The 54,999-nt window shown below is 73.7% G+C and carries 56 protein-coding genes and 1 pseudogene (2 of these 57 cut by a window edge); 33 read left to right on the forward strand and 24 right to left on the reverse strand.

Annotated features, from left to right (window positions below):
• On the reverse strand, positions 1–619 hold the 5' portion of the coding sequence (locus QRN23_RS08100) for an SDR family NAD(P)-dependent oxidoreductase (RefSeq protein WP_123570661.1). 161 nt of this gene lie to the left of the window's left edge; 619 of the gene's 780 nt are visible here — the first part of the coding sequence; its start codon is at positions 617–619; its stop codon lies off the left edge, out of view.
• A 254-nt stretch (positions 620–873) separates the two neighbouring features.
• Between QRN23_RS08100 and QRN23_RS08105 the strand changes: the two genes are divergently transcribed.
• The 3 genes from QRN23_RS08105 to QRN23_RS08115 all read left to right on the forward strand — a co-directional run bounded on the left by QRN23_RS08105 (position 874) and on the right by QRN23_RS08115 (position 3,796).
• Positions 874–1,917: a methionine ABC transporter ATP-binding protein gene (locus QRN23_RS08105; RefSeq protein ID WP_285063155.1), complete on the forward strand. Its 1,044-nt coding sequence runs from the start codon at positions 874–876 to the stop codon at positions 1,915–1,917.
• A complete protein-coding gene (locus QRN23_RS08110; protein ID WP_285063156.1) occupies positions 1,914–2,720 on the forward strand; it encodes a methionine ABC transporter permease in 807 nt (268 codons plus the stop codon). The genes QRN23_RS08105 and QRN23_RS08110 overlap by 4 nt, the downstream gene beginning before the upstream one ends.
• 149 nt (positions 2,721–2,869) lie before the next feature.
• Positions 2,870–3,796, forward strand: coding sequence for a MetQ/NlpA family ABC transporter substrate-binding protein (locus QRN23_RS08115; protein ID WP_123570665.1), 927 nt, complete (start codon positions 2,870–2,872; stop codon positions 3,794–3,796).
• 153 nt (positions 3,797–3,949) lie between these two features.
• Here QRN23_RS08115 and QRN23_RS08120 read toward each other — a convergent pair whose 3' ends face one another.
• The 3 genes from QRN23_RS08120 to QRN23_RS08130 are packed head-to-tail and all read right to left on the reverse strand — an operon-like array spanning position 3,950 to position 7,164.
• The gene (locus QRN23_RS08120) at positions 3,950–4,726 is read right to left on the reverse strand and encodes a DeoR/GlpR family DNA-binding transcription regulator (RefSeq protein WP_056046906.1); all 777 of its coding nucleotides are present in this window, start codon (positions 4,724–4,726) and stop codon (positions 3,950–3,952) included.
• A gap of 48 nt (positions 4,727–4,774) precedes the next feature.
• Complete coding sequence (gene pdxA / locus QRN23_RS08125) at positions 4,775–5,818, reverse strand: 4-hydroxythreonine-4-phosphate dehydrogenase PdxA (RefSeq protein WP_056046908.1); 1,044 nt, start codon at positions 5,816–5,818, stop codon at positions 4,775–4,777.
• On the reverse strand, positions 5,815–7,164 hold the full coding sequence (locus tag QRN23_RS08130; protein WP_285063159.1) for a four-carbon acid sugar kinase family protein: 1,350 nt from the start codon (positions 7,162–7,164) through the stop codon (positions 5,815–5,817). The genes pdxA and QRN23_RS08130 overlap by 4 nt, the downstream gene beginning before the upstream one ends.
• 158 nt (positions 7,165–7,322) lie before the next feature.
• Between QRN23_RS08130 and QRN23_RS08135 the strand changes: the two genes are divergently transcribed.
• The 10 genes from QRN23_RS08135 to QRN23_RS08180 all read left to right on the forward strand — a co-directional run bounded on the left by QRN23_RS08135 (position 7,323) and on the right by QRN23_RS08180 (position 17,211).
• On the forward strand, positions 7,323–8,897 hold the full coding sequence (locus tag QRN23_RS08135) for an ABC transporter substrate-binding protein (protein ID WP_199859713.1): 1,575 nt from the start codon (positions 7,323–7,325) through the stop codon (positions 8,895–8,897).
• A 2-nt stretch (positions 8,898–8,899) separates the two neighbouring features.
• Positions 8,900–9,835, forward strand: a complete 936-nt coding sequence (locus tag QRN23_RS08140) for an ABC transporter permease (protein WP_043594466.1) — start codon at positions 8,900–8,902, stop codon at positions 9,833–9,835.
• Positions 9,832–10,866 (forward strand): ABC transporter permease, encoded by a 1,035-nt coding sequence (locus QRN23_RS08145; RefSeq protein ID WP_285063164.1) that lies wholly within the window; start codon positions 9,832–9,834, stop codon positions 10,864–10,866. The genes QRN23_RS08140 and QRN23_RS08145 overlap by 4 nt, the downstream gene beginning before the upstream one ends.
• On the forward strand, positions 10,863–11,747 hold the full coding sequence (locus QRN23_RS08150) for an ABC transporter ATP-binding protein (protein WP_056046912.1): 885 nt from the start codon (positions 10,863–10,865) through the stop codon (positions 11,745–11,747). Before QRN23_RS08145 ends, QRN23_RS08150 begins: the two co-directional genes overlap by 4 nt.
• The gene (locus tag QRN23_RS08155) at positions 11,740–12,570 is read left to right on the forward strand and encodes an ABC transporter ATP-binding protein (RefSeq protein WP_159829042.1); all 831 of its coding nucleotides are present in this window, start codon (positions 11,740–11,742) and stop codon (positions 12,568–12,570) included. Before QRN23_RS08150 ends, QRN23_RS08155 begins: the two co-directional genes overlap by 8 nt.
• The gene (locus QRN23_RS08160; protein ID WP_159829045.1) at positions 12,567–13,622 is read left to right on the forward strand and encodes an aldo/keto reductase; all 1,056 of its coding nucleotides are present in this window, start codon (positions 12,567–12,569) and stop codon (positions 13,620–13,622) included. Before QRN23_RS08155 ends, QRN23_RS08160 begins: the two co-directional genes overlap by 4 nt.
• Before the next feature lie 110 nt (positions 13,623–13,732).
• Positions 13,733–14,533: an HpcH/HpaI aldolase family protein gene (locus tag QRN23_RS08165; protein ID WP_285063168.1), complete on the forward strand. Its 801-nt coding sequence runs from the start codon at positions 13,733–13,735 to the stop codon at positions 14,531–14,533.
• The gene (locus QRN23_RS08170) at positions 14,530–15,801 is read left to right on the forward strand and encodes a sialidase family protein (RefSeq protein ID WP_350224696.1); all 1,272 of its coding nucleotides are present in this window, start codon (positions 14,530–14,532) and stop codon (positions 15,799–15,801) included. Before QRN23_RS08165 ends, QRN23_RS08170 begins: the two co-directional genes overlap by 4 nt.
• Positions 15,802–15,804: 3 nt before the next feature.
• Positions 15,805–16,557 carry an SDR family NAD(P)-dependent oxidoreductase gene (locus QRN23_RS08175; RefSeq protein WP_350224697.1) on the forward strand — a complete coding sequence of 251 codons (753 nt, stop codon included), beginning with the start codon at positions 15,805–15,807 and terminating at the stop codon, positions 16,555–16,557.
• 381 nt (positions 16,558–16,938) lie between these two features.
• Positions 16,939–17,211, forward strand: coding sequence for a hypothetical protein (locus QRN23_RS08180; protein WP_285063170.1), 273 nt, complete (start codon positions 16,939–16,941; stop codon positions 17,209–17,211).
• A 229-nt stretch (positions 17,212–17,440) separates the two neighbouring features.
• Here QRN23_RS08180 and QRN23_RS08185 read toward each other — a convergent pair whose 3' ends face one another.
• Positions 17,441–18,568 carry a Gfo/Idh/MocA family protein gene (locus QRN23_RS08185; protein WP_056046921.1) on the reverse strand — a complete coding sequence of 376 codons (1,128 nt, stop codon included), beginning with the start codon at positions 18,566–18,568 and terminating at the stop codon, positions 17,441–17,443.
• Positions 18,565–19,368, reverse strand: coding sequence for a sugar phosphate isomerase/epimerase family protein (locus QRN23_RS08190; protein WP_123570674.1), 804 nt, complete (start codon positions 19,366–19,368; stop codon positions 18,565–18,567). The genes QRN23_RS08185 and QRN23_RS08190 overlap by 4 nt, the downstream gene beginning before the upstream one ends.
• Positions 19,369–19,540: 172 nt before the next feature.
• On the opposite strand from QRN23_RS08190, the gene QRN23_RS08195 reads away from it, so the two are divergent.
• The 3 genes from QRN23_RS08195 to QRN23_RS15510 are packed head-to-tail and all read left to right on the forward strand — an operon-like array spanning position 19,541 to position 22,562.
• On the forward strand, positions 19,541–20,821 hold the full coding sequence (locus QRN23_RS08195) for an MFS transporter (protein WP_123570675.1): 1,281 nt from the start codon (positions 19,541–19,543) through the stop codon (positions 20,819–20,821).
• A 42-nt stretch (positions 20,822–20,863) separates the two neighbouring features.
• Positions 20,864–21,826 carry an endonuclease/exonuclease/phosphatase family protein gene (locus tag QRN23_RS08200; protein ID WP_285063173.1) on the forward strand — a complete coding sequence of 321 codons (963 nt, stop codon included), beginning with the start codon at positions 20,864–20,866 and terminating at the stop codon, positions 21,824–21,826.
• Between the two features lies 1 nt (position 21,827).
• On the forward strand, positions 21,828–22,562 hold the full coding sequence (locus QRN23_RS15510; RefSeq protein WP_502874813.1) for a DUF2238 domain-containing protein: 735 nt from the start codon (positions 21,828–21,830) through the stop codon (positions 22,560–22,562).
• Between the two features lie 225 nt (positions 22,563–22,787).
• Here the strand turns inward: QRN23_RS15510 and QRN23_RS15515 are convergent.
• Positions 22,788–23,360: pseudogene (locus tag QRN23_RS15515) on the reverse strand (glycosyltransferase family A protein); the annotation flags it as partial.
• A gap of 142 nt (positions 23,361–23,502) precedes the next feature.
• On the opposite strand from QRN23_RS15515, the gene QRN23_RS08210 reads away from it, so the two are divergent.
• The gene (locus QRN23_RS08210; RefSeq protein ID WP_285063176.1) at positions 23,503–24,630 is read left to right on the forward strand and encodes an ATP-dependent DNA ligase; all 1,128 of its coding nucleotides are present in this window, start codon (positions 23,503–23,505) and stop codon (positions 24,628–24,630) included.
• 94 nt (positions 24,631–24,724) lie between these two features.
• Here the strand turns inward: QRN23_RS08210 and ligD are convergent, their stop codons facing one another.
• Positions 24,725–25,741 (reverse strand): non-homologous end-joining DNA ligase, encoded by a 1,017-nt coding sequence (gene ligD, locus QRN23_RS08215; RefSeq protein ID WP_285063177.1) that lies wholly within the window; start codon positions 25,739–25,741, stop codon positions 24,725–24,727.
• 122 nt (positions 25,742–25,863) lie between these two features.
• Here ligD and QRN23_RS08220 point away from each other — a divergent pair, with 122 nt between their 5' ends.
• Positions 25,864–28,437, forward strand: a complete 2,574-nt coding sequence (locus QRN23_RS08220) for a lamin tail domain-containing protein (protein ID WP_285063178.1) — start codon at positions 25,864–25,866, stop codon at positions 28,435–28,437.
• Positions 28,438–28,562: 125 nt separating this feature from the next.
• Here QRN23_RS08220 and QRN23_RS08225 read toward each other — a convergent pair whose 3' ends face one another.
• Together QRN23_RS08225 and aztA are read right to left on the reverse strand one after the other, a co-directional pair.
• The gene (locus QRN23_RS08225; RefSeq protein ID WP_285063179.1) at positions 28,563–29,504 is read right to left on the reverse strand and encodes a PhzF family phenazine biosynthesis protein; all 942 of its coding nucleotides are present in this window, start codon (positions 29,502–29,504) and stop codon (positions 28,563–28,565) included.
• 107 nt (positions 29,505–29,611) lie between these two features.
• Positions 29,612–30,259, reverse strand: coding sequence for a zinc ABC transporter ATP-binding protein AztA (aztA, locus tag QRN23_RS08230; RefSeq protein WP_285063181.1), 648 nt, complete (start codon positions 30,257–30,259; stop codon positions 29,612–29,614).
• A 51-nt stretch (positions 30,260–30,310) separates the two neighbouring features.
• On the opposite strand from aztA, the gene aztB reads away from it, so the two are divergent.
• From aztB to QRN23_RS08255, 5 genes are all read left to right on the forward strand, one after another.
• Positions 30,311–31,210, forward strand: coding sequence for a zinc ABC transporter permease AztB (aztB, locus tag QRN23_RS08235; RefSeq protein ID WP_056046937.1), 900 nt, complete (start codon positions 30,311–30,313; stop codon positions 31,208–31,210).
• Between the two features lie 76 nt (positions 31,211–31,286).
• Positions 31,287–32,552 carry an ABC transporter gene (locus QRN23_RS08240; RefSeq protein ID WP_123570682.1) on the forward strand — a complete coding sequence of 422 codons (1,266 nt, stop codon included), beginning with the start codon at positions 31,287–31,289 and terminating at the stop codon, positions 32,550–32,552.
• Positions 32,549–33,541: a zinc ABC transporter substrate-binding protein AztC gene (gene aztC, locus QRN23_RS08245; protein ID WP_285063183.1), complete on the forward strand. Its 993-nt coding sequence runs from the start codon at positions 32,549–32,551 to the stop codon at positions 33,539–33,541. The genes QRN23_RS08240 and aztC overlap by 4 nt, the downstream gene beginning before the upstream one ends.
• A 29-nt stretch (positions 33,542–33,570) precedes the next feature.
• The gene (gene aztD, locus QRN23_RS08250) at positions 33,571–34,800 is read left to right on the forward strand and encodes a zinc metallochaperone AztD (RefSeq protein ID WP_285063184.1); all 1,230 of its coding nucleotides are present in this window, start codon (positions 33,571–33,573) and stop codon (positions 34,798–34,800) included.
• A gap of 306 nt (positions 34,801–35,106) precedes the next feature.
• Positions 35,107–36,153, forward strand: coding sequence for a helix-turn-helix transcriptional regulator (locus tag QRN23_RS08255; protein ID WP_285063185.1), 1,047 nt, complete (start codon positions 35,107–35,109; stop codon positions 36,151–36,153).
• Between the two features lie 109 nt (positions 36,154–36,262).
• Here QRN23_RS08255 and QRN23_RS08260 read toward each other — a convergent pair whose 3' ends face one another.
• The 6 genes from QRN23_RS08260 to QRN23_RS08285 all read right to left on the reverse strand — a co-directional run bounded on the left by QRN23_RS08260 (position 36,263) and on the right by QRN23_RS08285 (position 40,318).
• On the reverse strand, positions 36,263–36,730 hold the full coding sequence (locus QRN23_RS08260) for a VOC family protein (RefSeq protein ID WP_285063186.1): 468 nt from the start codon (positions 36,728–36,730) through the stop codon (positions 36,263–36,265).
• Positions 36,731–36,812: 82 nt separating this feature from the next.
• On the reverse strand, positions 36,813–37,112 hold the full coding sequence (locus QRN23_RS08265) for a DUF1905 domain-containing protein (RefSeq protein ID WP_056046945.1): 300 nt from the start codon (positions 37,110–37,112) through the stop codon (positions 36,813–36,815).
• Between the two features lie 9 nt (positions 37,113–37,121).
• Complete coding sequence (locus QRN23_RS08270; RefSeq protein WP_285063188.1) at positions 37,122–38,141, reverse strand: sensor histidine kinase; 1,020 nt, start codon at positions 38,139–38,141, stop codon at positions 37,122–37,124.
• Positions 38,142–38,224: 83 nt separating this feature from the next.
• Positions 38,225–38,896, reverse strand: coding sequence for a response regulator transcription factor (locus tag QRN23_RS08275; RefSeq protein ID WP_056046949.1), 672 nt, complete (start codon positions 38,894–38,896; stop codon positions 38,225–38,227).
• Positions 38,883–39,512 carry a DedA family protein gene (locus QRN23_RS08280; protein WP_056046951.1) on the reverse strand — a complete coding sequence of 210 codons (630 nt, stop codon included), beginning with the start codon at positions 39,510–39,512 and terminating at the stop codon, positions 38,883–38,885. The genes QRN23_RS08275 and QRN23_RS08280 overlap by 14 nt, the downstream gene beginning before the upstream one ends.
• Entirely contained in the window at positions 39,509–40,318 is an 810-nt protein-coding gene (locus QRN23_RS08285; protein WP_157485389.1) for a phosphatase PAP2 family protein, read from the reverse strand. Before QRN23_RS08285 ends, QRN23_RS08280 begins: the two co-directional genes overlap by 4 nt.
• Positions 40,319–40,437: 119 nt before the next feature.
• Between QRN23_RS08285 and QRN23_RS08290 the strand changes: the two genes are divergently transcribed.
• From QRN23_RS08290 to QRN23_RS08300, 3 genes are read left to right on the forward strand one after another with little or no spacing between them, the layout of a single operon-like run.
• Positions 40,438–41,241, forward strand: coding sequence for a COG4705 family protein (locus tag QRN23_RS08290; protein ID WP_043595662.1), 804 nt, complete (start codon positions 40,438–40,440; stop codon positions 41,239–41,241).
• Between the two features lie 47 nt (positions 41,242–41,288).
• On the forward strand, positions 41,289–41,786 hold the full coding sequence (locus QRN23_RS08295; RefSeq protein WP_043595663.1) for a DUF2231 domain-containing protein: 498 nt from the start codon (positions 41,289–41,291) through the stop codon (positions 41,784–41,786).
• A gap of 1 nt (position 41,787) precedes the next feature.
• Entirely contained in the window at positions 41,788–42,087 is a 300-nt protein-coding gene (locus QRN23_RS08300) for a rhodanese-like domain-containing protein (RefSeq protein ID WP_192124305.1), read from the forward strand.
• Here QRN23_RS08300 and QRN23_RS08305 read toward each other — a convergent pair.
• The gene (locus tag QRN23_RS08305; protein WP_285063190.1) at positions 42,078–43,160 is read right to left on the reverse strand and encodes a cation diffusion facilitator family transporter; all 1,083 of its coding nucleotides are present in this window, start codon (positions 43,158–43,160) and stop codon (positions 42,078–42,080) included. The two genes, QRN23_RS08300 and QRN23_RS08305, sit on opposite strands and share 10 nt — an antisense overlap.
• A 1-nt stretch (position 43,161) precedes the next feature.
• Positions 43,162–43,515, reverse strand: coding sequence for an ArsR/SmtB family transcription factor (locus QRN23_RS08310; RefSeq protein WP_056046956.1), 354 nt, complete (start codon positions 43,513–43,515; stop codon positions 43,162–43,164).
• A 53-nt stretch (positions 43,516–43,568) separates the two neighbouring features.
• Between QRN23_RS08310 and QRN23_RS08315 the strand changes: the two genes are divergently transcribed.
• Positions 43,569–44,165: a GrpB family protein gene (locus tag QRN23_RS08315; RefSeq protein WP_285063191.1), complete on the forward strand. Its 597-nt coding sequence runs from the start codon at positions 43,569–43,571 to the stop codon at positions 44,163–44,165.
• A gap of 17 nt (positions 44,166–44,182) precedes the next feature.
• Here the strand turns inward: QRN23_RS08315 and QRN23_RS08320 are convergent, their stop codons facing one another.
• A complete protein-coding gene (locus QRN23_RS08320; RefSeq protein ID WP_056046959.1) occupies positions 44,183–45,025 on the reverse strand; it encodes a helix-turn-helix transcriptional regulator in 843 nt (280 codons plus the stop codon).
• Positions 45,026–45,127: 102 nt separating this feature from the next.
• On the opposite strand from QRN23_RS08320, the gene QRN23_RS08325 reads away from it, so the two are divergent.
• Positions 45,128–45,808: an SDR family NAD(P)-dependent oxidoreductase gene (locus tag QRN23_RS08325; protein ID WP_285063192.1), complete on the forward strand. Its 681-nt coding sequence runs from the start codon at positions 45,128–45,130 to the stop codon at positions 45,806–45,808.
• A gap of 76 nt (positions 45,809–45,884) precedes the next feature.
• Here the strand turns inward: QRN23_RS08325 and QRN23_RS08330 are convergent, their stop codons facing one another.
• Both QRN23_RS08330 and cmtR read right to left on the reverse strand, forming a co-directional pair.
• Positions 45,885–46,568, reverse strand: a complete 684-nt coding sequence (locus QRN23_RS08330; RefSeq protein WP_173151709.1) for a cation diffusion facilitator family transporter — start codon at positions 46,566–46,568, stop codon at positions 45,885–45,887.
• Positions 46,565–46,918: a Cd(II)/Pb(II)-sensing metalloregulatory transcriptional regulator CmtR gene (cmtR, locus tag QRN23_RS08335; RefSeq protein WP_159825897.1), complete on the reverse strand. Its 354-nt coding sequence runs from the start codon at positions 46,916–46,918 to the stop codon at positions 46,565–46,567. The genes QRN23_RS08330 and cmtR overlap by 4 nt, the downstream gene beginning before the upstream one ends.
• Positions 46,919–47,041: 123 nt before the next feature.
• Between cmtR and QRN23_RS08340 the strand changes: the two genes are divergently transcribed.
• The 3 genes from QRN23_RS08340 (at position 47,042) to QRN23_RS08350 (ending at position 49,384) form a co-directional block, all read left to right on the forward strand.
• The gene (locus tag QRN23_RS08340) at positions 47,042–47,782 is read left to right on the forward strand and encodes a ZIP family metal transporter (protein WP_056046981.1); all 741 of its coding nucleotides are present in this window, start codon (positions 47,042–47,044) and stop codon (positions 47,780–47,782) included.
• Positions 47,783–47,877: 95 nt separating this feature from the next.
• Positions 47,878–48,348 (forward strand): MarR family transcriptional regulator, encoded by a 471-nt coding sequence (locus QRN23_RS08345; protein WP_285063194.1) that lies wholly within the window; start codon positions 47,878–47,880, stop codon positions 48,346–48,348.
• 406 nt (positions 48,349–48,754) lie between these two features.
• Positions 48,755–49,384: a class I SAM-dependent methyltransferase gene (locus QRN23_RS08350; RefSeq protein WP_285063195.1), complete on the forward strand. Its 630-nt coding sequence runs from the start codon at positions 48,755–48,757 to the stop codon at positions 49,382–49,384.
• Here the strand turns inward: QRN23_RS08350 and QRN23_RS08355 are convergent.
• Positions 49,368–49,931: a hypothetical protein gene (locus QRN23_RS08355; RefSeq protein WP_285063196.1), complete on the reverse strand. Its 564-nt coding sequence runs from the start codon at positions 49,929–49,931 to the stop codon at positions 49,368–49,370. The genes QRN23_RS08350 and QRN23_RS08355 overlap by 17 nt on opposite strands.
• Before the next feature lie 166 nt (positions 49,932–50,097).
• Between QRN23_RS08355 and QRN23_RS08360 the strand changes: the two genes are divergently transcribed.
• Positions 50,098–50,898 carry a DNA-formamidopyrimidine glycosylase family protein gene (locus QRN23_RS08360; protein WP_173151719.1) on the forward strand — a complete coding sequence of 267 codons (801 nt, stop codon included), beginning with the start codon at positions 50,098–50,100 and terminating at the stop codon, positions 50,896–50,898.
• Positions 50,899–50,946: 48 nt separating this feature from the next.
• Here the strand turns inward: QRN23_RS08360 and QRN23_RS08365 are convergent, their stop codons facing one another.
• Positions 50,947–52,641: a PHP domain-containing protein gene (locus QRN23_RS08365; RefSeq protein ID WP_285063198.1), complete on the reverse strand. Its 1,695-nt coding sequence runs from the start codon at positions 52,639–52,641 to the stop codon at positions 50,947–50,949.
• Positions 52,642–52,818: 177 nt separating this feature from the next.
• Here QRN23_RS08365 and QRN23_RS08370 point away from each other — a divergent pair, with 177 nt between their 5' ends.
• Entirely contained in the window at positions 52,819–53,622 is an 804-nt protein-coding gene (locus QRN23_RS08370) for a hypothetical protein (protein ID WP_285063199.1), read from the forward strand.
• A 2-nt stretch (positions 53,623–53,624) separates the two neighbouring features.
• On the opposite strand, the gene QRN23_RS08375 is transcribed toward QRN23_RS08370, so the two are convergent.
• On the reverse strand, positions 53,625–54,999 hold the 3' portion of the coding sequence (locus QRN23_RS08375; RefSeq protein WP_285063201.1) for an ABC transporter ATP-binding protein. Its footprint extends 527 nt past the window's final position; 1,375 of the gene's 1,902 nt are visible here — the last part of the coding sequence; its start codon lies beyond the right edge, outside the window; it ends in the stop codon at positions 53,625–53,627.

Consider the following 54,999-nt stretch of genomic DNA (forward strand, 5'->3'; position numbering starts at 1 on the left):
GGCGGCCGCTCGTGAGGAAGTCGCTCCCGGTCGCGGCGAAGAAGCCGGTCTCGGTCGCCCCCGGGCAGAGGGCCGTGACGGTGACGCCCGACCCCCGCACCTCGGCGTGCACCGCCTCGCTGAACGAGAGCACGAACGACTTGGTCGCCCCGTAGACCGCCATCGTCGGGATCGGCTGGAAGGCCGCGGTCGAGGCGACGTTGACCACCGTTCCGCGGCGTCGTTCGACCATGCCCGGCAGCAGCGCGCGCGTCAGCGCGACCACCTGCGAGCAGTTGAGGTGCACCTGCGCCTGGACGGCGGCGGGGTCGGACTCGACGAACGCCCCGTGGGAGCCGACGCCGGCATTGTTCACCAGCACGTCGATCGCCCGGTCGCCGACGGCGGCCAGCACGGTCTCGACCCCGTCGGGCGTCGACAGGTCGGCGACCACGGCCGTGAACGACCCGGAGGCGCGGGTCGCCACGAGCTCGGCCCTCACCTGCTCGAGACGGTCGCCGCTGCGCGCCACGATCACCACGTCGTGGTCGGGGGCGAGCCGCCGGGCGAACTCCGCGCCGATGCCGCCGGAGGCGCCGGTGACGAGTGCGGTGGGCAGGGACGTGGTGGGTGCGGGCATGTCGCCCATCCTGCCGCGCCCGCCGTCGGAGGAGGTCGCACCACGCTCGCGTCGTCGAACCACCCGAGGGGCTGGTTCGACCACGCGAGCGTGGTGCGGCCGGGCCCCGCGGCGGGGCCCCGCGGCCGGGCCCCGCGACACACGGCGTCACGCGGCGACGCATGACGTGACACGTCCTCGCGAACGCGACCCGCGCCTCCTTATGCTCGGCGACACCCCGAACCCACCACCTCAGCCGACACCCTGGAGCCCCCATGATCAGCCTCGAGCAGCTGACGAAGGTCTACGAGACCGGATCGCACCGCACGACCGTCCTCGACCGCGTCGACTTCCGGGTCGACACCGGCGAGATCGCCGCGGTCGTCGGCCCGAGCGGCGCCGGCAAGAGCACCTTGGCCCAGTGCGTGACGCTGCTCGAACGACCGACCTCGGGCTCGGTCGTCGTCAACGGCGACGACCTGACCCGGCTCGGCGAGCGCGACCTGCGGGTCGCCCGCCGTCGGATCGGCACGGTGTTCCAGTCGGACGGACTCTTCGGCCGTCGGACCGCCGCACAGAACGTGGCCCTGCCGCTCGAGTACCTGGGCGTGACGAAGGCCGAGACGAGGCGTCGAGTCGCCGAGCTGCTCGACCGTGTGGGGCTCGGCCACCGTGCCGACGCCCGGCCGCACGAGCTCTCGGGCGGCCAACGCCAGCGCGTCGGCATCGCCCGGGCCCTCGCCCTGCGGCCGACCGTGCTGCTCTCGGACGAGGCGACGTCGGGCCTCGACCCCGCCTCGACCACCTCGATCGTCGACCTGCTGCGCGAGTTGCGTGACGACCTCGGCCTGTCGATCCTGTTCGTCACCCACGAGATGGACACCGTGCTGCAGATCGCCGACACCGTCGCCCGCCTCGACCACGGACGCATCGTCGAACGGGGTCGCGTGCTCGACCTGCTGCGCGACCCCGCGTCGGCGCTCGGTGCGGCGCTGCGACCGACCCGACCGGCGGCCGGCGCCCCCGACGGCTCCCGCACCTGGCGGCTCGATTACGTCTCGGCCGACGTGCCGACCGACTGGCCGACCACGCTCGGATCGGCCCTGGGGTCGCCCGTGTCGCTGCTCGGAGCCTCGATCGAGACCCTGGGAGGCGCGACCGTCGGGCACGCGACCGTCGCCGTCCCCGAGGCGGTCGCCTCGCGCCTGCCCGGGGTCGCCGCCGCACTCGGGCTCACCGCCCGCTCCCTCGACCCGTCCCCGGCGCCCACGCCGACGCCGACGCCGACGCCCACGCCCGAACAGGAGCTCGTCCGATGAGCGTTGCCAGCACCGTCGCCCCGATCGCGACGACCGTCCTCGCGTCGGGCACGAGCCCGTCGACCGCGTACGACAACTCCGTGCCGTGGGCGCAGATCCCCGCCCTGGTGCTCCCGGCACTCGGCGACACGTTCGTGATGGTCGGCATCGTGATGGCGATCGTCGTGCTGGTCGGGGTGCCGCTCGGGGCCCTGGTGCACAACCTCGGCCCCGCGGGCCTCGTGCCGAACGCGCCGGTGCACACGGTGCTCAGCGCCGTCATCAGCATCGGGCGCTCGCTGCCGTTCTTGATCCTGATGGCGTCGATCGTCCCGTTCACCCGGTTCGTGACCGGCACCAACATCGGCATCGCGGCCGCGGTGGTGCCGATGTCGATCGCCGGCATCGCCTTCTTCACCCGCATCGTCGAGAACTCCCTGCGGAGCGTCCCGAGCGATCGGGTGCGCGTGGCGACCGCGAGCGGGGCGTCCCGCCTGCAGATCGTCCGCACCGCACAGCTGTCCGAGGCGCTGCCCGGCCTGATCGGGGGCCTCACGATCAACACGATCGCGATGATCGAGTACTCGGCCATCGCCGGCACCATCGGCGCCGGCGGCATCGGCTACGTCGCCGTCACCTACGGCTACCAGCGCTTCGACCACACCGTGATGATCGTCACGATCGTGTTGCTCGTCGCGACGGTCGCGGCCGTCCAACAACTCGGCGACCTCGCCGTGCGGGCCACGAGCCCCGAGCCGGTCCGCCGGCGCCGCTGGTGGCGGCGCCGCGCGACCGACCTGCCCCCGGTGGCCGCCGCGGTCTGAGCCGCACCGCGCCTCCTCGTTCCCCTCTGCGGTCCCGCACCGCGCCTCCCCGTTCCCCTCTGCGGTCCCGCACCGCGCCTCCCCCTCTGCGGTCCTGCACCGCGCCTCCCCCACCCGCAGGCGCCGCCTGCCCCTCCCGAAGGACAGCCATGCCCGAGAACACCCCCACCCCCGCACCCGGCACCGCGTCCGTGACGGACGACCACGGCTTCGAGCTGAGGCGTCGTCGCCGCTGGCCCTGGATCGCCGGAGGCGCGGTGGCGGTCGTCGCCGTCGCCACCGCGATCGTCGTGCCCCTGACCGCGCCCGCCGGGCCGGCCGTCGCCGAGGCCGGGGCGACGCTGACCGTCGCCACCGCCGAGGGCAACGCGTCCGAGCAGGCCCTCGTGCAGTTCGTCGCCGACGAGGTCGCCCCGAAGTACGGCATCACCGTCGCCTTCACGGGCCTGAGCGACAGCAACACGATCAACCGGGCCGTCAGCGAGGGCGAGATCGCCGGCACGGTGTACCAGCACGAACTGTGGCTGGACCAGGTGCTCGCCTCGAACCCGGACTTCCGGGAGGAAGCGGCGACGCCGGTGTTCCGCTGGGGCTTCGGCCTCTGGTCGTCGAAGTACACCGATCCCGGCCAGCTGCCCGACGGCGCCACGGTGTCGCTGTACTCCGACCCGGCCAACGAGGCCCAGGGGCTCTGGGTGCTCGAGCGCGCCGGCCTCATCACGCTGAAGGACGGCGTCGACAAGGCACACGCCACCCAGGACGACATCGCCTCGAACCCGAAGGACCTGCAGTTCACCCTGCTCGACTTCGCCGCACAGTCGCGGGCCCTGCCCGACCTCGACGCAGCCGTCGGCTACACCGAGTACTACCTCGCCGCCGGCGTGCCGATCGAGCAGCAGATCTTCGCCCCCGCCGCACCGGACGAGTTCGCCGGCCAGCTCACCATCGGCAGCGACTACGCCGACGAGGACGCCGTGAAGAAGCTCGTCGCCGCCTTCCAGGACCCGGCCGTGCAGGAGTTCCTCGCGACCGATCCCCGCGTGAAGGGCATCCTGCTGCCGCTCGACGCGGAGTAGGTCGCACCGCGGACCGGGTCGCACCGCCGAATGGACGTCGCACCGCCGAAACAGGCGGTGCGACGTTCATCCGGCGGTGCGACACGGGCGCGCCGGCGTGCGGGCCGGGCGTGCAGGCCAGCGCACCGGCGGGCGGGCCAGCGGGCGAGAGGCTCAGCCGGCGGGCGCGACGACCACGTCGACGCCGGCGGCCGCGAACTCGGCCAGCGCCTCGGTCGTGGCCGTGGCGTCGGTCACGAGCGTCCAGCCCTCGGGCAGCGCCGCGCGGGCGTGGAACGTCGCGCGACCGAGCTTCGACCCGTCGGCCAGCACGTAGACGCGCTCGGACTGCCGGCACATGAGCTCTTTCAGCCGGGTCTGCACGAGGTCGGCCTCGACCACGTGGCCCGAGGCGAGCACGCCGTCGGCGCCGAGGAACACCCGGTCGAAGGTCAGGCGCTCGAGCGCGGCCTCGGCAAGCGGCCCGACGAAGCCCTGGCTGGCAGGTCGCAGCGTGCCGCCGAGGCACTCGAGGTGGATGCCGTCCGAGTCGGCGAGCTGTTGGATCACGGCGATCGAGGTGGTGGCGACGGTCGCGACGAGACCCGAGCGCGCCTCCCGGGCGAGGGCCGCGACCGACGAACCGGCGTCGAACAGCAGCGTCTCGCCGTCGTGGACCAGCGTGCGGGCGTGCCGCGCGATCTCGGCCTTGGCCACCCCGGCCTCGAGGTTGCGCTGACGGAAGGTCGGCTCGGCACCGGGGGCACCGAGCGGCATGGCCCCGCCGTAGGTGCGGGCGATCTCGCCGCGCCGGGTGAGCTCGGCGAGGTCGCGGCGGATGGTCGACGGGGTCACCTCGAAGCGACGACTCAGCTCGTCGACGCTCGCCAGGCCGGTGGTGTGGGCCAGGTCGACGATGTCGCGGCGTCGCTCGCGTGCCGTGGTGCTCATGCGGTGGTGCTCATGCGATGGCCGTCCTGATCGGTGGGGCGGGCGACGTCACGCCGACGACGCACCGACCCGGGCGGCGTCGGCCGGGCTGGGCGACATCTCGACCGCCTGGCGCAACGCCTCGATCATGCTACCGACGGCCACGACGCCCGTGCCGGCGATGTCGAACGCGGTGCCGTGGTCGACCGAGGTGCGGATCACGGGCAGTCCGACGGTGATGTTGACCCCCGCCTCGATGCCGAGCACCTTCACCGGGCCGTGGCCCTGGTCGTGGTACATCGCCACGATGAGGTCGTAGTCGCCGCGGCCGCCGAGGAAGAACGCGGTGTCGGCCGGAAGCGGCCCGACGGCGCGGATGCCGTCGGCCTGGAGCACCTCGAGGGCGGGGGTGATCTTCTCGGCCTCCTCGCCGTAGCCGAAGAGCCCGTTCTCGCCGGCGTGCGGGTTGATCGCGCAGACGCCGATCCTGGGGTCGTCGACGCCGGCCCGGCGCAGCGCCTCCCAGCCGCGGCGCACGGTGCGCTCGACGAGGCCGGGCTCGATCTTCGCGATGGCGTCGATCAACCCGATGTGGGTCGTCACGTGGATCACCTTGATCTTGGGGGTCGAGAGCATCATCGACACCTCGCCGACGCCCATGAAGTGCGCCAGCAGCTCGGTGTGGCCGGGGAACACGTGACCGGCCTCGTGCAGCGCCGCCTTGTTCAGCGGTGCGGTGCAGATGCCCTGCACGAGACCGGCCATGCCGAGCTCGCACGCGATGCGGATGTACTCGTACGCCGCATGGCCGGCCTCGGCCGAGACGGCGCCCCAGGGCAGGTCGGCCGAGAGCAGGTGCGGGTCGACGACGTTTATGCGTCCAGGGGTGAAGACGGCGTCGGCGGGCCCGTCGACCTCGACGATCTCGGCGTCGACCCCGAGCGCGGCGGCGCCGAGCCGCAGGCGGTGGGCGTCCCCGACGACGACCGGTCGCGCGTCGCGGTAGGCGGCCTCGTCGAGCAGTGCGCCGACGGTGACCTCGGGTCCGACGCCGGCGCCGTCGCCCATGGTGACGGCGATGAACGGCCGCGTGTCGGGGGTCGTCGTGGTCATGGGGTTCTCCGTTTCGTGGGGGCGCCGGACGCTGCCGACGCGGTGAGGTCGTGGGGGTCGGCGCCGGCGCGCGTGCGGCGCACCAGGTCGACGAGGTCGGCGAGCACGGTCGGGCCGCCGAAGCTGCCGGGCTTGGTGGCGACGAGCCGGTCGTCGCCCGCGGCCCCCCGCCCGTCGCCCGCGAGGCTGAGGACGGCGCCGTGCTCGAGTTGGGTGAGCGGCCGCAGGGTGGTCGTCGTGAGCCGGTCGAGCACCGCGCGGGCGGTCTCGCCGCCGGTCAGCACGAGGTCGAGCTCGACGTCGGCGTCGATCCGGGCGACGACCTCGGCGAGGGCCGCCGATCCGACGAGCGGGTCGGGCAGGCGCCGGGCGGTGACCGTCAGCACGGCGACGGACGACCGGGACAAGGAGGCGCGGGTCGCCTCGACGACGGGGCCCGCGTCGTCCGCCGGGTCGAGCACGTGCACGTCCGCACCGGTCGCGGCGAGCGCGTCGGCGTGGCCCCGGGCCACCTCGGCGGCCGAACCGACCACGACGAGCACGGGCCGCTCGGCCCCGGCCCCGTCGCGGGGCCCGGCCTCGTCGCGGGGCCCGGCCTCGTCGCGGGCCCCGGCCTCGTCGCGGGCCCCGGCCTCGTCCGACGCGTGAGAACCAGCCTCCGTGCTCGACGCCGGAGCGACCGCGTCGGCCAGGGCGGCGGCGAGCGCCGCACTCCCCGCGAGGGCGACCGGCCGACGGACTCCGGGAGCGGCGACCAGCCGGAGGACGGCGTCGACCACGGCGGCGAGGTCGTCGTCGGTCTCGGCGTCGACCAGGAGCACCGCTCCCCCGGCGAGGGCGGCGTCGAGGTGCGCCGCGGACGCGTCAGGCCCCGAACGCACCACGTCGAGGCCGACGAGCACCGTCGGCCGGTCGACGAGTTCGGCCAGGGTCGCGGGGGCGCCGTGCGGTTCGAGATGCCAGAACGCCGTCTCGGCGAGGGGTCGCCCGTCCACCAGGGGCCGCCCGTGGACGACGGTGCGCCCGAGGGCGGGCAGTGCGCCGGCCACGACGAGGTCGTACCCGCGGGCGGCCAGGGCCTCGAGCTCGGGCCCGACGTGGCCGCGCCACAGGGAGTCGGTCTTCTTGAGCACGAGGGTGCCGGCCGTCAGGGGCAGCGTGTCGATCGCGACCCGCGCCTCCTCGGCGGTACCGGCGCGGGTGCCGACGTCGACGACCGTGACCGCCGCGGCGGGACCCGCCGGCACGCCGAGCGAGACCACGGTCTCATGACCGCGCAGCCGGAACTGCTCGGCGGTCTCGGCGGCGCCGGAGAGGTCGTCGGCGATGACGGTGATCGGGCTCATGATGCCGCCATCCTGACACGACTGCGCGTTATGCGCCACCGGTCTTGCGCGAAACGCGCAGCGGTGGCACAGTGTCATCCAGCCCGGACGAGGGCGTCGCAGCGCTGCGGGACCGGGCGCCGTCGACCTCGTCGAACCCCTGGATCGAGAGGTCGATGATGACCGTTCCGTTCGCGGACCACGAGATGTCTCGCCGCACCCTGCTCCGCTGGGGTGCCGCGGCCGGCCTCTTCGTGACCGCCACCAGCCTCGCCGGCTGCGCCGGACCGACCGGGTTGCCCGGACCCGGCACGCTGACCCTGGCCCTCAACCGCTCGCTGGTCAGCCTCGACAACAAGCTGAACCAGTTCGACGCGGCCGTCACGGTGCAGCGGGCGGTGCGCCAGGCCCTCACGCAGATCGGCCCCGACATCACGCCCGAGCTCGTGCTCGCCGAGAGCTTCGAGCCGACGAGCGACACGCAGTGGACGGTCCGGCTGCGCGAGGGCGTGCGCTACTCGGACGGGACGCCCGTCACGGTCGCGGACGTCGCCACCGCGTTGCAGATGTACGAGCAGGTGCAGGGCTCGTTCGTCGCCAGCTTCTTCCCCGAGTTCCCGACCGTGACCGCGATCGACGAGCGCACCTTCACGCTCGACTCGTCGCAGCCGATTCCGGTGCTCGACGCGTTGATGAGCAACATCCTGATCACCCCGGCCGCGGCGAACAAGCCGGAAGAGCTGCAGGACGGCGTGGGCAGCGGCCCGTTCGTCGTCACCCGGTTCAACCGCGGCGCGGGCACCTACAGCCTGAGCCGCAACGAGCAGTACTGGGGCGAGGCGCCGGGCGTCGACCGGGTCGAGGTGCGGTTCCTGCCCGAGGAGTCCAGCCGCGTGATCGCCCTGCGCAGCGGCGAGGTCGACGTGATCGACTCGATCACGCCCGACTCGGCGACCCAGTTGCAGGGCCTGCCCGGCATCGTCCTCGACGAGGCCTCGAGCCTGCGCATCAACCAGATCTTCTACAACTTCCGCAAGCCCGAGGGGCACCCGCTGGCCGACGCCCGGGTGCGCGGAGCGCTCAGCCACGCGATCGACGGCCGGGCGCTCGTCCGCGACGTGCTCACCGACTCGGTCACGCAGGCCGACGGCGTCGTGCCGCCGAGCCTGCTCGGCTACGCCAAGACGGGCGAGTACACCTACGACCCCGACCTCGCCCGCCGCACGCTCGCCGAGCTCGGGGCGAGCGACCTCACGTTGCGCATCATCTGGGAGACCGGCGAGTTCGCCGGCGACACCTTCATCATGGAGGCGCTCGTCGAGATGTTCGGCGCGATCGGCGTGCGCACCACGCTGCAGCAGTTCGAGCCCGGCGGCGACATCCTCCAGTGGCGCCAGGGCAAGGCCGGCGACTGGGACCTGCTCGGCAACGGCTTCTCGGCCCCCACCGGCCTCGCCTTGACCATCCTGCAGGGCATGTACGCGGGCACCGCCGAGAAGGAACAGACCCGCGACACGTACCAGGGCTACGTGCAGCCCGACGTGGCCGAGGCGATCGCCCGGGCGTCGACCGAGCCGGACGCGACCCTGCGCCAGCAGCGGCTCGCCGAGGCGCAGCAGGCGGCCTGGGACACCTGGCCCTGCGCCTGGGCCTTCGTGCCCAAGTCGGTGCTCGCCCGTCGCGAGCGGGTCGAGCGCCTCGCCCTCGCGTCGTCCAACACGTATCCGCTCGCCGACGTCCGACTGGGGGCCTGACCATGGCGACCTACATCCTCAAGCGCCTCGGCCAGGGCCTGCTCACCGTGTTCCTCACGGTGTCGACGGTCTTCGTGCTGATCCGCCTCGCCCCCGGCGACCCGGCCGTGGCCTACGCCGGGCCGCTCGCGACCAACGAGCAACTCGCCGCCGTGCGCGAGCAGTTCGGCCTGGACGACCCGCTGCTGCAGCAGTACGGCGTGTTCCTGCAGCAGTTGTTCACGGGCAACCTGGGCACCTCGTACTCGTTCCAGGCACCGGCCGTGCAGGTCGTGCTCGAACGGCTGCCGTACACGCTGACCCTGTCGTTCGCGGCGATCCTGTTGGCGGCGGTCGTGTCGATCCCGCTCGGCGTCTGGATGGCCCGTCGCACCGACACCCGCAGCGAGACCGGCGTCAACGTCGTCGCCATCGCGGGTCAGTCGATGCCCGACTTCTGGACCGGCATCCTGCTGCTCAGCGCCTTCGCCGTCGTGATCCCGATCTTCCCGGCCTCGGGCTTCGCCACCTGGGGCGGTCTCGTGCTGCCGACGGTGACGATCGCCATCCTGCAGGTGGCCCTGATCTCCCGGCTCGTGCGCCGCGAGATGGCGACCAACTTCTCGGCGCCCTACCTGACCGTGGCCCGGTCGCGCGGCGTCTCGGAGCGGGCCCTGACCTGGCGCTACGCCATGGGCAACTCGGCGATCCCCGTCTTCACGGCCCTCGGCACGCGCTTCGCGGCGATGCTCAACGGCGTCGTCGTGGTCGAGGTCGTGTTCGCCTGGCCCGGCGTCGGGTCGCTCATCGTGCGGGCGCTCGAGACCCGCGACTACCCCCTCATCCAGGCGACCGTGCTGGTCACGTCGCTGCTCGCCGTCGGCGTCCAGCTGCTGATCGACCTCGCCTACCCCCTGCTCGATCCGCGCGTGCGGCTCGGAAAGGCGAGTGCCGCATGACCCGCACCGAGACCACCGGACAGCCGTCCGGCACGTCGACCGCCGGCGCGGCCGGTCGCACCCCCGAGGAGGCGCGACGCACCGCGGTCACGCCGCGCCTGTTGAAGAGGTCCGAGGCGGCCCGGCGGACCTCCGCCGCACGGGTGAAGCTCTGGGTCGGCACGATCTGCGCCCTCGTGGTGATCATCCCGATCGTGCTGGCCCAGGCCCTCCCGCTGCCCGACGCGAACGGCCAGGACCTCGGCAACCGCCTCGCGCCTCCGTTCACCGCCGGCCACCTGTTCGGCACCGACCAGCTCGGTCGAGACCTGCTCTCGCGGGTGCTGCACGGCGGTCAGGTCTCGCTCGCGATCGGCGTGCTGGCGGTCATCGTCTCGGGCGCCATCGGCGTCGTCCTCGGCTCGATCGCCGGGTTCTACGGGCGCTGGGCCGACACGCTGATCAGCCGCCTGCTCGAGGCCCAGATGTCGCTGCCGCTGCTGATGATGCTGCTGCTCGTCGTCGCCCTCTTCGGCCCGTCGATCCCGGTGATCACCTTCGTCATCGCGATCGCGCAATGGCCGGAGGTCGCCCGCCTGACCCGGTCGCTCGTGCTCGTCGAACGCGAGAAGCCGTACGTCTCGTCGGCCCGCACGCTCGGCCTGAACCGCTTCACGATCCTGCTGCGCCACGTCGTCCCGAACGTCATCAAGCAGGCGACGCTCGTCGTGCTGCTGCTGCTCGCGCAGGCCGTGCTGCTCGAGAGCGCCCTGAGCTTCCTCGGGGCCGGCCCGCAGCGACCGTTCGCCACCTGGGGCCGCATCATCTCGGACGGCCAGGACTACGTCACGACCGCCTGGTGGATGGTGACGATCCCGGGTCTGTTCATCGTGCTGCTCGTCGTCGGGGTCAACCTGCTGGGCGACGCCCTGCGGGACCGGCCGCGCCGGTCGACGGCCTCGCGCCTCCGTCGGTTCGTCGGGCTGCGCCCGTCGACCCCGGCCCCGACCCCGGCCCCGGCCCCGGAACCGCAGAAGGGAACGATCGCATGACCTCCGTGACCGACGACACCGTCGACCCCGACCTGCTCCTCGAGGTGCGTGACCTGCAGATCGAGCTCATGACGACCAACGGGATCGTGCGCGCCGTCGACGGCGTCTCGTTCCACATCGCCCGGGGCGAGACCGTCACGATCATCGGCGAGTCGGGGTCGGGCAAGTCGACCACCGCCATGGGCGTGCTGCAGCTGCTGCCCGCCGACCTCGCCGTCGTCTCGGGCCACGTGCGCATCACCGGACTCGACGTGCTCGCCTCGGCCTCGGCCGTGCGCAAGGTGCGCGGTCGGGCCGTCGCCCTGATCCCCCAGGACCCCATGACGGCGCTCAGCCCGGTGCGGTCGATCGGCTCGCAGCTCGGCGAGGCCATCCGCATCGCCGGGGCCGCCAGCGGTCGGGCCGCCGTCACCGCCCGGGCCGTGCGCCTCCTCGAGCAGGTGCACATCCCCGACCCGGCGGCCCAGCTGGGGAAGTTCCCGCACCAACTCTCGGGTGGCATGCTGCAACGCGTGCTGATCGCCATCGCGTTGGCCTGCGAGCCGCAGCTGATCGTGGCCGACGAGCCCACCAGCGCCCTCGACGTCACGGTGCAGGCCGGCATCCTCGACCTGCTGCTCGAGCTGCAGGAGCAGCGCGGCATCGGCCTGCTGATGATCACCCACGACCTCGGCGTCGCCCGGCTCGTGTCCGACCGCATCCACGTCATGAAGGCCGGCGTGTTCGTCGAGTCCGGCGACGTGCGGCAGATCGTCGAGCACCCCGCCGAGCCCTACACGCAGGGGCTGCTCGCCGCGGTGCCCACCCTGGGCGCCTGGGACGAGACGCCGTCCACGCCCGCCACGACCAGCACCGACCGACCGGAGGCCACCCGTGTCTGACACCATCCTCGAGGTCGACGACCTGGTCGTCGACTACGGCAGCGGCTCGAGTGCCCACCGCGCCGTCGACCACGTGTCGTTCTCGGTGCGCCGCGGCAGCACCTTCGCCATCGTGGGCGAGTCGGGCTGCGGCAAGTCGACGATCGCCAAGGCGGTCATGCGGTTGCTGCAGCCGACCAGCGGGCGCATCGTGCTCGACGGTACCGACCTGGCGACCCTGTCGGAGGCGCGGTTGCGGCCCCTGAGGCACCGCTTCCAGATGGTCTTCCAGGACCCGTACGGCTCGCTCGACCCGCACCTGAGCGCCCGCGACATCGTCGCCGAGCCGCTCCGACTGAAGGGCGTGCGGTCGGCCCAGGACCGGGCCACCGAGGCGGCGCGCCTGATCGACCGCGTCGGCCTGCCGTCGACGGCGCTCGACCGTCGCCCGCACGAGTTCTCCGGCGGCCAGCGCCAGCGCATCGGCATCGCCCGGGCGCTCGCCTCGAGCCCCGACCTGTTGATCTGCGACGAGGCGACGAGCGCGCTCGACGTGTCGGTGCAGGCGCAGGTGCTCGACCTGCTGCGCGAGATCCAGGTCGACACCGGCATCACCTACGTCGTCATCTCGCACAACCTCGGCGTCGTGCAGCAGATCAGCGAGAGCGTCCTCGTCATGAAGCAGGGCGCCGTCGTCGAGCAGGGCGCCACGGCGCAGGTGCTCACGTCGCCCGCCGAGGACTACACGCGGCGGCTGCGCCGGGCCGCCCTCGACCCCGCGACGATGACCGGCGTGAAGCCGCGCCACGTCGTCCGCAGCCTCTCGTTGGGAGCCACCGCATGACCCGGACCGACACCGCCCGGACCGAGACCACCCCGCTCGACCCCACCCCGGTCGACACCGCCCCGCTCGACGCCGCGGACACGGTCGCCGAGGCGGCCACGCGCCCCGCGCCTCCTCGGCTCGTGCTCGGCACGATGACCTTCGGCGACACCGTCGACGAGGCCACCGCCGCCCGCATGCTCGACACCGCGCGCGACGCGGGCGTCACCTGGATCGACACGGCCAACGCCTACGTCGGCGGCACGACCGAGACGATGCTCGGCCGCCTGCTCGCCGGGCGGCGCGACGAGGTCGTGCTCGCCTCGAAGGCGGGCATGCCGCACGCCGACGCGGGCGGACTGCCGCCGCTCTCGGCCGTGGCCCTCCGCGCGAGCGTCGAGGCGAGCCTGCGCCGCCTCGGCACCGACCGGCTCGACCTGTTCTACCTGCACCAGCCCGACCGGGCGACCCCGCTCGACGAGACCCTCTCGACCGTCGCCGCCCTGGTCGCCGAGGGCAAGGTGCTCTCGCTCGGCGTCTCGAACTACGCCGCCTGGCAGATCGGCGACGTCGAGCGCGTCGCCGACGCCGTGGGCGCACCCCGGCCAGTCGTCGCCCAGCAGCTGTGCAACCTCGTGGCCCGCCGCCTCGACGACGAGTACCTCGAGTTCGCGAGCGTCCACGGGCTCGAGACGATGGTCTACAACCCGCTCGGCGGCGGCCTCCTGACCGGTCGGCACCGCTTCGACGAGACGCCGGCCGACGGGCGCTTCGGCGACTCGGCCCTCGCCGAGATGTACACGAAGCGCTACTGGGACGCCGACCTGTTCGCCGCGATCGACCGCCTGTCGGGCGTCGCCGCCGAGGCCGGCGTGACGCTCGTCGAGCTCGCCCTGCGCTGGGTGGCGTACCGACCCGAGGTCGGGTCGGTGCTGCTCGGCGGCTCCCGGCCCGAACAGCTGACGGCCAACGTCGCCGCCGTCGCCGCCGGGCCGCTGCCCGACGAGGTGGTGGCGGCCTGCGACGAGGTCGGGCGTCAGCTGCGGGGGCCGATGCCTCCGTACGCGCGCTGAGCCGCGCCTCCCGACCCTCCGCACCGCGCCGCACGCCCCCGAACCGCACCGCACCGCACCGCACCGCACCGCACCGCACCGACCGCACGCCCCGCACGAGAGAGAGCACCATGAGCACCGCCAGCGACTTCGCCCGTACGATCCGCCGACGCGAGAGGGCGGTCGGCTACTGGATCACCCTCGACGCCCCGCCGGCGACCGAGCGCATCGCGCGGCTCGGCTACGACTACGTCTGCCTCGACGCGCAGCACGGCCTCTTCGGCTACCAGGGCATGATGACCGGCCTGCTCGCCATCGACGCGGGGCAGACCTCGGCCGGCCTCGTGCGGGTCGAGGCGAACGACATCACGCCGATCGGCAAGGCCCTCGACGCCGGGGCGGCCGGCGTCATCGTGCCGCTCGTCGACACGGCCGAGGACGCCGCCTCCGCCGTGCGCAGCGCGAAGTACCCGCCCCACGGCCGCCGCTCGTACGGCCCCATGCGGTCGAGCCTGCGCATCGGCCCCGTGCCGGCGGACGCGAACGACACGACGATCGTGCTCGCCATGATCGAGACGCCCGACGGGCTCTCGAACGTCGAGGCGATCGCCGCGACGCCGGGGCTCGACGGCCTCTACGTCGGGCCGAGCGACCTGTGCATCGCGGTCGGCGGGGCCTACCCGGGCGACCCGGCCGTGCAGGAGGCCTTCGACGCCGCCCTCGTCCGCGTCGCGGCGGCGGCCGAGGCCGCGGGCATCGCCGCGGGCATCCACACGCCGCACGGCGACGTCGCCCGACAGCGGCTCGCCGCGGGGTACACGTTCGCCACGGTCGCCGGCGACCTCAACCACCTCGAGGCCGCCGCCCGCGACCACCTGCAGCGGGCCACCGCGACGGACGACCCCGACACGACCGCCGGAGGCGCGGCGTGAGCAGGCAGGACGTGGTCGCCGACGGCGCGGTCGCGGACGGCGTGGGCGACGACGACGTGGTCGCCGACGGACGACTGCGGCCCGACGCGGCCTGTCGCGCCTGGGCGTACCTGCCGACGGCCACGGTGCAGTCGCACGCGGCGAACCTCGCCGAGCTGCCCGACGGGCGCCTGGCCTGCGTCTGGTTCGGCGGCACGCAGGAGGGCGTCTCGGACATCCACGTCTGGTGCTCGGTCCTCGACGGCGAGGTGTGGTCCGAACCGGTGCGCCTCAGCGACGACCCCGCACGCTCCGAGCAGAACCCGGTGCTCTTCACGGCCCCCTCGGGCGACGTCTGGTTGCTCTACACGGCGCAACGGGCCGGGAACCAGGACTCGGCCGAGGTGCGCCGCCGCATCTCCACCGACGGCGGGGTCACCTGGGCCGAGCCCACGACCCTCTTCGCGGCCGACGAGACGGGTGGCGTCTTCGTCCGGCAGCCGCCGGTCGTCACCCGCGCAGGCGACCTGCTCGTGCCGGTCTTCCGCTGCGTGACGACCCCCGGGCAGGCGTGGGTGGGCGACCACGACACGAGCTCGGTCATGATCTCCCGGGACGGCGGCTCCACGTGGGGTGAGGTCGCCGTCCCGGGGAGCACCGGAGCCGTGCACATGAACGTGCACGAGCTGCCCGACGGATCGCTGCTCGCGCTCTTCCGCAGCCGCTGGGCCGACGCCGTGCACGAGTCGCGCTCGACCGACGGCGGACTCCACTGGTCGGCGCCGGTGCCGACCGAGCTGCCCAACAACAACTCCTCGGTGCAGTGGGTTCCGCTCGCCGACGGGCACCTCGCGATCGTCTACAACCACCGCCGCGCCGACGCGACCACCCCGCGCCGCCTCGGGCTCTACGACGAGATCGACGAATCCGGCATCGTCGAGCAGGCCGTTCTGCCCGGCGCGGACGCAGACCTCGCCCAGGAGGCGCGGGCCGGGTCGCCTGCGGAGGGGGGCCGGACGGCGTTCTGGGGCACGCCCCGCGCTCCGATGTCGCTGGCGGTGTCGACGGACGGCGGCCGCAGCTGGCCGCACCGCGTCGACCTCGAGGACGGCGACGGGTGGTGCCTCTCGAACAACTCCCGCGACGGGCTGAACCGCGAGCTGTCGTACCCGAGCATCACGCAGACCGGCGACGGGACCGTGCACGTGGCGTACACCTGGCACCGCCGGGCGATCCGCCACGTGCGACTGTCGGCCGCCGATCTGCCCGGACCCGACGTCGAGGGCTGAGCCGTGTCGGACGACGGGACGGCTGACGCCGACCGGGCAGGTCGCGGTGCTGGCACCGAGCGGGCGGGTGGCGGTGCCGGCACCGACCGGCACGCCGTGGTGACGGGCTGCAGCTCGGGCATCGGGCGGGCGATCGCCGAGTTCCTGCTGGCCGACGGGTGGCGGGTGACCGGTCTCAGCCGACGCGCGGTCGACCTGGGCGACGGGTTCTCGTGGCTCGGCTGCGACCTCTCCGTGACCGCCGACGTCGCGCGAGCGGTCGCCGACGTCGGGTCGGTCGACGCGATCGTCCACGCGGCCGGCTACCAGGTGGCCGCCCCGCTCGGGCGGCTCGACCCCGCCGCCCTCGAGGGCATGTTCGCCGTGCACGTCGGGGCCGCGGCCGCGCTCGTCGACGCACTCGTCGACCGGCTGTCCGACGGCGGTCGCGTCGTGCTCATCGGCAGCCGCACCGCCGTCGGCGTCGCGGGCAAGAGCCAGTACGCGGCGACGAAGGCGGCCCAGGTCGCACTGGCCCGGAGCTGGGCGGCGGAACTGGTGCCGCGCGGCGTCACCGCCAACGTCGTGGCACCGGGGCCCACCGACACGCCGATGCTCGCCGACCCGGCCCGCGCCTCCTCGGCTCCGGTCGTGCCGCCGCTGGGCGCGCTCGTCGACCCGGTGGACGTGGCGGCCCTCGTCGCGTTCGTGCTCGGGCCGCACGGACGGAGCATCACCGGGCAGGCGCTCGTCGTGTGCGGTGGCGCCTCGCTCTGACGTCGCACCGGGTCGAGGTCGCGGCGGGTCGAGGGCTCGGCGGGTCGAGGTCGCGGCGGGTCGAGGTCACAGCGGCTGCGAGGTCACAACGGCTGCGAGGTCACAACGGCTGCGAGGACGCACCACCATCGCGTCGTGGAACCATCCACGGGCCTGGTTCGACGACGCGTGCGTGGTGCGGCCTGTCCCGAAAGTGACGATCGGGGCCCCCATTGTTTTGATTCATTCAAAAGAAGGCGTATGGTGGTGTCAACGCCGACGGAGGCCAGGGCCACCGTCGAGCACCTCGGCGCCGCCCTCCTCACCTCCGCTGGCCGCCCGCTCGATCCCCCGATCGCGGGCCCCCGACCAGCACGACCCGCCCATCCCCGAGGAGTCACCGTGAACACCACCGCCACGACCGCCCGCACCGCCGCCACCCCGCTCGGCGGCCGCTACGTCGGCACCACCACCGCCCCGACGGTCGGCAGCTACGTCGGTTCGCTCGCCGCCGACGTCGCGCCCGGCTCGTACGTGAGCACCTCGGCACGCCGCGACCTGTCGATCGGTCGCTACACCGCCAGCGCGCGGCGTCGCCTCTCGGCCGCCACGGCGTCCGTCCGGACGGCCACGGGATCGATCCACACCGCCACCGGCTCGATCCGCACCGCGTAGTCGGTGCCGGTCGGGGGCACCCCTCCCCGACCGACCCGGACGGGCCGCCCCACCAGACCCGGGCCCGCCGCGCGACCTGAATCCGCGCGGCGGACCCGTTCCTCTGGGCGATGTCGCGACCTACCCGGTCCGCCCACCTCGCCCAGGAGACACGACGTGCCGCTCACCCCCGAAGGTGAGCGGCACGTCGTGTCTCCGGGACGACCGGGCCCGAGCCCGGCATGTCGGACTAGAGGGTCGCGGCGGAAGGGTCCCAGCTCTCGTCGAGCGGCACCGGCTGCTGCACGGCGGACTCGACGGAGACCGGCGCACCCTGCTCGGCGGCCGACGAGATCGCCAGCAGGACGTCGAGCACGTGCGAGGCCACGGCCCCGCTGGCACGCTCGGCGTCGCCACCGCGGATGGCCCGCGCCAGGTCGAGCACGCCCGAACCGCGTCCGTAGGTCGAGCCCGCGGCGGTGAGCGTCTCGGGCTCGTCCCGGCCGAACCGCCAGAGGCTCGAGTCGCCCTCGAAGGTGTTGGGGTCGGGCAGCACGAGGGTGCCCTCGGTGCCGCTGATCTCGACGAAGCCCATGCGGGGCAGCGCGTTCTGGAACGAGAACGTCGACTGGGCCGACTGCCCGCCCGCGAACTCGATGAGCGCCGCGTGGTGCGTCGGCACCTCGACCGGGAAGGTCTCGCCGGCCCGGGGACCGCTGCCGATGGTCCGGGTGTCGAACGACTTCGACGAGACCGCGCTGACGCGGCTGGCCGAGCCGAAGGCGTGCACGAGGGTCGTCACGTAGTACGGCCCCATGTCGAAGAGCGGACCGGCCCCGAGCGCGAACAGGAAGTCGGGGTTCGGGTGCCACGACTCGGGCCCGGGCACGTGGAACATCGTGGTCGCCGTGAGGGGCTGACCGATGTCGCCCCGGGCGATGGCGCGCATGGCGGTCTGGATGCCGGCGCCGAGCACGGTGTCGGGGGCACACGCGACGCGGACGCCGGCCGCCTCGGCGGCGGCGAGCAGGTCGCGGGCCGACTCGTGGTCGAGCGCGAGGGGCTTCTCGCTCCAGACGTTCTTGCCGGCGGCGATGATCTGACGGCCGACCTCGGCGTGCACGGCAGGGATCGTGAGGTTGACGACGATCTCGATCTCGTCGATCGCGAGCAGCTCGTCGACCGTGCCGTGACCCGGGACGCCGTACGCCTCGGCCTGCGCCTGGGCGCGGTCGAGGTCGAGGTCGGCGACGAAGAGCACCTCGAGGTCGGCGAACTGCGTCATGTTCTCGAGGTAGGTGCCGCTGATGACGCCCGCGCCGATGACGCCGACGCCCACGCGTCCCGTGCGGCCGGCGGTCGTGTCGACGCCGCTCACTTGTCGTTCTCCTGCAGCCAGGCGAAGGACTCGGCGACGCCGTCGAAGACGTCCTTCGCGTAGTCGTCGAACTCGACGACGCGCAGCGCGTGCGGCGCGGCGGCGAGGACGGCGGCGACGTCCACGTCGCCCTGACCGGCCGGGGTCTGGTTCTTGAAGGCGGCGGCCAGCGCGTCGGGCACCTCGAGGGCGCTCTCGCTGCTGGGCAGGGCGGTCGCGATGTCACCGGAGATCTTGCCGTCCTTGACGTGCAGGAACTGCACGCGGTCACCCAGCGAGCGCAGCAGCGCCGGGGTGTCCATGCCGCCGACGGTCGACCAGAAGGTGTCGATCTCGAGGACGACGTCGTCGTTCAGTCGCTCGAGGAAGAAGTCGTAGACGGGGCGGCCGTCGACCTTGTTCGCGAACTCCCACTGGTGGTTGTGGTAGCCGAACTTCAGGCCCGACGCGGCGGCCAGCACCTGCAGCTCGTTGACGCGGTCGGCGATCTTCGCGGCGTCGTCGGCGGTCTGCCAGCGGTCGCTCGGGATGAACGGGTCGATCACGGTGCCGATGCCGAGCTGGGCGGCGGCGGCGAAGGCGCGCTCGGGCTCGTCGGAGTCGATGACCGGGGCGTGGCCCGAGGGCGCGGTGACGCCGGAGGCGGCGAAGGCCTTCTCGAACTCGTCGGCACGCTCGACGAACGAGTAGGGCTCGACCTTGGTGAAGCCGATCTCGGCGATGCGGGCGACGGCGCCCTGCAGGTCGGCCGAGACGGCGTCTCGGACCGTGTAGAGCTGCACGGAGGGTGACGAGGTCATGGGAGTGACTCCTTTGTCGTGAGGGGTTCAGGTGGTCTGAGCCCAACTCTGCCACTTATGTCGACCGATGACAAAAGTTCGTCCCGAATCGACGCATTCTCTTGCCCGGACGACACCCGCTGTGTATTCTGCGAACACCTAGCGCGACTAGGTTTTGACTCGAGGAGGCGTCATGGCCAACCCAGGCCCCATCGGCACGCAGGGCGTGCTCACCCAACCCATCAGCACCGTGCGGGTGTCGCGGGGCTACATGATCGCGCTGGGGCTCGCCCAGTTCGGTCTGTTCGCGGCCCTGCTGTCGCCGGTCTACGTGAGCATGCAGCTCAAGGCGCAGCAGTTGAACCCCGACGACCCGGCGAGCATCATCGGGCTGGTCCTGCCCTTCGGTGCGTTCGGAGCGCTCCTCGCCAACCCGCTCGTCGGCGCGCTGAGCGACCGGACCCGCACGCGGTGGGGCCGTCGTCGGCCCTACCTGGTGGGCGGCATCGTCGTGTTCACCCTCGCCCTCGCCTGGCTCGCCTTCGCCCCCACCGTGCTGCAGCTCGGCATCGCCTGGGTCGTCGCGCAGATCGCGGCCAACGCCGTGCTCGCCGCCCTCACCGCGAGCTTCGCCGACAACGTGCCGCAGTTCCAACGCGGCAAGGCCTCGAGCGTCATCGCCCTGGCCCAGAACGTCGCCGTCCTCGCCGGCACCTACCTCGCCGTCCTGTTCGTCGCGAACCTGCCGGTGCTCTTCATCGCGCCGGGCGTCCTCGCCGTCGTGCTCATCCTCGTCTACGCGGTCGTCGCCCGCGACGACCTGCCCGAGTACGAACTCAAGCCCTTCACGTTCGTCAACCTGGTCAGCTCGTTCTGGACGAACCCCCTGAAGCACCGCGACTTCGCCTTCGCCTGGTGGTCGCGGTTCCTGATCATCCTCGCGACGTTCATGTTCACGACCTACCGGCTGCTCTACATGCAGGAGCACCTCGGCATCGCGGACGTCGCCGACGCCACGGCCGCGGTCGCCTTCGGCGTCCTGCTCTACACGATCGCGTTGATGGCGAGCGCCGCGCTCTCGGGCTGGCTGAGCGACAAGCTGAAGATGCGCAAGGTCTTCGTCGGGGGCTCCACCGCCCTCTTCGCGGTCGGCCTGATCCTGCTGGCCCACGCCGAGACGGTCACCGGCTTCTACGTCGCCGAGGTCGTCATGGGGTTCGCCTACGGCATCTACGCCGCCGTCGACACGGCGCTCGTCGTCGACGTCCTGCCGAACGCCGACCGTCCCGGCAAGGACCTCGGCGTCATCAACATCGCCAACGCCCTGCCCCAGTCGCTCGCCCCGGCGATCGCCCTGTTCTTCCTCGGCGTCGGCAACGCCGGTTCGGGCAACTACACGCTGATGCTCTGGGCCGCCGGCGTCGCGGCGATCCTCGGCGCCCTGGCCGTCATCCCCATCAAGCGCGTGCGCTGAACCGGGCGGAGGCGTGTGCGACGGCCTACCGTCGCACACGTCATGACGCCCCCGACCGACCCCGCACCCGCCCCCGCCGCCGCCACCGGTCCGGGTGCCGACCGGGTCGTGCCCACGGTCGGGCCGGTCATCGCACCCGACCTGCACCTCATGACCTACAACGTCCGTCGTCGCATGCCGCAGGTGCTGACCACCCGTCACGCGCTGGCCGACCGGTGGTCGACCCGGCTGCCGGCACTGCGCCTCCTGCTCGAGGCCGAGCGACCCTCGGTGCTGGGCATCCAGGAGGCGCTGCCCGACCAGTCCGCGCAGCTCGCGGACGCCCTCGGTGCCGACTACGCCTCGGTCGGCACGGGTCGCGACCGCGACCGCGGCGGCGAACGCGTCGAACTGCACGTCGACACCACCCGCCTGCGGATCGTCCGCCACGAGGCGCTCTGGCTCTCGGCCACCCCCACGGTGCCGGGGTCGCGCTCGTACGGCAACATGATCCCCCGCACGGCCGTCCACGCCGAGCTCGACGACCTCGTGACCGGGGCCCGACTGCACGTGGTCGTCACGCACTTCGACCACCTCTCGGCCCGCTCGCGGCGTCACTCCGCCGTGCAGCTGCGCACCTTCACCGACGCCCTCGACGGACCCGTCGTCGTGATGGGCGACTTCAACGCCGTGGTCGACTCCCCCGCGCACCGCGAGCTGACCCGCGGCAGGCTGGTCGACAGCCGCATGGTGGCCGACGCGCGGCTCGACCCGGGCTGGGGCTCGTTCTCGAACTACGGCCCGCCCCGCACCGGCGGCCGCCGCCTGGACTGGCTGCTTGTCGACACCGGGGCCCACGTCGAGCGGGCCGGCGTCGGCGGGGTCCGTCCCGGCGGCGTCGCCCCCTCCGACCACGACCCCGTGCACGCCGTCGTGCGCTGGCCGTCCGGGCACGCCGCCCCGCGTCCGCCCGACGAGCCCACCACCGAACACCGCACCACCGAACACCGCACCGAGGAGTCCTGAGATGTCCACCGTCGCCGAGACCTTCCTCCGCCGCCCGCACGGGGTCCTCGAGTACGTCGCCGACGCGGTGCGCGTGGTCGCGGCCCTGAGCGTCGTCGTCGCGGGCATCGGCTGGGGCGTGGTCGAGATCGCCGTGCTGATGCTGGCGCTGCTCGGCACCCTCGTGCCCCGCATGCTCGGCCTCCGGGCGAGCGTCGACCTGATGGTCGGCGTCGCCGCCCTGGGCGCCGCCTGGAGCAGCGTCTTCGAGCTCTACACCCGGGTCACGGGCTACGACACGGTGGTGCACTTCCTGCTCAACGGCCTGCTGGCCGCGGTGTTCGTCGTCCTCGCCCGCCGGGCCGGCTGGATCGCCTCGTCGGGCGACACCGGTGGACGAGGAGGCGCGGGTCGCTCGGCCCGCGTCGGCTCAGTCCTGACGACGGTCGCGTTCGGCCTGGCGGCCGGCACCCTGTGGGAGATGGGCGAGTGGGCGGGCCACACCCTCGTCGACTCGGCGATCTTCGTCGGTTACGACGACACGATCGGCGACCTCGCCGCGGGAGGCCTCGGCTCGCTGCTGGCCGGGCTGGCGCTGCCGTTCCTCGTGGGGGGCGACGTCCGCGGCCGAGCCGCGCGCGCCTCCTCGTCCGGAGCCGGTGCCAGAGCCGATGCCGATGCCGGTGCGGGTGCGGGTGCCGACGGACCCGGGGTCGACGCCGTCGGCCACGGCCGCCCGCGCGTCCACCACCGCTGACGGCGTCCAGCCGAGCCGCGTGAAGACGCCGGCCGGGTCGGCGCGCAACCAGCGCGACCACGGCAGGCCGTCGGTGCCGTGAACCGTGAACGAGTGCAGCGCCCGGTACGTCCGCAACCAGGGGGCGTTGCCCGGGTCGAGCGGCCGGGCCGAGATGCCCGTGACGACGTCGCGGCGGTAGGCGATGCGGCCCCGCCCGGCGAGTTGACGGTCGCCGAGGTGCAGGGCGAGGTCCATGTCGTCGTGCAGCAGGGTCTCGTGCCGGTGCACCTCGTCGCGCACGTCGAGCCAGGCGGTGCGGCGCATCATCATCGTCGAGCCGAACAGCGGCCAGTGCGCCAGGGCGGCCCCGATCACGAGGTGGTAAGCGCCCACGTAGAGGGCGGAGAGCAGGCGCTCGACGCCGACGGGCGCGTCGTAGAAGCGGGCGTTCGTGCTGACGGCGAGCACGTCCGGATCGTCGACGAGGGTGCCGACCAGGTCGGCGACCCAGGTGCGGGGCAGGACGCTGTCGGCGTCGACCCGACCGATGAGGTCGACGGGTGCGGCGGCACCCGGTCCGGCCCCCACGCCGGCGGCGGCGTCGTACCCCGTGCTCGCGGCCGCGGCGATGCCGACCTCGGCCTCGGTGACCACCCGGGCACCGTGCCGGAGGGCCACCTCGACGGTGTCGTCGGTGCTGCCGTTGTCGACGACGATCACCTCGTCGGGCACGCGGGTCTGCCGCGCGAGCGAGCGGAGGCATGCGTCGAGCAGGGCTCCGTCGTCGCGGACGGGGACGACGACACAGACACGCACTCGCCCATCCAACCCGGTCGGGGCGGGTCACGTCGAGCGTTCACACCCGAGGACGTCGCCGAGACCCGTCGGCGCGCGCGGGGGTCTCGGCGGTTTCGCGGGGTCTGGCCGCACGCCCGCCCGGCGAGAGCAGACTCGGCGCATGATTCCGACCGCCGCCGAACCGATCGTCCCCATGCTCGCGAAGGCCGTGGCCGACGTGCCCGAGCCCGACTCCGTCGAGGGCGGACTCGTCTACGAACCCAAGTGGGACGGGTTCCGCGGCATCGTCTACGCGGAACGCGCCGACTCCGACGCCGACGACCCCGACGACCCGCTCACCGTCGAGATCGGCAGCCGCGGGTCGAAGATGCTGACCCGCTACTTCCCCGAGCTGGTCGAGGCCCTCGGCCGCCTCCTGCCCGGGCCCTGCGTGCTCGACGGCGAGATCGTCGTGCGCACCGGCGACCCCGGCCACGAACGCCTGGACTGGGACGCGCTCGGCCAGCGCATCCACCCGGCCGCCTCGCGCGTCGCGAAGCTCAGCGCCGAGACCCCCGCGATGTTCGTCGCGTTCGACCTGCTCGCCCTCGGCGGGCGCGACCTGCTCGACACCCCGTTCGCCGAACGCCGCGCGCTGCTGCTCGAGACGCTCGGGCCCGAGGGAGGCCCCGACGGAGGCGCCGACGACACGGCAGGAGGCGCGGACCACCCCCTGCACGTCAGCCGGGCCACCGACGACGTCGCGACCGCCCGTCGGTGGCTGACCGAGTTCGAGGGCGCAGGGCTCGACGGGGTCGTGGCCAAGCCGGCCCGCGCCTCCTACGCTCCCGGCAAGCGCACCATGCTCAAGGTCAAGCACCACCGCACCGCGGACGTGGTGGTGCTCGGCTACCGCGTCCACAAGAGCGGTTCGGGCGTGGGGTCGCTGTTGCTCGGGCTGTACGACGCCGACGGCGAGCTGACGAACGTCGGAGGCGCGTCCGCGTTCTCGGACGCCCGTCGCCTCGAGCTCGTCGACGAGTTGGCGCCGTTCGTCGACCGCGACGACGACGGCGAGGTGCGGCACGCCGAGACCGAGCGCAGCCGCTTCTCGTCGGGCAAGGACGTGTCGTTCGTCCCGCTGCGCCCCGAGCGTGTGGTCGAGGTGCGGTACGACCAGATGGAGGGCTCCCGCTTCCGCCACACCGTGCAGGTCGAACGGTGGCGCGACGACCGCGAAGCGCGTTCGTGCGGTTTCGACCAGCTCGAGGTCCCGGCGGCGTACGACCTGGGCGAGGTGCTCGCCTAGGCGACGAGCGCTTCCTCGGGCACAGGGCACCGCGTTTCGGGCATCGCACACCGACGAGACGCGGTGCCGTGCACGAAAAGGGGTGTGGTGCGGGTCAGTCGGCGGCGGGCTTCCGCGCGCGGCTGGGCTGCACGCGGGGCGGCTCGCCGGGCATCTTCGGGAAGTCGGGCGGGAAGGGCAGTTCGCCGAGGCCGTCGGCGACGTCGCGCTCCCACCAGGCGAGCAACGTGTCGATGCGCCCCGGCGACTCGTGCATCGAGGCCCACGGGTCGCCGTGGGTCTGCAGCCGCTCGGGCACCGTCATCACGGTGTGCTCGGCCGGGTCGATGCCGGGCAGGTCGTCCCACGTGACCGGCAGGGACACGGAGGCGCGGGGCAGCGCCCGGGGAGACCAGGCCCCCGCCATGGTGCGGTCGCGATTGGCCTGGTTGTAGTCGACGAAGAGGCGGTCGCCGCGTTCCTCCTTCCACCACGCGGTGGTGACGCGGTCGGGGGTGCGGCGTTCGAGTTCGCGGGCGGCGGCGATCACGGCGTGCCGCACCTCCAGGAACTCGTGCGTCGGCTCGATCGGCGCGAAGACGTGCAGACCCCGGTTGCCGCTCGTCTTGACGAACGCGGTGAGACCGGCCTCGTCGAGCACGGCCCGGAGGTCGAGTGCGGCCGTCACGGCGTCGGCGAAGCTCGTGCCCGGCTGCGGGTCGAGGTCGATGCGCAGCTGGTCGGGCAGGTCGGGCTGCTCGGCGCGCGAGGCCCACGGGTGGAAGACCAGGGTGTTCATCTGGGCCGCCCAGACCGCGGCGGCCGGCTCGTCGATCACGAGCTGCGGGTGCACGCGGCCGCTCGGGTAGGTGACGTCGACGGCCCGGACGTAGTCGGGCGTGCCGCGGGGCGGGTTCTTCGAGAAGTACTGGTCGCCGTCGACGTCGCCGCCGAACCGCTGCAGCGAGATCGGACGGTCGCCGTTCGCCGCGACGAAGGGCGTGCCGACCTCGACCAGGTAGCGCGCCAGGTCGAGCTTGGTCACGCCGAGGTCGGGCCAGAGCACGCGGGACGGACTGCTGATGCGGACGTCGCGGTCGCCCACCCGCAGGGTCGTCGCCTCGGATGCCATGTGCGTGACGCTAGTCCCGTCGCGCCGCCGGGGCACGAGGTGCCGGCGTTCACGGGGTGTTCACCCGGGCGTCGCTTCCGTCCGAGATGGTTCGGTCCACACCCGACGAAACGGACACCCGAATGCGCACGCCCCTGCTCCGCCTCGGCGCCCTGACCCTGGCCGGCTCGATCGCCGCCGCCGGGCTCGTGGCCACGAGCGCCCTGCCCGCCCTCGCGGCCGACGCCGACGTCGTCGTCAACGAGATCGACACGACCGACGACTGGGTCGAACTGCTCAACACCGGCCGGACCCCGACCGACGTGTCGGGCTTCGTGCTGCGGGACGACAAGGACACGCGGACGCTCGCGCTGCCCGCGGGCACGGTCCTCGCCGCCGGCGAGCGCCTGGTCGTCGACGTCGCCGACGACGCCGTGTGGGGCGCCGCCGCCTACGGACTCGGACGCGCCGACGCCGTCCGGCTCTACGCCGCCGACGGCACGACCCTGCTCGACTCGTACGCCTGGACGCAGTTCCCGACGACGACCTACGGCCGCTGCGCCGACGGCACCGGCGAGTTCGCGACGACGGCCGCCGGGACGCGAGGCACCGCCAACGAGTGCGCGACGACACCGGCTCCGACCGACCCGACGGACCCCGCCCCGACCGACCCGACGACCCCCGCCGTGCCCGCCACGACCGACGTCGTGATCAACGAGGTCGAGTCGAACGGCGACGACACCGACTGGGTCGAACTGACGAACGTCGGCACGGTGCCCGTCGACGTCTCGGGCTACACCTTCCGGGACGAGGACGACGTGCGCACGCCCTTCACCCTGCCCACCGGTTCGGTCGTGCAGCCCGGCGCCTTCTTCGTGATCGACCAGGCCTCGGGCTCGAACCCGGTCGGCTTCGACTTCGGACTCGGCCAGCCCGACTCGGCACGCCTGTTCGACACCGCGGGCACGCTCGTCGCGTCGTACGCCTGGAGCGTCCACAGCACCGTCAGCTACGGCCGCTGCCCCGACGGCACCGGTGAGCTGACGACGACGACCGCGACCACGAAGGGCGCGGCGAACGACTGCTCGTCGCCCGTGCGCATCAACGAGGTCGAGAGCCAGGGAGGCGCGCCCGGCGACTGGGTCGAGCTCACGACCGTGGGCACCTCGTCGGTCGACCTCGGCGGCTACGTGCTGACCGACTCCGACCCGACGCACCGCTACGTCGTCCCCGCCGGGACCGTCGTCGCCCCCGGCGGCTTCGTCGTCCTCGACGAGCAGACCCCGACCTCGGCCGGCTTCGACTTCGGACTGGGCGGTGCCGACTCGGTGCGCCTGCTGCTGCCGGACGGCACGACGGCGGCCGACGGTTCGACCCTCGCCGACGAGTACTCGTGGACCTCGCACGCCGCCACCACCTACGGCCGCGGCCCCGACGGCACGGGCGACTTCACCGTCACGTCGGCCCCGACCAAGGGCTCCGCCAACACCTTCGCCGGCGTCTCCGTGCCGACGGCCTGGCCCGGCGGACCCGACGAGGTCCCCCTGGACGACGAGGGCACCTTCACCGGTGACCTGAGCGGTCTCGACTACGAGCCGACCGGCACCGCGACCCCCGGCACCCTGTGGGCGGTGCAGAACGGCGACGGCCTGCTCTACCGCATCGTCCCGGACGGCGCCGGCGGGTGGGCCCCGCAGACGACCGACGGCTGGGCTGCCGGCAAGAAGCTGCTGTACCCGAGCGGGGTCGCGACCGACATCGTGGACGCCGAGGGCGTCACGGTCGCCGACGACTCGTCCGCGGGCGGCGTCTACGTGTCGACCGAGCGCAACAACGCCTCGGGCTCGGTCAGCCGCCCCTCGGTGCTGCGCTACGACGCCGCGAGCCCGGCCACGACCCTGGTCGCCACCGACGAGTGGAACCTCGCCGCGGACTTCCCCGGCCTGGGAGCCAACGCGGGCCTCGAGGGCATCACCTGGGTGCCCGACGCGTGGCTGACCGAGGCAGGGTTCGTCGACGAGGCGACCGGCGCCTCCTACGATCCGGCCACCTACGCCGGCCACGGTGACGGGCTCTTCTTCGTCGGCGTCGAGGGCACCGCGAGCGTCTACGCCTACGCCCTGATGGACGACGGTTCGTTCGAGCGCGTCGCGACGATCGCGACGTCGTTCGCCCTGGTCGCCGACCTGCAGTTCGACGCCGACCTCGACGCGCTCTGGGTCGTCTGCGACGAGGCCTGCTCGGGCCGCACGGCGCTGTTCTCGGTCGACGAGTCGGGGGCGTTCGCCGAGGACGTCGTCCACGAGGCACCGGCGAACGCCGACCGGGGGCTCGCCAACGAAGGCTTCGCGATCGCCCCGGCGGCGACGAGCGTCGACGGGTTCCGTCAGACGTTCTACGCGGACGACAACGACACCGACGGGTTCTCGCTGCGCGCCGGGACGTTCCCCGGCGTGGCGGCCGAGCCCGGGACGCCGGGCGACCCCGGCACCCCCGGGACGCCCGGGACTCCCGGCACGCCCGGCGACCCCGCCGCCCCCGCCGATCCCGGCACGGGCGTGACGCCGATCGGTCAGGGCTCGGCCCCGGCGACGGTCGACGGGCAGCTCGCCTTCACCGGTTCGGACGCTCGGTGGGCAGCGGCCGCGGCCCTGCTGCTCGTGCTCGCCGGGGCGGGCACCCTGATCGCCCGCCGCCGTCGACTCACCCGCGACTGAGGCACGACGCCCCACGACCCCGTGTCGAGCGATGCACCCGGAAGCGTCCGGGCGCGTCGCTCGACACGGGGTTCGTCGTCGTGCGGCGTCCGTGCGACGGCCGGAGAGGCCGACGGGTGAGCGGGTCAGCGGGTGAGCGGCGTCGCCGTGCCGGTGACCGTGACGCCGCCGACGACCGGGACGTCGACCACGAGGCGGCTCGGACGCCCCACGTGCCGCCCCTGCCTCACCACGACGCGGGCAGGAGGCGCGATCAGGTCGAGCGCGCGGAGGTAGCCGCCCAGCGACGCGGCCGCCGACCCCGTCGCCGGGTCCTCGGTGAGGGAGCCGACGGGGAACAGGTTGCGTGCCTCGACCACGGTCGCCCCGGACCCGTCGACACCCTGGGCGTGGATCACCGTGATCGTGCCCGCCCAGCCCTGTTCGTCCATGAGGGCCCGCACGGCGACCGGGTCGAACCCGAAGGCGTCGAAGACCCGCTGGTCGCGGACCGCCACCACGGGGTGCCGGTTGCCCGCGAAGGACTCCCGCAGCGGACGACGCTCGTCGAGGTCGGCGTGCGTGAGGCCGAGCAACGCCAGCAACCGGTCGGCGACGGTCGGGTCCAGGTCGCGCACGACGGGGTCGACGCTCGTGAACGACGCCGTCACCGGGCCCGCGACGGCGTCGGCACCCCCACGCGAGGTCTCGATCACGACCGGCCCGACCGCCGTCTCGAGCGTGAACGCTCCGACCCCGCGACGCTCGGCCAGGGCGACGGCGGTGGCGATCGTCGCGTGGCCGCAGAACGGGACCTCGGCCCCGGGCGAGAAGTAGCGCACGGCCACGTGCCGGTCGTCGCCGGCGCGGGACGGATCGACCACGAACGCGGTCTCGGCGTACCCCACCTCGGCGGCGATCCGCCGCATGTCGGCGGCCGAGAGGGCCGACGCGTCCAGCACGACACCGGCCGGGTTGCCGCCGCCCGGTCCGTCGGCGAAGGCCGTGAGGTGCAGCACCTCGACGGTCGGGGCGGACGGCGAGGGAGCGGCGGGGCCGGCGGGCGGCGAGGGTCTGCGGTCGGTCACGACGCCACTGTGCCGCACCGCGCCTCCTGGTCGCCAGCGCCACCTCGGGCCGGGTGGCCGGCCCGGACCTCGAGACCGTGCCGAACCGTGTCGGACCCCGAGCCGCCTCACACGACCCGACCGGCCTCGAGCCGCACCACGCGGTGCGCGGCGTCGAGCAGCAACGGATCGTGCGAGACCGCGAGCACCCCCGTGCCCCGGGCCGCCTCGTCGAGCAGCGTGGCCCGGATGCGGTCGGCGCTGTCGGCGTCGAGCCCGGTCGTGGGCTCGTCGAGCAGCAGCAGGTCGGCCCCGCGCGCGAGTCCGTGGGCCAGGAGCGCACGCTGCCGCTGGCCACCCGAGAGCGCGGCGAAGGGTCGGGGCGCCAGGTCGGCGACGTGCAGGCGCTCGAGCGCCTCGTCGACGGCGGCGCGGGCTCGACGGTCGAGGGGACGCCACCGGCCCACGCGACCCCAGGCGCCGACCGTCACGACGTCGCGCACGGTGACCGGGAGGCCGTCCGGGATCGACGTGCGCTGCGGGACGAAGGCGATCGTCGACGTCGTCGAGCGCGTGCCCGACGACGGTTCGCGGACGCCCGCGACGACCTCGAGCAGCGTCGACTTGCCGGCGCCGTTGGGGCCCGCGACCACCGTCAGGGCACCGCTGCACACCTCGAGGTCGACGTCGGCCAGGGCCACCCGGTCACCGAACGTGCACCCCACCCCGAGGAGGCGCGCCAGGGACGAGGGAGCGGCGGCGGTGGTCGTCGTCATGCCGTCAGCCTAGTTGATAAGCGTTCTCATTCTCAGCTACGGTCATGTCTCGTGCCCTTCCTCTCCACCGCCGTCCTCGAGCCGTTCTCGCTCGACTTCGTCCAGCGCGCCCTCGTCGGCGGCGGCCTCGTCGCGATCCTCTGCGGCGTCGTCGGCACCTGGGTCGTGGTGCGCGGCATGGCCTTCCTCGGCGAGGCGCTCGCGCACGGCATGCTGCCCGGCGTCGCCCTCGCGACCGTGCTCGGTGCGCCCGTCCTCGTTGGCGGGGCGCTCAGCGCCGTCGTCATGAGCCTCGGCGTGGCGGCGCTGCAACGACGCGGTCGCCTGTCGTACGACACGAGCATCGGCCTCCTCTTCGTCGCGATGCTCGCCCTCGGCGTCGTCGTCATCTCGCACTCGGGCAGCTTCGCCACCGACGCCACGTCGATCCTGTTCGGCGACGTCCTCGCGATCACGACGGCGGACCTCGGCCTGCTCGCCGGCGCGACGATCGTCGGCGTCGGCCTCGCGGCCGCCTTCCACCGCCCCCTGCTGGCCCTCGCCCTCGACCCGCGACTGGCCGCCGTGCTGGGGCTCGGTCCGCGCTCGGCCCAGGCCGTGCTCGTGGGCCTGGTCACGCTCGCCGTCGTCGCCTCGTACCAGGCCGTCGGGTCGTTGCTCGTCGTCGGACTCCTGCTCGCACCGGCCGTCGCCGCGGGCCACTGGACGACGCGCCTGCCCACGCGGATGGTCCTCGCCTCGGTCGTCGGCGTGCTCGCCGTCGCCGTCGGCCTGCTCGTCTCGTGGCACGCCGCGACGGCCGCCGGCGCCTCGATCGCGGCGACGGCCATCGCGTTCGCCGGCCTCTCGGGGGCCGGCCACGCCGCGCTCGGCCGTCGGCGGGCACGTCGGGTCGACACCGCCGCCCCGGGTCGCACGGGCACGGCGCCCGTCGCGACCCCCGCCTCCTGACCCGCCCGCACTCCCCCACGTCCGCACTCCCCCACCCGTCTCCCCGACCCACCCCACGCCCACCCGGAAGGACCGCATGCGATCCCCCCTCCTCACGACCTGCCTGCTCGGCACGCTCGCCCTCGGGCTGACCGCCTGCTCGCCCGACGCCTCGCCGGGCGGCGACCCCGCCGCCGGGACGACGGCCGACGAGACCGGCGCCAGCGGCGAGGGCCACGGCGCCGTCGCGGGCGCCGAGGAACTCGCCGAGCCCCGTCTCGGCCTCACCACGATCGACCCGTCGGGCACGGTCGCCCACCTCGACCTGCTCGACGAGGGCGTCGTCGAGCTCGGGTCGGTCGACGCCCCCACCGCCGTGGAGACCGACGGGCGGTACCTGTTCGCCGAGACCACCGGCGGCCTCGAGGTCGTCGACAGCGGGGTCTGGACGTGGGACCACGGGGACCACTTCCACTACTACCGGGCCGACCCGCGCCTCCTCGGCACCGTCGAGGGCGACGGCGCGGCGACCGTCGCGACCACGAACCTGTCGACCTCGGGTTCGACCGGCGTCCACTTCGCCGGCTCGGGCGACGCCGTGCTGCTCGACACCGAGGCGCTGTCGCGGGGCGAGCTGCGGGAGCGGTTCCGCCTCGACGGCGAACCGGGCACCGGCATGGTCGTCCCCGTGGGCTCGTACGCCCTGGTGACCGAGGGGCGCGGCGAGGCGACGACGCTCGTCGGACGCACCGCCGACGGTGACGAGACGGGCCTGCGCGAGGCCTGCCCGGACGCCTCGGGCACGATCACGACCCGCGTCGGGGCGGTCGTCGGCTGCTCGGACGGCGCCCTGCTCGCGACCGTCGCCGACGACGAGCTCGTCGTCGAACGCATCCCCTACCCGGCCGGCTCGACCCCGTCGTCGGGCGGCACGGCGGCCCCGGCCACCGCGTTCGACAACCGGGAGGGGCGACCCACCGTGGCAGGGCTCGCAGGCTCCGAGGGCGTCTGGCTGCTCGACACCCGGGCCCGGGCCTGGACGCTGCTGCCGGCCCCGACCCCGCTGGTCACGGTGACCGCCGTGGACGACGCCGACCAGCGCCTCCTCGCCCTCGCCCGGGACGGCCGCGTGCTCGTCCTCGACGGCACCACCGGCCAGGTCGTCGCCGAGACCGCTCCGCTCGTCGCGGACTCGCTCGCCGCGGGCCGGACGCCGACGCTGATCGCCGACCAGCAGCGCGCGTACCTCTCGGCCCCGGTCGAGGGGCGGCTGTACGAGATCGACGCCGCCGACGGCGCGCGGATCGCCCGCAGCTTCGAGACGGCGGGCGAGCCGGCCTTCGTCGCGGAGACGGGTCGATGAGGGCGCCGTCGACGGCCCGCCGCCGGGCCGGGCTCGCCACCGCCAGCCGCAGCACCGCCGCCCGCGTCGCCGCCGTCCGCGTCGCTGTTGTCCGCGCCGCCGCCGTCACCGTCGCGGCCGCACTGGCCCTGACCGGCTGCGCACCCGCCGGCGACGACCGTCCGGTCGTGTTCGTGTCGACGAACATCCTCGGCGACGTCGTCGACGAACTGGTCGGCGACCAGGCCGAGGTCGTCACCCTGATGAAGCCGGACGCCGACCCGCACTCGTTCGAGATCTCGGCGCAACAGGCGGCACGGATGCGGGCGGCCGACCTCGTCGTCTCGAACGGCCTCGGCCTCGAGGAGGGGCTGCAGCAGCACCTCGACGCGGCGGTCGACTCCGGCGTGGCCTCGTTCGTCGCCGCGGACGCGATCGACGTCCTCGACTACCGCGACGGGGACGCCGCGGGCACCCCCGACCCGCACTTCTGGACCGACCCGGGCCGCATGCTCGACGTCGTCGACGCCCTCGGGCCGGTGCTCGCCGAGGTCGACGGCGTCGACGCCGCGGGGCTCACCGCGCGCACCACCGACTACCGGGCCGAGCTCGACCGACTCGACGCCGACATGGTCGACGCCTTCGCCGCGATCCCCGCCGAACGGCGCGCACTCGTGACGAACCACCACGTCTTCGGCTACCTCGCCGACCGGTTCGACTTCGACGTCGTCGGGGCCGTGATCCCCGGCGGCACGACGCTCGCGGCGCCGTCGGCGTCCGACCTCGCCGACCTGGTCGACGCCGTCGAGACGACGGGCGTCCCCACCGTGTTCGCCGAGTCGTCCTCGCCCGACCGGCTCGTGCAGGCCTTGGCGAGCGAGGCGGACGTCCACGTCGACGTCGTCGAACTGTTCACCGAGTCGCTCACCGCGGCCGACGGCGACGCCCCCGACTACCTGACCATGATGCGCGTCGACACCGAGCGCATCGCCACCGGACTCTCCCCGTGAGCGTCCGACCACCAGAAAGAGGAACACCCATGCGCACCACCCACCTGCGACGGACCGGCGGCACGCTGCTCGCTCTCGGCGTCGCCGCGACCCTCGTCGCCTGCTCGACCGGCGGACCCGGCTCCGCGTCCGACGCGACGGGCGGCGCCGACGCGACCGGCGCCTCCTCGTCCGGCCCCCGCCTCGCCGTCTCGTCCGAGGGCCGCGTCACCGTGCTCGACGGCGAGACCCTCGAGACCGTCGGCGCGTTCGACTCCGAGGAGTTCACCCGCCTCAACCCGGCCGGCGACGGCCGACACGTCATGGTCAATACGAGCGGCGGGTTCCAGGTGCTCGACACCGCGGCCGGCAGCTCGTCCGAGCCCGCCCTGACCGACCTCGTGTTCGACGCCGACACCGCGGGCCACGTCGTCCGGCACGGCGGCAAGACGATCCTCTACGCCGACGGCACGAGCGACACCACGGTGTTCGAGTCCGGCGACCTGACCGACGCCGTCACCGACGGCGAGCTGCCCACGGTCGAGACGATCGAGGGCGTCGAGGCCCACCACGGCGTCTCGGTCGTGCTCGAGGACGGCACATTCCTCACGACGGTCGGCGACTCCGACGGCCGCACGGGCATCGAGGTGCGCGACGCCGACGGTGCGGTCGTCGCACAGAGCGACGAGTGCCCGGGCGTCCACGGCGAGGGCACCGCGGCCGACGAGGCCGTCGTCCTCGGCTGCGAGGACGGGGCGCTCGTCTACCACGACGGCACGATCACCAAGCTCGCCTCGCCCTCGCAGCCCTACGGCCGCATGGGCAACGCGTACGTCAGCGAGACCAGCCCGCTCGTCGTCGGCGACCACAAGGACGACCCCGACGCCGAGGGCTACCTGCTGCACGCGGTCACCCTGATCGACACGGCCGCCGACACCCTCGACGTCGTCGACCTGCCCGAGGGCGTCGAGTACACCTTCCGGGGCGTCGCCCGCGGCCCGGGCGACCTCGCGTACCTGATCGGCACCGACGGCGCCGTGCACGTGCTCGACCCCGCGACCGGCGAGCTCACGGCGTCGTGGCCCGTGATCGGCGCCTGGGAGGGCCCGGCCGAGTGGCAGGACGCCCACCCCGCGATCGTCGTCGCGGGTGACGTCGGCTACGTCACCGAGCCGGCGACGGACAGCGTGCACGCGGTCGACCTGACCACGGGCGAGGTGCTGTCGTCGCGCGAGCTCGACGTCACGCCCAACGAGGTCGCGGTGGCCACGGCCTACTGACGCGACCACCCCCGGGACGAGGAGGCGCGGTGCGAGGGCACCGCGCCTCCTTCGTGGTCGAGGGCTGCGCACGGCTCGTCCGGCCGGCCCGGCGCGCTCGGCCGACCCGGCCGGCCCCACCCCGCCGGCCCGCCCGCCCGCCGGTCGCCGACCCGTCCTCTGGGGGCACCTCGAGCCCCGTCCCCGCGTCCCGCGGCACCGAAGACCGGGAGAGTCCGACGAATTCGTGACGTTTCGCCCTCGGGCCACGTCTCCATCGTGTGCCGCCCACGGCGGCGCCGCAGGACCACGGATCGAGAGGACCCCATGCCGAGCTTCTACGTCAGCGCGCCCGACGGAGAACCGGACCCCACCGGCGGGGTCTCCGCGCACCCCGTCGACCTCGCGGGCGGCGGCGACGACGGGGGCGGGTCGACCTACCGGCGCGTCCAGGACGGCGGCACCGACCTCCGCGAGGCGACCCGCCGCCTCGAGACGCACTACCGGGGCCGACGATTCCGGTCCCAGTCGGGAGGCAGCCCGTTCGAGTACTCGTACGTGCTCGCCGGCGACGACCGCCTCGTCATGCAGACCTCGTCGTTCAGTGCGCCGATGCAGGGCGAGATCCCCTTCCCGGGGCAGTACATCGTCGCGTGGAACCGCAGCGGACGCACCACCCTGCACCAGCGCGGCCACACGTTCACGAGCGAGGGCTCCACGCCGTTCCTCATGCCGGCCGAGGAAGCCTTCTCGTTCGAGTCGACCCCGCGGAGGAACGGCATGGTGCAGGTCGGCAGCGACTTCCTCGAACGGACCGCCGCAGAACGCCACGGCGGACCGTCACAGCGCGTCGTGTTCGACTACGCGGTCACCCCTCGCCCCGAGGCGGTCGCAGCCTGGCGGACCGCCGTCGGGTCGAGCGCCGCGGCCGTCGTGGCCGAGCAGGCGTCACCGCTCGTCCGACTCGAGGCCCAGCTCACCCTCGCCCGGGCCATGCTCGACCTGTTCCCGTGGCGCGCCGTCGACGTGCCCGTCGGCCTGCGCACACAGGAGGCCGCCCGCGTCCGGCACGCGGTCGAGTACATCCACGCCCACGCGGCCGAGCCGCTCACCCCGGCCGACATCGCCGAGGCGTCGGGCATGCACACCCGCACCCTGCAGACGTCGATGAAGGAACACCTCGGCACGTCACCGGCGGCGTACCTGCGCCAGGTGCGCCTCGACCGCGTTCACGACGAACTGCTCGCGGCGGCCCCGAACGAGACCCGCGTCTCGGACGTCGCCCGACGCTGGGGCTTCGGCAACTTCGGCCGGTTCGCGGGGTCGTACGCCGCGCGCTTCGACGAGTACCCCCGCGACACGCTCGCCCGCTAGCGACGCCCCGCGCGGCCCCGCCCCGCCCCGCCCCGAGGAGGCGGTTGGTCGAGTGGGCAGAAATCGTCCTTCCCGGTCGCACGAAGGACGTTTTCTGCCCACTCGATCGTCAGGCGCCCTGCTGGTCGGACCCCTGCTGCTCCGCACCCTGCTGCTGGGCGTAGGCCTCGGGGCCCTGTTCGGCGGCGCCCGGGTCCATCCAGCCGAACTCGAGGATGTTGCCGTCCGGGTCGGTCAGCTGGCGCTGGTACATGAAGCCGTAGTCCGACGCGGGGCGCGCCTCCGTGCCTCCGGCGCCGAGGCCGGCGGTGACCGTCGTGTCGACCTCGTCACGGGAGTCGAGCATGACGGCGGTGGCGACCGAGGGGGCCGTGGTGGGATCACCGATGGGCAGGTCGGTGAAGGTCTGGAAGTACTCACGCCGGAGGATCATGAACGCGCTGTGGTCCTCCTCCACGATCACGCACGCGGCGTTCTCGTCCGTGAAGAGCGGGTTGATGGTGAACCCGAGGGCCGCGTAGAACGACTTCGCCCGGTCGAGGTCGGTCACGGGCAGGTTGACGAACATCATGGCCACGGGGTTCTCCTTCGAACGGTCCACGGGTGGTGACGCACAGCGTGGCCCCGCCCGTGTCGGCCGTCAAGACCTCGGCGGCAGCTCAGAAGTCGAGCAGGCGCACCGTGACGCCCACGGTGTCGCCGACGCCGAGGCCCTCGGCGTCGCGCACGGCCCGCTTCACGGGCAGGGCGTAGGCGTTCTCGTCGCCGAGGGGGAAGACCGACGTGGTGAACGTCGACGAGCCGACCCGCGCCTCCACGCGGACGGAACCCCAGCCGCGCAGCAGGTCGCCGGCCACCATCAGGACGTGGTCCTCGACGTCGGGCGGCAGGCTGACGAAGGTGTAGAAGGCTCGCCGGCTCTCCCACCGCCACAGGTCGGCGTCGAAGTGGAATTCCATCCGGCCTGTCTACTCCCGACCCATGCGGCCCGACGCCCGCGGCAGCGTGACCTCGATCGTCGTGCCCGCGCCCGACGTCGTCACGACCCGGACCTCGCCGCCGTGGCGGTGGGCGATCTCGCGGACGAGGGCGAGACCGATGCCGAAGCTCGGACGCACCGGGGCCGAGGTCTGGCCCGACGGCGACTCGGCCCGGGCGAAGCGGTCGAAGACGCGCGCGGGGTCGATCCCGATGATGCCGAGCCCCTGGTCGGCGACCGTGATCACCACGCTCGCCGCCTCGCCCCGGCCCTCGACCCGGACGGTCGTCACGACCACCGACCCCCCGGGCGCATGGCCGAGGGCGTTGTCGACCAGGGCGAGGACCGACCGTCGCAGGCTCGTCCGCGGCACTGCGACCCGCGCCTCCTCGCCGCCGGGGACCAGCTCGAGACGGACGTCACGCTGGTCGGCCAGCACGGCCAGGGACGAGAGGACCTCGGCCACCACGGCGTCCACGCCGACGGCCCCGAGGACGTCCCCGGGGTGGTCCTCGCCCCCGGCGGCCTCCAGCAGGTCGCCGACGATGTCGATCAGGGCCCGGGAGTCGTCCCGGAGGTGCGCGACGTCCGACGCGACCTTCTCGTCCGCCGACACCGCGCCTCCGGAGATCCCGCGTTCGAGGGCCTGGAGGCGCGCGTCGAGGACGGCCAGCGGGGTGCGCAACTCGTGGCTCGCGTCGGCGACGAACCGACGCTGCAGGCGCAGGGCGTCGCCGAGCGGTCGGACGGCCCGCCGCGCGATGACGACGCTCACGACCCCGGCGAAGACGACGCCGGCGAGCCCGAGCACGACCAGGCCGGCCACCACGTCGGTGGCGCTCACGAAGACCTCGCCGCGCCGCGCCGCCGCGACCTGCTCGAGTCGCTCGGTCGGCACCGTCTGGTGCAGTACCCACGCGATCGTCAGCGTGAGAGCGGCCACGACCACCACGGCGGAGACGAGCACGATCTGACGACCGACCGACCGAGCCGCCGCCTGGAGCGCCACCGCGTCGGGGTCCGGCCGCCGCACGCTCGGGGTGGCGCCGGGGCGACGTCGACCGCGCCCCGCTGCTCGGCGGGATCGCGCGGTCACAGCGCCCCGATCCGGTAACCGCGCCCGCGCACGGTCAACACGACGTCGCGATCGATCTTGCGCCGGAGGTAGCTGACGTAGGTGTCGACGGTGCCGAGCTGTTCACCGCGGGGGAAGACCGCCGCCAACAGCTCGGACCGGTCGAAGGTGTGGTCGGGCCGCTCGGCGAGCGCGGCCAGCAGGCCGGCCTCGCGGTCGCTCAGCACCACCCGGCTCGACCACGGCGTGACCACGATGCGGCTCTCGGGGAAGAACCGGCCGGCACCGACGTCGAGCCACGCCTCGTGGGCGGCGAAGGACCGGGTGAGGGCGCGCAGCCGCGCGAACAGCTCGTCGAACTCGAACGGCTTCACGAGGTAGTCGTCGGCTCCGAGGTCGAGGCCCTCGACCCGGTCGGCCGTCGAGCCGAGCGCGGTGAGCATCAGCACGGGCGTGGTGACGTGTTCGCGACGCAGGGCCGCGACGAGCGCGGTGCCGTCGAGTCCGGGCAGGCGTCGGTCGACGACCAGCACGGCGTGGACGCCGGTGCGGGCCGCGTCGAGCCCCCGACGACCGTCGGCGACGAGGTCGACTCGCCACGCCTCGGCGAGCACGTCGGCGACGATCGGCCCCAGCGCGGGGTCGTCCTCGACCAGCAGGAGGCGCGGGCGCGGATCAGGATCGGTCACCCAGGGCCTCCTTCCGCCGTCGTGTCCCCGCCGATCGTCGCACAGCGGTGAGCACGAGGGGCAGCACCGACACCGCGACGAGCGCGATCGCGAGCAGGTCGATGTGGTCGGCGACGAACGGCAGGCCGCCGAGGAGCGAGCCGAGCACGGTCATGCCCGCGGCCCAGAGGAACGCCCCGGCGAGGTTCCACACGACGAAGCGGCGGTACGGGTAGCCGCTGGTCCCGGCCGCGAGCGGCACGAACGTGCGCACCACCGGGACGAAGCGGCCGAGCACGAGCGCCGGGCCGCCGTGCCGCGCGAAGAACGCCTCGGCCCGCTCGAGGTGTGCCGTCTTGAGCACCCGCGCGTCGGGCCGGAACCACCGTCGACCGAAGCGGTGACCGAGGAAGAACCCGACCTGGTCACCCGCCGCGGCGGCCACGAAGGCGCAGAGGGCGATCACCGCGACGCTCAGCCCGAGGCCCTGGTGCAGCAGCCCCGCCGTGACGAGCAGGGAGTCGCCGGGCAGGAAGGGGAAGAGCAGGCCGGACTCGACGAACACCATGAGGGACAGCCCGCCCAGGGCCCAGGGGCCGAGGGCGGTGAGCAGCGTCTGCGGGTCGAAGAGGGTCATGGGGCGTTCCGTTCGGTGTCGGGTGCCGTCAGGGCACCGGGTGGTGTGGTGGCAGGTCGGTCGAGTCGGTCGAGTCGGTCGAGTCGGTCGACGATCCGTCGCCAGAGGGGCAGGGCGAGGGCGACGACCGAGCAGCCGAGCACCACCGACGCGATCGTGTCGGTGGGGTAGTGCACGCCGATCCAGACGCGGGAGGCCGCCACCAGGACGACGCCGAGCGCGGCCACGACGGCGACCGGCTGCCACCCCCGCCGTCCGTTCCGTCCTCTCACGACGAGCACGATCGCCAGGGCGAGGCCGGTCGCCAGCGCGGTGTGGCCGCTGGGGAACGAGAACGAGTGCGGTTCGACCAGCAGCGGGTCGACGAGGAGGCGCGGGTCGGGTCGGTCGCGTCCGACGACCAGCTTGACGGTCTCGGCCGCAGCCCACGGCAGCACCGAGACGCCGACGACGGTCAGCGCCTCCGCTGCCCGCCGGGTCGTCACCCCCACGGCGACGGCCAACAGCAGGACGAGCGCCACCCCGAGCTGCGGCCCGAGCAGCCGGTCGATCAGCAGCGCCGCCCCGTCGAGCAGGGGCGAGTGCATCCGGCCGACGCGCTCGACGACGTCGAGGTCGGCCGCCCCCACTCCCCCGGCGCCCGACGTGATGAGCAGACCTCCCAGGACGACCGCCACGACGCCCGCCCCACCCGCCGCCGCGATCCCGACGTCGCGGCGGACCGGCCGACGGTCGGGACGAGGGTCAGGAGGCGCGGGTCGTCCACCCCGGGACGTCACCGGGGGCCTTCCGTCGAGTGCGGTCATGGTCCGAGGGTCGCCGCATCCCTCCCAGAAACCGCCCAGCGGCGGGTTCGAGCCGACCCGCGCCTCCTCGATCGGGCGTCTGGGCGGTTTCTGGGACAGACCCCGCGAGGGTCTCCTCCATGACGACACGAGCCGAACGCACCGAGCCGGCGATCCGCCGACCCGCGTCGCTGCTGAACAAGGTCCCCGAGGTCACCACGGCCTTCTGGGTGGTCAAGGTGCTCTGCACCACGGTGGGCGAGACGTTCGCCGACTTCCTGAACGACGGTCTCGGCCTCGGCCTCACGGTCACCAGCGTGGTCATGACGGCGCTGCTCGTCGTCGCGCTCGTGCTGCAGGTGCGGAGGCGGCGGTACGTGCCCTGGGTCTACTGGCTCACGGTGGTGCTCATCAGCGTCGTGGGGACGCTGCTGACCGACACCCTGACCGACTCGCTCGGGGTGAGCCTCTGGACCTCGACCATCGTCTTCTCCGTCGCGCTCGCCGTGCTGTTCGGCGTCTGGTACTCGGTCGAGCGGACGCTGTCGGTGCACGACATCACGACTCGTCGCCGGGAAGGCTTCTACTGGGCGACCATCCTGGTCACCTTCGCGCTCGGAACCGCCGTCGGCGACCTCCTGGGCGAGCAGCTCGCCCTCGGGTACCTGCCGTCGGTGTTCGTCTTCGCGGGGGTCATCGCCCTCGTCGCCCTGGCCCACCGTTTCCTCGGCCTCGGCGCGGTCGTCGCCTTCTGGTCGGCCTACGTGCTCACCCGGCCGTTGGGCGCGTCCCTCGGCGACCTCCTCTCGCAAGACCGGTCCGACGGAGGACTCGGGCTGGGTCCGACGGCGACGAGCCTCGTCTTCCTCGTGGCGATCGCCGGGGTGGTGGGAGCGATGACCGTGTCGGCCCGGCGCGAGGTCTCGACCGCACGCCACGCCTGACCCCTCACCTACCCCACCCGCACCGACCCGACCAGAAGAGAGACGCCATGGACTGGCAACTGAACGGACTCCCCCTCCACCCGCTGATCGTTCACCTCGTCACGGTCGCCTTCCCGACGGCCTCGCTGCTGATCGTGGCCGGTGCCGTGTCGTCGCGGCTGCGCCGACGACTGGGCGTCATCACACCGCTCGTCGCCCTCCTGTCGCTCGTCGCGGTGCCACTCGCGACATCGTCGGGCGAATCGCTCGAGGCGAGGGTCGGGCACAGCGCCCTGCTCGAGGCGCACACGCAGCTCGGCGACACGCTGTTGCCTTGGGCGATCGCGGTGTTCGTCGCCGCCGTGGCGCAGTGGGCGTGGCAGCACTACGTGCTGACCCCGGACGCCAAGCGACCGCATCCCACCCTGAAGAAGGGCACGCGCACGATCGTCGGGGTCGCGCTCACCGTGGCGGTCGCCGTCGCCGCGATCGGCGGCATCGTCACGACGGTGCGCATCGGCGATTCGGGCGCGAAGGCGGTCTGGTCGGATTCGAGCGAGGGCTGAGATGGAGCAGATCACCGTCGACCGGTTGGCCGCCCTCACGACACCGCTGGTGATCGATGTGAGAGCCGCCGACCGCTTCGCCGAGGGCCACGTCCCCGGGGCGCTCAACCTCCACCCCTCGCAACTGGCGGATCGACTCGACGAGATGCCGCACGAGACCGCCGTCTACCTGATCTGCCAGAGCGGCGCACGGAGCGCCCGGGCGGCCGAGGCCCTGTCAGCTCGAGGGATCACCGCCGTCGACGTGATCGGCGGCACCGCGGCCTGGGTCGCGGCAGGGCTGCCGCTCGTTCAGTCCTGAGGGGCGAGCCGGGCGACCGGCGCCGGGGTGATCGTGAAGGCGTCGAGGTTCGGGAGCGCACCGCGGACGCGCAGGCCCGCTTGGTCGGCGATCCGCAACGAGTCGACCAGGTCGTGCGTGTCGACCTGGACGGTCGCCGACCCCGTCAGCCGGTGGCCGATCCACCGCAGGCGGAGGTCGCGCACGGCGACGACCCCCTCGGTGTGTTCGAGTGCGTGCTCGGCCCGGTCGAGCAGGTCGGGGTCGACGGCGTCCATCAGGCGGGCCCCGACGGACTTCATGGTGCCCCACAGCAGGACCATGATCGACACGGCGATCAGCAGGCCGATGATCGGGTCCGCGAGGGGGAAGCCGAGCAGCACCCCGACGGCGCCCAGCACGACCGACAGCGATGTGAACCCGTCGAGACGAGCGTGCACCCCGTCTGCCACCAGGGCGGCCGAGCCGATCCGGCGACCGACTCGGATGCGGTAGATCGCGACCACCTCGTTGCCGGCGAAACCGACGAGGCCGGCCAGGACGAGCAACCAGGGCGCCTGGACGGGCTGCGGGTGGACGAGACGGTCGATCGCCTCCCACCCGGCGACCACGGCCGAGAGGGCCACGACGATGACGATGAACAGACCGGCGAGGTCCTCGGCGCGTCCGAAGCCGAAGGTGTGACGGCGGGTGGCGACCCGCCGGCCGAGGACGAACGCGATCCAGAGAGGCACCGCTGTCAGCGCGTCGGCGAAGTTGTGGATCGTGTCGGCCAGCAGGGCGACCGACCCGGTGGCCACGACGAGGACGGCCTGCACCACCGTCGTCGCGAGCAGGACGAACAAGCTGATCTTGACCGCCCGGACACCCGCCGTCGACGCCTCGAGGGCGTCGTCGACGGAATCGGCGGAGTCGTGCGTGTGCGGGACGAACAGGTCGTAGAGCCAGGCCTTCACCCGGCCGTTCGGGTGCCCGTGCTCGTACCCGGGCTCGTGCCCGTGCCCGTGCCCGCGCCCGTACCCGTGCTCGTGCTCGTGCTCGTGCTCGTGCTCGTGCTCGCGGTCGTGGTCGTGGTCGTGCCCGTACCCGACCACCTCACTGCCCCCCTGCGTGGTGCGGTGCGTTGCCGACGACGTGCTCTGCCTGCCTCACGGCGTCGCTGACGAGCGCGGACGCGTGCTCGTCGGTCAGACGGTAGAAGGCGGTCGTCCCCTCACGGCGCGGCTGCACCATGCGGGCGAGGCGAAGCTTGGCCAGGTGTTGCGACACCGCCGCCGGGCTCTTGTCGACGATGTCGGCGAGGTGGTTCACCGACAGCTCTTCGGCGTTCCGAAGCGCCAGGATGATGCGGATGCGGGTCGCGTCGGCGAGCATCGAGAACACCTCGACGGCGAGTTCGACGTACTCGGAATCCGGGTCGAGTCCGCAAACCTTCTTATCTACGTGCATGCGCAGATACTAGTACGACGTCGACCGGTTCCGTCGTCTGGCAGGATCTCCTGATGCCCACCAAGCGGACCCCCCGCCGACCCGACGTCACGACCACCGAGATCGTGGGCGGCGCCGAGGCCGTCCACGTCTCGTTGCACGAGTACGACGAGCGCTGGCCTGCCGCGTTCGCCGAGCACCGACGCCGCATCGTCGAGGCCCTCGCGCCGTCGGGCATAGGGGTCGACGTCGAGCACATCGGCTCGACGTCGGTGCCCGGTCTCGCGGCGAAGCCGATCGTCGACGTCGTGGTCGCGGTGCCCGACATCACCGCCGAGGAGGACTACCTCGACCCGCTGCTCGCCGCGGGCTACGAGCTGCGGGTGCGCGAGCCGGGGCACCGACTCGTGCGGACGCCGGAGCGCAGCGTCCACGTGCACGTCTACGAGCAGGGTGCCGACGCGATCGCCGGGTACCTGCTGCTGCGCGACCACCTACGCACCGACGCCGCCGACCGCGAGCTGTACGCCGGCGTCAAGCGGGCCCTGCTCGACCGCCGCTGGGACGACATGAACGACTACGCCGACGCCAAGACCGAGGTCGTCACGGCCATCAAAGCGCGGGCTCGCGCCGCCCGGGACGCCGCCCGCGAGGCAGCCCGCGAGGGCTGACCCGGGCCGGCACGGCCTCAGCCGGCCGAGGTCGCCGCCATCGACTGCAGCCCGGTGACGCGCAGCAGGTCGAGTCGCGCCTCGTCGTCGGACCCCGGCGCGACCGTGTAGACGACGATCCTCAGGTCGCCGGGCGCGGTCAGCACGTCGCAGTCGATCGCGATCGGGCCGACCGGGGTGCCCGTCACCGTCTTGCGACTGGCCCGGTGCTCGGCGACCTTGGCCTCGGCCCAGCGGCGTGCGAACTCGGGCGACGTCTCGAGCAGGCGCGACACGAGGTGGCCGAGCGAGGGGTCCGACGGATAGCGCCCCACCGCCGCCCGCAGGTCGGCGGCGAGGTCGCTCGCGAAGTCCTCCTCGTGCCGGGCGTCGAACTCGGTGCCCTCGTGGCCCGACGTGAAGTGACGCCAGACGAGGTTGCGCTCGAGCCCGACCAGGCGCGACGGGTCGCCGTTCACCGCGGCCCAGAGGGGGTTCCAGAGCAGGATGTCGTGGGTCGCCGAGAAGACGGCCAGCGGCACGTCCCCGAGCCGGTCGACGATGCGCTGCACGCCGGGCCCCACGTGGCGTGGGACGATCCCGGCCGACGGAGGCGCGGCGCCGGCCGAGCGGTAGAGGTGGTCGCGTTCGTCGTCGCTCAGGCGCAGGGCGACCGCCAGGGCGCGGAGCATCTGCGGGGACGGGTTGGTCGCCCGACCCTGCTCGAGGCGGACGACGTAGTCGACGCTCACCCCGGCGAGCGCCGCCAGCTCTTCGCGGCGGAGACCCGTCGTGCGTCGCCCCGCCCCCGCGGGCAGCCCCACGTCGGCCGGGCCGACCCGGTCACGCCACGACCGCAACACGTCCGCGAACTCGCTCATGCAGCCATCCTCCCCCGGCCCGCGCGCCCGAGGGTGGTACCGGCAGTCCTCCCGTCGTGCGGGGCCTGGGTGCCGAGGCGGGGCCGGGCGCAGCATGGACCCATGACCACCACACTCATCACCGGGGCCAACAAGAGCCTCGGACTCGAGACCGCCCGCCGCCTGCTCGAGGCGGGCCACACCGTGTACGCCGGCATGCGCGACCTCGACTCGGGCGACGCCGTCCGGGCCCTGGGCGCCCACGCCGTGCAGCTCGACGTCACCGACCAGGCCGGCGTCGACGCGGCTCTCGCCTCCCTGCCCGAGCTCGACGTCCTCGTCAACAACGCGGGCGTCCTCGGGTCGTCGTTCGGCGTCGACGACCTCACCCCCGAGACGATGCAGGAGGTGCTCGACGTGAACGTCGTCGGGCTCGTCCGCGTCACCCAGGCCGCGATGCCCCTGCTGCGCCGCTCCGACCGTCCCGTGATCGTCAACGTCGCGTCGGGCGTCGGCTGGCCGCGCTGGCTGAGCACCGAGGGCCACGACGAGTACCCCGTCGCCGCGGTGCCCTACGCGTCCTCGAAGGCGGCCGTGATCGCCCTGACCGTGCAGTACGCCAAGAACCTGCCGACCTTCCGCGTGAACGTCAGCGACCCCGGCTACACCGCCACCGACTTCAACGGGCACGGCGGCCACCAGACGGTGACCGAGGGCACGGACGCCACCGTCGCCCTCGCCCTGCTCGGGCCCGACGGCCCGACCGGCGAGTTCCACGACCGCCGGGGCCGCATCGACTACTGAGCGGCGACCGCAGGAGGCGCGGTGCGAGTCCTCGGGACCGGCACCGCGCCTCCTGCGCGTCCGGTGGGCCGGCCGTTCAGCAGCAGTCGCAGGCCTCGGCTCCGCGTTCGCCCGTGAGGGCCGAGACGGGTGTCGTGCAGGCCTCGCCGCGCCAGGCCTCGACCCCCTCACGGACGGCGAAGACGACGATGACGAGTCCTGCGACGGGGTCCGCCCAGGTCCACCCGAAGGCGAGGTTGAGCACCAGGCCGAGCAGGACGGCGGCCGAGAGGTAGCTGCAGATGAGGGTCTGCTTGGAGTCGGCGACGGCGGAGGCCGAGCCGAGCTCGGTGCCGGTTCGTCGCTCGACGAGGCTGAGGAACGGCATGACCGCCAGGCTGACGGCGGCCAGCACGATGCCGACCGGGGAGTGGTCGGGTTCGCGGGCGCCGGCCAGGGCGAGGACCGCGTCCACGCCGACGTAGGCGGCGAGACCGAAGAACGAGAGGGCGATCACGCGGAGGGCGAGCCGTTCGCGCCTCTCGGGGTCGGGGGCCGCGAACTGCCAGGCGACCGCGGCGGCCGAGAGCACCTCGACGACGGAGTCGAGGCCGAAGCCGATCAACGCGGTCGAGGACGCGACCGTGCCCGCGGCGATCGCGACGATCGCCTCGACCACGTTGTAGCCGATCGTGATCGCCACGACGAGACGGATGCGCCGCTGCAGCAGGAGGCGACGGGCCGGGGCGATCGGCGCGGGCGACAGTGCGGCGGAGGTCATGCACCGCCCCCGCAGCAGAACGGCACGTCGCACGAGTCGTCCGGACACGGCAGACCGTCGTCGACCGCGAGGACCACCTCGACGAGGGCGGTCAGTGCTCGGGTCAGGTGGACGTCGGCGATCTCGTACCGGGTGGATCGCCCCTCGGGGGCGGCCACGACGAGACCGCACCCGCGGAGGCATGCGAGGTGGTTCGACACGTTCGACCTGGTCAGGCCGAGTTCCGTCGCGAGGACGCCGGGGTAGCCGGGGCCCTCGAGCAGGGTCAGCAGGATGCGTGAGCGGGTCGGGTCGGCCATCGCCCGCCCCAGGCGGTTCATCACGTCGACGCGGGACGAAAGGGTCAGCATGTGCTGACCATACAGCACTCGCTGACCGGTCAGGGCGCCCGGGGCACACGTCCATCCCCCGCGGGTCCGGTCCTCGGGACCGGCACCGCGCCTCCTGCGCACGGAAGGACTAGACACGTCCTCGTGCCCTCACCGCTCCTCCTCGCCTCTCTCGCCGGCCTGCTCTCGGGCCTCTCCCTGGTCGTCGGGGCGGCGGTGTCGTGGTTCGTCACCGTGCCCCGCGAGGTGGTCGCCCTGGTCATGGCGTTCGGTGCCGGCGTCCTGATCTCCGCACTCTCGTTCGACCTCGTCGACGAGGCCACGAGCAGCGGCGGGCTGCTCCCGACCCTCGGCGGGTTCCTGGCGGGCGCCGTCGTCTACGTCGTCCTGGACCAGCTGCTCGAGCACGGCGGGTTCCGGCGCAAGCACCACCGTCGCGGGTCGGCCGGCTCGGGCACCGGCCTGGGCATCGCCCTCGGCGCCCTGCTCGACGGCGTCCCCGAGACCGCCGTGCAGGGCGTCAGCCTGACGGGCGGCGGGTCCCTCAGCATCGCCGTGCTGGTGGCCGTCGTGATCTCGAACTTCCCCGAGGGCATGTCGAGCACGGCCGACCTCAAGTCGTCGGGCCGGTCGGCCGGGTACGTCTTCGGCCTCTGGTCGGGCATCGCCGTGGTGTGCGCCCTGTCCGCGCTCGGCGGGTACGCCCTGCTCGGCGGGGTGCCCGAGGGCGGACAGTCGTTCGTCATGGCGTTCGCCGCCGGGGCGATCCTCGCGATGATCTGCGACACGATGATCCCCGAGGCCTTCCGCAAGACGCAGACGCTCACGGGACTCGTGACGGTGCTCGGCTTCGTCGCGAGCTACGTCGTGCACCAGGTCGCCTGAGCGGGTCGCCCGAGCGGGTCGTCGCGCCCCGAACTGGGTCATCCGTTCTGCGCAACGGTGCCGACACCGGGGGCGATGCTCGGTACCCTGCTGTCGTGAGCCCCGACCTTCCCGCCACTCCGGAGAACCACCCGGAGTCCGTCCGGCGCCTCGCCGCGACGCTGCAGACCCTGGACGAGGCCCACCGCCGCTACCGGCTCCACGCCGCGAAGGTCTTCGGGATGGGCCACACCGAGCTGGCGGCCCTGCTCGCCGTCGCCGACGCCCCGGGGCTCACCCCGGGAGCACTCGCCCAACAGCTGCTGCTGAGCACGGGGGCGACGACGGCCGTGGTCGACCGACTCGAGAAGTCGGGGCAGGTCACGCGCAGCCGTCACCCGGGCGACCGCCGCAGCCTCTTCCTCCACCTGACCACGCAGGGCGAGGACACCACGACCACCCTGCGCGAGGCGTACCAGTACGTCCTCTCGACCACGGGCACGGACGAGACGATCGCCGAGGCCCTCCCCCAGCTCGACAGCATCGCCGCCGCGCTCGACGCCGCCGCCCGCGAATCCGCGACCTGACCCGGGCCGACCGGTGCCGGACTCGTGCGCCCGGTCGCACCGCACCTCCTCGCCCGCCGCGCCGCGCCTCCTCGCCCGTGTCGCATCGCGCGTCCTCGCCCGCCGCACCGCACCTCCTCGCCCGCCGCGCCGCGCCTCCTCGCCCGCCGCGCGTCCTCGCCCGCTCTCGCCGCGCCTCCTCGCCCGGGTCGCACCGCGTGCTGAGCGTCGCACCGCCCATTTCGGCGGTGCGACGTCCAGTCGGCGGTGCGGCACCGCCCCTGTCGATGCGACGCCCCGCAGTCGAGGTCGAGGTCGCACCACCGTCGCGTCGTCGCACCACCGTGTTGCGTGGTGCGACGACACGACGGTGGTGCGACTCCGACTCCGAGCCCGACCTCGAGCCACGACTCCTAGGCTGCGGGGCATGACATCCGACGTCGGGGAACGCTACGCCGCGCGCGCCCGCGAGTACGTCGACCACCTCGGCTCGATGTCGTCGGTGCACCCCGCCGACGAACACCTGGTCACGTCCTGGGCGACGACGGTCGAGGGCCCCGTGCTCGACGCGGGCTGCGGGCCGGGCCACTGGTCTGGGCACCTCGCCGCGCGGGGCGTCCACGTGCGTGGTCTCGACCGGGTCCCGGCCTTCGTCGGGCACGCGCGCCGCACCCACCCGGACGTCTCGTTCGGTCTGGGCGACGTCGACGCCCTGCCGTACGAGCCGGGCGAGTTCGCAGGAGTCCTCGCCTGGTACTCGCTGATCCACCACGACCCGGGCAGCATCCGGCGCCCCCTCCGCGAGTTCGCCCGGGTGCTCCGGCCGGGCGGCGGGCTGCTCGTCGGGTTCTTCACCGGGTCGACCGTCGAACCCTTCGACCACGCGATCACGACCGCGTGGCGCTGGGCGCCCGACCTCCTCGCGGACGAGCTGCGCGCCTCCGGGTTCGACGTGCTCGAGACCCACACCCGCACGGGACCACGGTCCGGGCCGAGGCCCCACGGCGCGATCATCGCCCGTGTCGCTCAGGGTGAGACCGTCAGCCCAGCCCCTTGATGTGGGTCTCGATGGCCGTGAGGACGGCGCGATGCGCGTCGAACGAAGTCGCCCAATCGTCGACGAGCAGGCCGTGGTCGGCGCCGTCGAACGTGACGAGGCCCGCATGCGTCTCGAGCCCCCGCGCCGGCTGCCACATCGAGTCGGCCCCTCCGCCCACGGCGAGGTGTGACGAGGAGGCGCGGGTCAACGCATCGAGGACCACGGGCTCGGTGAGGACCGGCGTCAACCACACCCCTGCGACGCCGTGCTCGACGGCCCACGGCAACGCGAGGGTGCCGAACGACTTCGCGAGGACGAGGTCGACGCGACCGCCGACGGCCTCCGCGGCATCCTGCAGCCGCTCCTCGACGACGGGCCGCGAGTCGTCGGCCGTCAGATCTCGGGCATCCCACTCGACGGCCTCGACTCGCCAACCGAGCTGCCGCAGCATCAACGCAGGCCAGTAGAGCAGCGGCGCCTTGACCCCGTACCCGGTACCCGGTAGGAGCACCGCGACGGGACACGACGTTCCTGTCGACGGCCCGGACGAGGTGGGTGAGCTCATGGGCCGAGGCTAAGGCAGACGACCGATCGTGGTGATGCCAGCGCGTCCCCGTGTCGGGGTCGCACCACCGTCGGGTCGTCGAACCACGGGACACGGTGGTTCGACGACGCGTCGGCGGTGCGACTCCCGCGTGACCGGCGCGGGGCACGCCGAGTAGCATCGCGGCATGCCGGAGGGTGACAGCGTCCACCTGCTGGCCGCGCGCCTCCGTCCCTCGCTCGTCGGGCGTGTCGTCGTCGACGGCGAGCTGCGGTCGGGCGGCCGGGCGGGCGAGTCGCTCGCCGGTCGGCGCGTCGTCGAGGTCGACACCCACGGCAAGCACCTGCTGACCCGCTTCGACGACGCCACCACCCTGCACACGCACCTGCGCATGCAGGGGTCGTGGACGCTCACGCGCCCCGGCCGCGTCCTGCCGTCCCGGCTGCAGCGGCAGGTGCGGGTGCGTGCCCGGCTCGACGACGGCCACACCCTCTGGGGCGTCGACCTGCCCGTCGTCGACCTGGTGCCGACCCGGGACGAGCACGCGCTGGTCGGCCACCTGGGCCCCGACCCGCTGCGCCCCGACTGGGACCCCGAGGAGGCGCGACGTCGCCTGGCCGCACTCCCCGACGTCACGGTCCGTGCCGCGCTGCTCGACCAACGTCCGATGGCCGGCCTCGGCAACCTCTGGGTCAACGAGGTGGGGTACCTGCGTGGCCTGCACCCGGCCGCCCCGATCGGCGAGGTCGACCTGGTGAAGCTCGTCGACGTGGCCGCGCGCGCCCTGCGCTTCTCGGTCTCGACGCCCGGCGCCTATCAGGTCACGACGGGCCGGACGCGCCGCGGCGAGACGCACTGGGTCGTCGGCCGGGCCGGACGCCCGTGCCTGCGCTGCGGCACCCGCGTCGAGGCGCGCGACGACCCTCCCACGCCGGACGGCCGCACGCGGCGGGCCTGGTGGTGCCCGCGGTGCCAGCCCGCGGCGTGACGCGGTACGGTCGCGACGACGTTCCCCCAGGAGTGGGCCGCGGTCGGCTCAGCGCACGCTGACGAAGATCGGGTTCGCGTACAGCCAGGTGTCGGCCCACGGGTCGGCCGGGCTCATCGGGAACGGCTGGGGTGCCCGCGGGTCGACGTCGGCTCCGAGCGGGCCGACGCCGTGCACCCGGCCGTCGCTGCCGCGCAGGCGCACGTAGCCGTCCTCGGTGGCGGGCTCGAGCGGCACGACGACGCGGAACGGAGCGGCGGACCGGTCGGCGACGTCGAGCAGCTCGACGACCCGGGTGGCGGGCGCGCGCTGCTCGTCGCGGTCGGCCGCGGGTCCGGTGACGCGGCCACGGATCACGTCCAGGTGGGCGAGCCGCGGGATCGTGCCCCGTGAGGTGGGCGTCGTCGTGGGCACGACGTCGACCACGAGCTCGAGGGCGGTGCCGCGCGGGACGGTGAGGGTCCCGCCCAGAGTGGCCTGCGCCTCCTGCCCGCCGGTGGCCCGGAGCACGACGGACAGCCCGGCGACCAGGTGCCCGTGGTCGACCCAGAGCCGACCGGCGCGGATCGCGTCGAGCAGCGCGGCGGACGACCGGTCGACGGCGCCGACGTGGTTCCGGCTGAACTCGCCCGGCCAGAAGTCGGCGCCGTTCTGGGGCGTGGCCGTCGCGACCGGGTCGGGGCGGCGGCCGGCACGGTCGAAGTTGGCGAGCGTCGCGCCGGACTCCCAGCCGGGCCCGGTCGGGAAGTCGCCGACGCGCGTGGCGTCGAACTCCTTGAGGTGGAGGTCGCTGTTCGAGGTGATCCACCAGCGCCGGCCCTCGCCGAGCAGCGAGTCCCACACGCCGCCGACGACGGCCGTCGTCCAGTCGAAGCCGCCGTGGGTCAGGTAGGCCTCGGCGGGGTAGCCGGCGAACGAGAACTCGCTGGGGGCGTTCTCGTACTCGCCCCGCCGCGAGCGCGTCGACGCGTTCGCGGCGACGGCACCGGCCTGGGCACCGGGGGCGCCCTCCATGCCGACGAACACCTCGGGATCGGCGTCCTGCCAGGCCCGCAGCTCGCCGGGCGAGTCGATGCCGAGGCGGCTCGGGTGGTTCGCCAGGACGATCACGTCGTCGACGACGCCCGCGCTCTTCTGGGCGCCGAGCCAGGCGATCGCGTCGGTGGCGTGCACGAGCCACTCGGCGGCGTCGTCGGTGCCGGGGCGCGGCTTCTCCCAGCCGTTCAGCTTGCCGTCGTGGTCGAGCTCGAAGCGGCGCAGCACACGGGTCGTGGCGGGACCGGGTGCGACGAGCACGGTGGCGTGCTCGGCGCCGGGGATGTACCACTCGAGCCCCTGCAGCACGAGCAGGTCGGGCCGGGCAGCCCGCGCGGTCTCGATCTCGCGGGCGGCGTTGAACACCCCGCCGACGTTGGCGTGGCCCTTGTTGCTGTGCTCGGTGAAGGCGATGGCGTCGACCCCGAACCTCTGCGCCTGATCGAGGATCGTCGTCATGGGGTACTTCGCGTCGTGCGAGTAGACCGAGTGCACGTGGTGGTCGAAGACCAGCCACGAGACGGCGGCCGGATCGACGACGGCGGGCGCCGACGGCAGCGGCGCCGCCTGCGCGGGGTCCGCTCCCCGCAGCCCCTGGGCCGTCGTCCCCACGGCGACCGTCGCGGCGACGGAGGCCCCGAGGAAGGTCCGGCGCGAGAGGCCCGATCCGGTCGGCGCGGACTGCTCGGGGCGGGGGTCGAGGGACATGGCTTCACTTTCGTCGGGCGGGCGTCCCGACCGTAGGCAGCGGGCCTGAACCGCAGGCCAACGGTCGGGGACGCGGACGACACCGGGCGTTCACGATCCGTTCCCCCGGGTGCGCGACAGTCCTGGCGTCGCCGCGCGCTCCCCGCCGCGCAGTCCACGCACCCACCGAAGGTCCCGATGCTCCCCTCCGCCCCCGCCGTCCGTCGTCTCCCCTCGCGCGCCTCCGGACGGGGCCTGCTCGTCGCGGCGGCCCTCGCCGCCGGCGCGGTCGCCGGCCTGGCCGGCCCCGGTGCCGCCGTCGCCGCCCCGGCACCCGCACCCGCCGACCCCGCGCCGCTCGTGCTGCGCGACGCCGCCGGCACCGCGATCGTGTCCGGCGACGCACGCGCCGATCCCTCGTTCGCCTCGGCGCTGCTCGCCGCGGGCTGCCCGGTCGACGCGGACGACGCCGCCCGGCTCTCGGTGACGTCGGGAGGCGCGACCGTCGTCACGTCCCCGAGCGTCGCGGTGACCGCGGGGCAGCCGGTCGAGGTGCCGATGGCCATCTCGTTCGAGGAGGTGGTCGCCGCCGGCGTCGAGGAGGGCGGAGCGACGCTCTCGCTGGAGTGCCTCGTCGTCGAGTCCGGCATCCCGTCGACGGTCGTCGTCGCGGCGACGCTGCCCGTGACCTTCGCCGCGGGGACCTGGTCGGTGCCCGGCGCCGAGGTCGACCCGGCTCCGCCGACGGACGACCCGACCGCGCTGCCGACCGCCCCCGGCACGGCACCCTCCCCCGCACCCACGGACGGGGCCGGGGCCGGGGCGGGCTCGACGCCGCGACCCTCGGCCACGGCCCGGCCCTCCGCCGACGGAGCCCTCGCCTTCACGGGCGGTCAGGTCGCCGGGGTCGGCGCTCTCGCCGCGGGGCTGCTCGCGGCGGGCACCGCCCTCGTGCTGCGGCGACGCCGGACCGCTCCCGTCGACGGGCCGCCCGCGGAATAGGGCTACGGCGCGCTCGGCGCCTGCTCGTCCGCGGCGACGTCCTTCTGCACGGCGAACTGCGTGCGGTGCAGTTCTTCGTAGCGGCCGGCCGCGGCCAGCAACTCGTCGTGGGTGCCGCGCTCCACGATCGAGCCGTCCTCGACCACGAGGATCTGGTCCGCGCTGCGGATGGTGGACAGGCGGTGCGCGATGACCAGCGCGGTCCGCCCCTCGAGCGCCTCGCTGAGGGCCGCCTGCACGGCGGCCTCGGACGTCGAGTCGAGAGCCGCGGTCGCCTCGTCGAGGATGACGACGCGGGGCTGCGCCAGCAGGAGGCGCGCGATGGTCATCCGCTGACGCTCGCCTCCCGAGAGCCGGTAGCCGCGCTCCCCCACCATCGTGTCGAGCTGGTCCGGCAGCGACCGGATGAGGGGCTCGAGCCGCGCGCGGCGGACGGCGTCCCACACCTCGTCGTCGGTCGCCTCCGGCCTCGCGAGGCGCAGGTTGCTGAGGATCGTCTCGTGGAACAGGTGGCCGTCCTGGGTCACCATGCCCAGCGTGTGGCGCATCGAGGCGAAGGTCACGTCGCGGACGTCCGTCCCCGCGAGGCGCACGGCGCCGCCGTCGACGTCGTACAGACGCGACATCAGCTGCGCGATCGTGGACTTCCCGGCACCCGACGTGCCCACGAGCGCGACGGTCTGCCCGGGCTCGATCCGGAAGGACACGCCGTGCAGCACCTCCTCGCCACCGCGGGTGTCGAGGGTGGAGACCTCCTCGAGGGAGGCGAGGGACACCTTGTCGGCGGACGGGTACGCGAAGCGGACGTCGTCGAACTCCACGCTCACCGGGCCCTCGGGGACGGAGGCGGCGGTGGGCTTCTCCTGGATCAGCGGTTCGAGGTCCAGCACCTCGAAGACGCGCTCGAAGCTCACCACCGCGCTCATGATCTCGACCCGCGCGTTCGCGAGGCCGGTCAGCGGCACGTACAGGCGCGTGAGGAGGAGGGCCAGGGTGACGACCTCGCCGGTGTCGAGCTGGCCGGCGAGCGCGAGGGCGCCGCCCAGCCCGTAGACGAGCGCGAGGGCGAGGGCGGAGACGAGCGTCAGGGCGGTGACGAAGACGAACTGCAGCAGCGCGGTGCGGACCCCGATGTCGCGGACCCGGGCGGCACGGACGCGGAACTCCTCCGCCTCCTCGTCGGGACGGCCGAACAGCTTGACGAGGGTGGCCCCGGGCGCGGAGAAGCGCTCGGTCATCTGCGTGCTCATCGCGGAGTTGTGGTCGGCGGCCTCGCGGCGCAGCGCGGCCAGACGGCTGCCCATGCGCCGCGCGGGGACCAGGAAGATCGGCAGCATGACCACGGCGAGGACCGTCACGAGCCAGGACGTGCTGAGC

Origin of the sequence: Frigoribacterium sp. ME-P-080 (genome assembly GCF_030209595.1) — a bacterium.
GTDB lineage: Bacteria > Actinomycetota > Actinomycetes > Actinomycetales > Microbacteriaceae > Frigoribacterium.

Excerpts from the sequence above, each read along its gene's own strand:
- QRN23_RS08105 (WP_285063155.1), top strand. The coding sequence starts at position 874 with ATGATCAGCCTCGAGCAGCTGACGAAGGTCTACGAGACCGGATCGCAC.
- QRN23_RS08110 (WP_285063156.1), top strand. The coding sequence starts at position 1,914 with ATGAGCGTTGCCAGCACCGTCGCCCCGATCGCGACGACCGTCCTCGCG.
- QRN23_RS08115 (WP_123570665.1), top strand. The coding sequence starts at position 2,870 with ATGCCCGAGAACACCCCCACCCCCGCACCCGGCACCGCGTCCGTGACG.
- QRN23_RS08120 (WP_056046906.1), bottom strand. The coding sequence starts at position 4,726 with ATGAGCACCACGGCACGCGAGCGACGCCGCGACATCGTCGACCTGGCC.
- pdxA (WP_056046908.1), bottom strand. The coding sequence starts at position 5,818 with ATGACCACGACGACCCCCGACACGCGGCCGTTCATCGCCGTCACCATG.
- QRN23_RS08130 (WP_285063159.1), bottom strand. The coding sequence starts at position 7,164 with ATGAGCCCGATCACCGTCATCGCCGACGACCTCTCCGGCGCCGCCGAG.
- QRN23_RS08135 (WP_199859713.1), top strand. The coding sequence starts at position 7,323 with ATGACCGTTCCGTTCGCGGACCACGAGATGTCTCGCCGCACCCTGCTC.
- QRN23_RS08140 (WP_043594466.1), top strand. The coding sequence starts at position 8,900 with ATGGCGACCTACATCCTCAAGCGCCTCGGCCAGGGCCTGCTCACCGTG.
- QRN23_RS08145 (WP_285063164.1), top strand. The coding sequence starts at position 9,832 with ATGACCCGCACCGAGACCACCGGACAGCCGTCCGGCACGTCGACCGCC.
- QRN23_RS08150 (WP_056046912.1), top strand. The coding sequence starts at position 10,863 with ATGACCTCCGTGACCGACGACACCGTCGACCCCGACCTGCTCCTCGAG.
- QRN23_RS08160 (WP_159829045.1), top strand. The coding sequence starts at position 12,567 with ATGACCCGGACCGACACCGCCCGGACCGAGACCACCCCGCTCGACCCC.
- QRN23_RS08165 (WP_285063168.1), top strand. The coding sequence starts at position 13,733 with ATGAGCACCGCCAGCGACTTCGCCCGTACGATCCGCCGACGCGAGAGG.
- QRN23_RS08190 (WP_123570674.1), bottom strand. The coding sequence starts at position 19,368 with ATGACCTCGTCACCCTCCGTGCAGCTCTACACGGTCCGAGACGCCGTC.
- QRN23_RS08195 (WP_123570675.1), top strand. The coding sequence starts at position 19,541 with ATGGCCAACCCAGGCCCCATCGGCACGCAGGGCGTGCTCACCCAACCC.
- QRN23_RS08200 (WP_285063173.1), top strand. The coding sequence starts at position 20,864 with ATGACGCCCCCGACCGACCCCGCACCCGCCCCCGCCGCCGCCACCGGT.
- QRN23_RS15510 (WP_502874813.1), top strand. The coding sequence starts at position 21,828 with ATGTCCACCGTCGCCGAGACCTTCCTCCGCCGCCCGCACGGGGTCCTC.
- QRN23_RS08210 (WP_285063176.1), top strand. The coding sequence starts at position 23,503 with ATGATTCCGACCGCCGCCGAACCGATCGTCCCCATGCTCGCGAAGGCC.
- ligD (WP_285063177.1), bottom strand. The coding sequence starts at position 25,741 with ATGGCATCCGAGGCGACGACCCTGCGGGTGGGCGACCGCGACGTCCGC.
- QRN23_RS08220 (WP_285063178.1), top strand. The coding sequence starts at position 25,864 with ATGCGCACGCCCCTGCTCCGCCTCGGCGCCCTGACCCTGGCCGGCTCG.
- aztA (WP_285063181.1), bottom strand. The coding sequence starts at position 30,259 with ATGACGACGACCACCGCCGCCGCTCCCTCGTCCCTGGCGCGCCTCCTC.
- QRN23_RS08240 (WP_123570682.1), top strand. The coding sequence starts at position 31,287 with ATGCGATCCCCCCTCCTCACGACCTGCCTGCTCGGCACGCTCGCCCTC.
- aztC (WP_285063183.1), top strand. The coding sequence starts at position 32,549 with ATGAGGGCGCCGTCGACGGCCCGCCGCCGGGCCGGGCTCGCCACCGCC.
- aztD (WP_285063184.1), top strand. The coding sequence starts at position 33,571 with ATGCGCACCACCCACCTGCGACGGACCGGCGGCACGCTGCTCGCTCTC.
- QRN23_RS08255 (WP_285063185.1), top strand. The coding sequence starts at position 35,107 with ATGCCGAGCTTCTACGTCAGCGCGCCCGACGGAGAACCGGACCCCACC.
- QRN23_RS08265 (WP_056046945.1), bottom strand. The coding sequence starts at position 37,112 with ATGGAATTCCACTTCGACGCCGACCTGTGGCGGTGGGAGAGCCGGCGA.
- QRN23_RS08280 (WP_056046951.1), bottom strand. The coding sequence starts at position 39,512 with ATGACCCTCTTCGACCCGCAGACGCTGCTCACCGCCCTCGGCCCCTGG.
- QRN23_RS08285 (WP_157485389.1), bottom strand. The coding sequence starts at position 40,318 with ATGACCGCACTCGACGGAAGGCCCCCGGTGACGTCCCGGGGTGGACGA.
- QRN23_RS08290 (WP_043595662.1), top strand. The coding sequence starts at position 40,438 with ATGACGACACGAGCCGAACGCACCGAGCCGGCGATCCGCCGACCCGCG.
- QRN23_RS08295 (WP_043595663.1), top strand. The coding sequence starts at position 41,289 with ATGGACTGGCAACTGAACGGACTCCCCCTCCACCCGCTGATCGTTCAC.
- QRN23_RS08300 (WP_192124305.1), top strand. The coding sequence starts at position 41,788 with ATGGAGCAGATCACCGTCGACCGGTTGGCCGCCCTCACGACACCGCTG.
- QRN23_RS08310 (WP_056046956.1), bottom strand. The coding sequence starts at position 43,515 with ATGCACGTAGATAAGAAGGTTTGCGGACTCGACCCGGATTCCGAGTAC.
- QRN23_RS08315 (WP_285063191.1), top strand. The coding sequence starts at position 43,569 with ATGCCCACCAAGCGGACCCCCCGCCGACCCGACGTCACGACCACCGAG.
- QRN23_RS08320 (WP_056046959.1), bottom strand. The coding sequence starts at position 45,025 with ATGAGCGAGTTCGCGGACGTGTTGCGGTCGTGGCGTGACCGGGTCGGC.
- QRN23_RS08325 (WP_285063192.1), top strand. The coding sequence starts at position 45,128 with ATGACCACCACACTCATCACCGGGGCCAACAAGAGCCTCGGACTCGAG.
- QRN23_RS08330 (WP_173151709.1), bottom strand. The coding sequence starts at position 46,568 with ATGACCTCCGCCGCACTGTCGCCCGCGCCGATCGCCCCGGCCCGTCGC.
- cmtR (WP_159825897.1), bottom strand. The coding sequence starts at position 46,918 with ATGCTGACCCTTTCGTCCCGCGTCGACGTGATGAACCGCCTGGGGCGG.
- QRN23_RS08350 (WP_285063195.1), top strand. The coding sequence starts at position 48,755 with ATGACATCCGACGTCGGGGAACGCTACGCCGCGCGCGCCCGCGAGTAC.
- QRN23_RS08355 (WP_285063196.1), bottom strand. The coding sequence starts at position 49,931 with ATGAGCTCACCCACCTCGTCCGGGCCGTCGACAGGAACGTCGTGTCCC.
- QRN23_RS08360 (WP_173151719.1), top strand. The coding sequence starts at position 50,098 with ATGCCGGAGGGTGACAGCGTCCACCTGCTGGCCGCGCGCCTCCGTCCC.
- QRN23_RS08365 (WP_285063198.1), bottom strand. The coding sequence starts at position 52,641 with ATGTCCCTCGACCCCCGCCCCGAGCAGTCCGCGCCGACCGGATCGGGC.
- QRN23_RS08370 (WP_285063199.1), top strand. The coding sequence starts at position 52,819 with ATGCTCCCCTCCGCCCCCGCCGTCCGTCGTCTCCCCTCGCGCGCCTCC.